At 68.5% G+C, this 56299-nt stretch carries 59 protein-coding genes (2 of these 59 cut by a window edge); 24 read left to right on the top strand and 35 right to left on the bottom strand.

Going from position 1 to position 56299, the window contains the following annotated elements; translation table 11 throughout:
- The 4 genes from frc to FN976_RS21540 all read left to right on the top strand — a co-directional run.
- Positions 1-766 carry the 3' portion of a formyl-CoA transferase gene (gene frc, locus FN976_RS21555; RefSeq protein WP_186511073.1) on the top strand. The gene continues 503 nt to the left of window position 1, outside the view, so the window shows 766 of its 1269 coding nt (coding positions 504-1269); its start codon lies beyond the left edge, outside the window; it ends in the stop codon at positions 764-766.
- Between the two features lie 121 nt (positions 767-887).
- Positions 888-1784, top strand: coding sequence for a hypothetical protein (locus FN976_RS21550; protein ID WP_145895131.1), 897 nt, complete (start codon positions 888-890; stop codon positions 1782-1784).
- The gene (locus FN976_RS21545) at positions 1781-2386 is read left to right on the top strand and encodes a nitroreductase family protein (RefSeq protein WP_255440666.1); all 606 of its coding nucleotides are present in this window, start codon (positions 1781-1783) and stop codon (positions 2384-2386) included. The genes FN976_RS21550 and FN976_RS21545 overlap by 4 nt, the downstream gene beginning before the upstream one ends.
- Before the next feature lie 54 nt (positions 2387-2440).
- Positions 2441-3610 (top strand): acyltransferase family protein, encoded by a 1170-nt coding sequence (locus tag FN976_RS21540; protein ID WP_145895130.1) that lies wholly within the window; start codon positions 2441-2443, stop codon positions 3608-3610.
- On the opposite strand, the gene FN976_RS21535 is transcribed toward FN976_RS21540, so the two are convergent.
- A complete protein-coding gene (locus tag FN976_RS21535) occupies positions 3589-4077 on the bottom strand; it encodes a BON domain-containing protein (RefSeq protein ID WP_145895129.1) in 489 nt (162 codons plus the stop codon). The genes FN976_RS21540 and FN976_RS21535 overlap by 22 nt on opposite strands.
- An 87-nt stretch (positions 4078-4164) precedes the next feature.
- On the opposite strand from FN976_RS21535, the gene FN976_RS21530 reads away from it, so the two are divergent.
- The 16 genes from FN976_RS21530 to accD all read left to right on the top strand — a co-directional run bounded on the left by FN976_RS21530 (position 4165) and on the right by accD (position 21784).
- Positions 4165-4941: a GntR family transcriptional regulator gene (locus FN976_RS21530; RefSeq protein WP_145895128.1), complete on the top strand. Its 777-nt coding sequence runs from the start codon at positions 4165-4167 to the stop codon at positions 4939-4941.
- A gap of 9 nt (positions 4942-4950) precedes the next feature.
- Positions 4951-7209, top strand: a complete 2259-nt coding sequence (locus FN976_RS21525; RefSeq protein WP_145895127.1) for a DUF3604 domain-containing protein — start codon at positions 4951-4953, stop codon at positions 7207-7209.
- Between the two features lie 11 nt (positions 7210-7220).
- The gene (locus tag FN976_RS21520) at positions 7221-8201 is read left to right on the top strand and encodes a Bug family tripartite tricarboxylate transporter substrate binding protein (protein ID WP_145895126.1); all 981 of its coding nucleotides are present in this window, start codon (positions 7221-7223) and stop codon (positions 8199-8201) included.
- A gap of 111 nt (positions 8202-8312) precedes the next feature.
- Positions 8313-9284, top strand: coding sequence for a LysR family transcriptional regulator (locus FN976_RS21515; RefSeq protein WP_145895125.1), 972 nt, complete (start codon positions 8313-8315; stop codon positions 9282-9284).
- 19 nt (positions 9285-9303) lie between these two features.
- On the top strand, positions 9304-10725 hold the full coding sequence (gene leuC / locus FN976_RS21510; RefSeq protein ID WP_145895124.1) for a 3-isopropylmalate dehydratase large subunit: 1422 nt from the start codon (positions 9304-9306) through the stop codon (positions 10723-10725).
- A 29-nt stretch (positions 10726-10754) separates the two neighbouring features.
- A complete protein-coding gene (locus FN976_RS21505) occupies positions 10755-10886 on the top strand; it encodes an entericidin A/B family lipoprotein (protein WP_145895123.1) in 132 nt (43 codons plus the stop codon).
- Between the two features lie 101 nt (positions 10887-10987).
- A complete protein-coding gene (gene leuD, locus FN976_RS21500; protein ID WP_145895122.1) occupies positions 10988-11632 on the top strand; it encodes a 3-isopropylmalate dehydratase small subunit in 645 nt (214 codons plus the stop codon).
- Entirely contained in the window at positions 11629-11937 is a 309-nt protein-coding gene (locus tag FN976_RS21495) for a hypothetical protein (RefSeq protein ID WP_186511071.1), read from the top strand. Before leuD ends, FN976_RS21495 begins: the two co-directional genes overlap by 4 nt.
- On the top strand, positions 11934-13028 hold the full coding sequence (gene leuB / locus FN976_RS21490; RefSeq protein ID WP_145895120.1) for a 3-isopropylmalate dehydrogenase: 1095 nt from the start codon (positions 11934-11936) through the stop codon (positions 13026-13028). Before FN976_RS21495 ends, leuB begins: the two co-directional genes overlap by 4 nt.
- An 81-nt stretch (positions 13029-13109) precedes the next feature.
- Positions 13110-14255, top strand: a complete 1146-nt coding sequence (gene asd, locus FN976_RS21485; protein WP_145895119.1) for an aspartate-semialdehyde dehydrogenase — start codon at positions 13110-13112, stop codon at positions 14253-14255.
- Between the two features lie 241 nt (positions 14256-14496).
- Positions 14497-17313, top strand: a complete 2817-nt coding sequence (locus FN976_RS21480; RefSeq protein ID WP_255440664.1) for a FimV/HubP family polar landmark protein — start codon at positions 14497-14499, stop codon at positions 17311-17313.
- A 28-nt stretch (positions 17314-17341) separates the two neighbouring features.
- Positions 17342-18124 (top strand): tRNA pseudouridine(38-40) synthase TruA, encoded by a 783-nt coding sequence (gene truA, locus FN976_RS21475; RefSeq protein WP_145895117.1) that lies wholly within the window; start codon positions 17342-17344, stop codon positions 18122-18124.
- Positions 18121-18855, top strand: coding sequence for a phosphoribosylanthranilate isomerase (locus tag FN976_RS21470; RefSeq protein WP_145895116.1), 735 nt, complete (start codon positions 18121-18123; stop codon positions 18853-18855). The genes truA and FN976_RS21470 overlap by 4 nt, the downstream gene beginning before the upstream one ends.
- Positions 18833-20080, top strand: coding sequence for a tryptophan synthase subunit beta (trpB, locus tag FN976_RS21465; protein ID WP_145895115.1), 1248 nt, complete (start codon positions 18833-18835; stop codon positions 20078-20080). Before FN976_RS21470 ends, trpB begins: the two co-directional genes overlap by 23 nt.
- Positions 20077-20886 carry a tryptophan synthase subunit alpha gene (trpA, locus tag FN976_RS21460; protein WP_145895114.1) on the top strand — a complete coding sequence of 270 codons (810 nt, stop codon included), beginning with the start codon at positions 20077-20079 and terminating at the stop codon, positions 20884-20886. Before trpB ends, trpA begins: the two co-directional genes overlap by 4 nt.
- 25 nt (positions 20887-20911) lie before the next feature.
- Positions 20912-21784: an acetyl-CoA carboxylase, carboxyltransferase subunit beta gene (gene accD, locus FN976_RS21455; protein WP_145895113.1), complete on the top strand. Its 873-nt coding sequence runs from the start codon at positions 20912-20914 to the stop codon at positions 21782-21784.
- A gap of 270 nt (positions 21785-22054) precedes the next feature.
- Here accD and FN976_RS21450 read toward each other — a convergent pair whose 3' ends face one another.
- The gene (locus tag FN976_RS21450) at positions 22055-22597 is read right to left on the bottom strand and encodes a YggT family protein (protein WP_145895112.1); all 543 of its coding nucleotides are present in this window, start codon (positions 22595-22597) and stop codon (positions 22055-22057) included.
- A gap of 54 nt (positions 22598-22651) precedes the next feature.
- Between FN976_RS21450 and FN976_RS21445 the strand changes: the two genes are divergently transcribed.
- Together FN976_RS21445 and pseB are read left to right on the top strand one after the other, a co-directional pair.
- Positions 22652-23284 carry an LON peptidase substrate-binding domain-containing protein gene (locus FN976_RS21445; protein ID WP_145895111.1) on the top strand — a complete coding sequence of 211 codons (633 nt, stop codon included), beginning with the start codon at positions 22652-22654 and terminating at the stop codon, positions 23282-23284.
- A 92-nt stretch (positions 23285-23376) separates the two neighbouring features.
- On the top strand, positions 23377-24381 hold the full coding sequence (gene pseB / locus FN976_RS21440) for a UDP-N-acetylglucosamine 4,6-dehydratase (inverting) (protein WP_145895110.1): 1005 nt from the start codon (positions 23377-23379) through the stop codon (positions 24379-24381).
- Here the strand turns inward: pseB and FN976_RS21435 are convergent.
- Genes FN976_RS21435 through FN976_RS21375 form a run of 13 tightly spaced genes read right to left on the bottom strand, consistent with a single transcriptional unit; the run spans position 24360 to position 37362 of the window.
- Positions 24360-25616, bottom strand: coding sequence for a UDP-glycosyltransferase (locus FN976_RS21435; RefSeq protein ID WP_145895109.1), 1257 nt, complete (start codon positions 25614-25616; stop codon positions 24360-24362). The two genes, pseB and FN976_RS21435, sit on opposite strands and share 22 nt — an antisense overlap.
- On the bottom strand, positions 25613-26308 hold the full coding sequence (locus FN976_RS21430; RefSeq protein ID WP_145895108.1) for a WbqC family protein: 696 nt from the start codon (positions 26306-26308) through the stop codon (positions 25613-25615). Before FN976_RS21430 ends, FN976_RS21435 begins: the two co-directional genes overlap by 4 nt.
- Positions 26309-26312: 4 nt before the next feature.
- On the bottom strand, positions 26313-27416 hold the full coding sequence (locus tag FN976_RS21425) for a bifunctional GNAT family N-acetyltransferase/class I SAM-dependent methyltransferase (protein ID WP_186511068.1): 1104 nt from the start codon (positions 27414-27416) through the stop codon (positions 26313-26315).
- Positions 27413-28093: a class I SAM-dependent methyltransferase gene (locus FN976_RS21420; protein WP_145895106.1), complete on the bottom strand. Its 681-nt coding sequence runs from the start codon at positions 28091-28093 to the stop codon at positions 27413-27415. The genes FN976_RS21425 and FN976_RS21420 overlap by 4 nt, the downstream gene beginning before the upstream one ends.
- A complete protein-coding gene (locus FN976_RS21415; RefSeq protein ID WP_145895105.1) occupies positions 28086-29141 on the bottom strand; it encodes an N-acetylneuraminate synthase family protein in 1056 nt (351 codons plus the stop codon). Before FN976_RS21415 ends, FN976_RS21420 begins: the two co-directional genes overlap by 8 nt.
- Complete coding sequence (gene pseG / locus FN976_RS21410) at positions 29134-30201, bottom strand: UDP-2,4-diacetamido-2,4,6-trideoxy-beta-L-altropyranose hydrolase (RefSeq protein ID WP_186511066.1); 1068 nt, start codon at positions 30199-30201, stop codon at positions 29134-29136. The genes FN976_RS21415 and pseG overlap by 8 nt, the downstream gene beginning before the upstream one ends.
- Entirely contained in the window at positions 30198-30878 is a 681-nt protein-coding gene (locus FN976_RS21405) for a PIG-L deacetylase family protein (RefSeq protein WP_145895103.1), read from the bottom strand. Before FN976_RS21405 ends, pseG begins: the two co-directional genes overlap by 4 nt.
- Positions 30875-31567 carry a pseudaminic acid cytidylyltransferase gene (pseF, locus tag FN976_RS21400; protein WP_145895102.1) on the bottom strand — a complete coding sequence of 231 codons (693 nt, stop codon included), beginning with the start codon at positions 31565-31567 and terminating at the stop codon, positions 30875-30877. Before pseF ends, FN976_RS21405 begins: the two co-directional genes overlap by 4 nt.
- On the bottom strand, positions 31564-32727 hold the full coding sequence (gene pseC, locus FN976_RS21395; protein WP_349291396.1) for a UDP-4-amino-4,6-dideoxy-N-acetyl-beta-L-altrosamine transaminase: 1164 nt from the start codon (positions 32725-32727) through the stop codon (positions 31564-31566). The genes pseF and pseC overlap by 4 nt, the downstream gene beginning before the upstream one ends.
- A gap of 22 nt (positions 32728-32749) precedes the next feature.
- Entirely contained in the window at positions 32750-34528 is a 1779-nt protein-coding gene (gene asnB / locus FN976_RS21390) for an asparagine synthase (glutamine-hydrolyzing) (RefSeq protein WP_145895101.1), read from the bottom strand.
- A 1-nt stretch (position 34529) separates the two neighbouring features.
- Positions 34530-35072, bottom strand: coding sequence for a sugar transferase (locus FN976_RS21385; protein WP_255440661.1), 543 nt, complete (start codon positions 35070-35072; stop codon positions 34530-34532).
- Between the two features lie 8 nt (positions 35073-35080).
- On the bottom strand, positions 35081-35887 hold the full coding sequence (locus FN976_RS21380; protein WP_145895099.1) for an aldolase/citrate lyase family protein: 807 nt from the start codon (positions 35885-35887) through the stop codon (positions 35081-35083).
- Between the two features lie 14 nt (positions 35888-35901).
- Entirely contained in the window at positions 35902-37362 is a 1461-nt protein-coding gene (locus FN976_RS21375; protein WP_145895098.1) for a lipid II flippase MurJ, read from the bottom strand.
- Positions 37363-37454: 92 nt separating this feature from the next.
- Here FN976_RS21375 and lysS point away from each other — a divergent pair, with 92 nt between their 5' ends.
- A complete protein-coding gene (gene lysS / locus FN976_RS21370) occupies positions 37455-38975 on the top strand; it encodes a lysine--tRNA ligase (RefSeq protein WP_145895097.1) in 1521 nt (506 codons plus the stop codon).
- 91 nt (positions 38976-39066) lie between these two features.
- Here lysS and nagZ read toward each other — a convergent pair whose 3' ends face one another.
- From nagZ to lepA, 9 genes are read right to left on the bottom strand one after another with little or no spacing between them, the layout of a single operon-like run.
- Entirely contained in the window at positions 39067-40155 is a 1089-nt protein-coding gene (gene nagZ / locus FN976_RS21365) for a beta-N-acetylhexosaminidase (protein ID WP_145895096.1), read from the bottom strand.
- Positions 40152-40553 carry a holo-ACP synthase gene (acpS, locus tag FN976_RS21360; protein WP_145895095.1) on the bottom strand — a complete coding sequence of 134 codons (402 nt, stop codon included), beginning with the start codon at positions 40551-40553 and terminating at the stop codon, positions 40152-40154. The genes nagZ and acpS overlap by 4 nt, the downstream gene beginning before the upstream one ends.
- The gene (locus tag FN976_RS21355; protein WP_145895094.1) at positions 40550-41314 is read right to left on the bottom strand and encodes a pyridoxine 5'-phosphate synthase; all 765 of its coding nucleotides are present in this window, start codon (positions 41312-41314) and stop codon (positions 40550-40552) included. The genes acpS and FN976_RS21355 overlap by 4 nt, the downstream gene beginning before the upstream one ends.
- Positions 41311-42057 (bottom strand): DNA repair protein RecO, encoded by a 747-nt coding sequence (gene recO, locus FN976_RS21350; RefSeq protein WP_145895093.1) that lies wholly within the window; start codon positions 42055-42057, stop codon positions 41311-41313. Before recO ends, FN976_RS21355 begins: the two co-directional genes overlap by 4 nt.
- A 21-nt stretch (positions 42058-42078) precedes the next feature.
- Positions 42079-42999 (bottom strand): GTPase Era, encoded by a 921-nt coding sequence (gene era / locus FN976_RS21345; RefSeq protein WP_145895092.1) that lies wholly within the window; start codon positions 42997-42999, stop codon positions 42079-42081.
- Positions 42996-43676 carry a ribonuclease III gene (gene rnc / locus FN976_RS21340; protein WP_145895091.1) on the bottom strand — a complete coding sequence of 227 codons (681 nt, stop codon included), beginning with the start codon at positions 43674-43676 and terminating at the stop codon, positions 42996-42998. Before rnc ends, era begins: the two co-directional genes overlap by 4 nt.
- 2 nt (positions 43677-43678) lie before the next feature.
- Entirely contained in the window at positions 43679-44032 is a 354-nt protein-coding gene (locus FN976_RS21335) for a DUF4845 domain-containing protein (RefSeq protein ID WP_145895090.1), read from the bottom strand.
- Between the two features lie 20 nt (positions 44033-44052).
- Positions 44053-45021 (bottom strand): signal peptidase I, encoded by a 969-nt coding sequence (gene lepB, locus FN976_RS21330; protein ID WP_145895148.1) that lies wholly within the window; start codon positions 45019-45021, stop codon positions 44053-44055.
- A gap of 7 nt (positions 45022-45028) precedes the next feature.
- Positions 45029-46840, bottom strand: a complete 1812-nt coding sequence (gene lepA, locus FN976_RS21325; protein WP_145895089.1) for a translation elongation factor 4 — start codon at positions 46838-46840, stop codon at positions 45029-45031.
- Positions 46841-47130: 290 nt separating this feature from the next.
- Between lepA and FN976_RS21320 the strand changes: the two genes are divergently transcribed.
- On the top strand, positions 47131-47361 hold the full coding sequence (locus FN976_RS21320) for a hypothetical protein (RefSeq protein ID WP_186511064.1): 231 nt from the start codon (positions 47131-47133) through the stop codon (positions 47359-47361).
- Here FN976_RS21320 and FN976_RS21315 read toward each other — a convergent pair.
- The 11 genes from FN976_RS21315 to plsX form a co-directional block, all read right to left on the bottom strand.
- Positions 47358-48854: a DegQ family serine endoprotease gene (locus tag FN976_RS21315; RefSeq protein WP_145895087.1), complete on the bottom strand. Its 1497-nt coding sequence runs from the start codon at positions 48852-48854 to the stop codon at positions 47358-47360. The two genes, FN976_RS21320 and FN976_RS21315, sit on opposite strands and share 4 nt — an antisense overlap.
- Positions 48855-48966: 112 nt before the next feature.
- Positions 48967-50019, bottom strand: coding sequence for a MucB/RseB C-terminal domain-containing protein (locus tag FN976_RS21310; RefSeq protein WP_145895086.1), 1053 nt, complete (start codon positions 50017-50019; stop codon positions 48967-48969).
- A 9-nt stretch (positions 50020-50028) separates the two neighbouring features.
- A complete protein-coding gene (locus tag FN976_RS21305; RefSeq protein ID WP_145895085.1) occupies positions 50029-50625 on the bottom strand; it encodes an RseA family anti-sigma factor in 597 nt (198 codons plus the stop codon).
- A gap of 28 nt (positions 50626-50653) precedes the next feature.
- Positions 50654-51292, bottom strand: coding sequence for an RNA polymerase sigma factor RpoE (gene rpoE, locus FN976_RS21300; protein ID WP_145895084.1), 639 nt, complete (start codon positions 51290-51292; stop codon positions 50654-50656).
- Positions 51289-51765, bottom strand: coding sequence for a hypothetical protein (locus tag FN976_RS21295; protein ID WP_145895083.1), 477 nt, complete (start codon positions 51763-51765; stop codon positions 51289-51291). The genes rpoE and FN976_RS21295 overlap by 4 nt, the downstream gene beginning before the upstream one ends.
- Positions 51766-51773: 8 nt before the next feature.
- Complete coding sequence (gene fabF / locus FN976_RS21290; RefSeq protein WP_145895082.1) at positions 51774-53018, bottom strand: beta-ketoacyl-ACP synthase II; 1245 nt, start codon at positions 53016-53018, stop codon at positions 51774-51776.
- 7 nt (positions 53019-53025) lie between these two features.
- Entirely contained in the window at positions 53026-53265 is a 240-nt protein-coding gene (gene acpP / locus FN976_RS21285) for an acyl carrier protein (protein ID WP_145895081.1), read from the bottom strand.
- A gap of 83 nt (positions 53266-53348) precedes the next feature.
- Complete coding sequence (gene fabG / locus FN976_RS21280) at positions 53349-54098, bottom strand: 3-oxoacyl-ACP reductase FabG (protein WP_145895080.1); 750 nt, start codon at positions 54096-54098, stop codon at positions 53349-53351.
- Complete coding sequence (gene fabD / locus FN976_RS21275) at positions 54095-55045, bottom strand: ACP S-malonyltransferase (protein WP_145895079.1); 951 nt, start codon at positions 55043-55045, stop codon at positions 54095-54097. The genes fabG and fabD overlap by 4 nt, the downstream gene beginning before the upstream one ends.
- Before the next feature lie 38 nt (positions 55046-55083).
- On the bottom strand, positions 55084-56061 hold the full coding sequence (locus tag FN976_RS21270; RefSeq protein WP_145895078.1) for a beta-ketoacyl-ACP synthase III: 978 nt from the start codon (positions 56059-56061) through the stop codon (positions 55084-55086).
- On the bottom strand, positions 56058-56299 hold the 3' end of the coding sequence (plsX, locus tag FN976_RS21265) for a phosphate acyltransferase PlsX (RefSeq protein WP_145895077.1). Its footprint extends 814 nt past the window's final position; only the last 242 of its 1056 coding nucleotides appear in the window; the start codon falls outside the window, past its right edge; its stop codon occupies positions 56058-56060. The genes FN976_RS21270 and plsX overlap by 4 nt, the downstream gene beginning before the upstream one ends.

Raw genomic sequence — 56299 nt, 5'->3', positions numbered from 1 at the left:
CGCGCTCGGCGACTCCAACACCGGCATGCACCTCGCCATCGGCATCCTCACGGCCATCATCGGCCGCCAGAAGACCGGCAAGGGCCAGAAGGTGGCCGCCTCGATGCAGGACGCCGTGCTGAACCTGTGCCGCGTGAAGATGCGCGACCAGCAACGCCTGGAAAAGGTCGGCTACCTCGAGGAGTACCCGCAGTACCCGCACGAGATGGAAGCCTTCGCCGACAAGGTGACGCCGCGCGGCGGCAATGCCGGCGGCGGCGGCCAGCCCGGCTGGATCCTGAAGTGCAAGGGCTGGGAGAAGGACCCCAACGCCTACATCTACTTCACGGTGCAGGGGCACGCCTGGGAACCGATCTGCGAGGCGCTGGGCAAGCCGGAGTGGAAAACCGACCCGGCCTACACGACGCCGCGGGCCCGCCAGCCGCACATCGACGAGATCTTCGCCACCATCGAGGACTTCATCAAGGACAAGACCAAGTTCGAGGCCGTGGACATCTTCCGCAAGTTCGACATCCCGTGCGCCCCGGTGCTCTCGATGAAGGAACTGCTGCGCGACGAGTCGCTGATCAAGAGCGGCTCGATCGTCGAAGTCCCGCACAAGGTGCGCGGCAGCTACTGGACCATCGGCAGCCCGATCAAGTTCTCCGACCTGAAGCCCGAGGTGACGGCGTCGCCGCTGCTCGGCGAGCACACCGACGAAGTGCTGGCGGAACTGGGCTACACCAAGGACCAGATCGCCACCTGGCACGCCGTCGGCGTCGTCTAGCGTCCCGCGCTTCGTCCGCCGGCCCGGCAGCGCATCGGGCCCGCCATTCTCCAGCGAGCGAGGGGCCGCCCGGCACCGAGGACGGCTGACCCCGGTCCCGATCGGTGCGAGGAGACAAGACATGAAGCAAGCCATCCTGGTGGCGGGGGCGCTCGCCTGCGCCTCCGGCGCCTTCGCGCAGACGTGCGAAGGCGGCCTCTATCTCAACCCCCAGACGATCCGCGGCGAGGGCACGGCGAAAGCCGCGACCGCAGCAGCCGACCTGGCGGATTTCCTGCGCGGCAGCGGCCTGTCGGTGGCGCCCATCGTCAACATCGCCACCGCCGAGGACGTCGCGACGGCGCTGAAACGGCGCGTGCCGCCTTGCTGGGTCTATGGCAACCCGGTGGTCGGCTTTGCCTCCGGCTACCAGACGGTCGCCGTCAACAAGGACTCCATCCAGGCCGCGGTGCTGGTGGTCGCCGAAGTGGGCACGACCACGGACGCGAAGCCGGTGGAGATTTCGAAACTGCCGCCCAACGAACAGGCCCAGGTCCTCGCGAAACTGAAGGCCACCACCTGCATGGGCATCCGCAGCGGCGTCACCACGGCGCTGGTGCGGGCCGAGAAGCTTTGCGGCACCATGGTCGATGTCCAGCCGCAGCAGGGGCTGGGCCAGGCCTACCTGCCCACCAAGGCGTCGTTCCACTGGCAGCCCGATCGCTGGGTGGGCCTGGTCATGCGGGTGCAGGGCGCGAAGGCCACGAGCATGAAGTCGCTGGTCGGCGCCAACCCACGGATCCACAACGCGCGGCTCATCGTGGTGCCCACGGCGGGCGCGAGCTGGGGCTATGGCCTCTACGTGCGGGCCGATGCGCCGGCCGACGCCACGCGCAAAGCCACCAGGCTGTTCACCGGCCTGCGCGGCGCGGAGCCGGCGCTGCTGCGGGCGCTGGATGCCAACGCCCAGGCGGAGTTCGTCACGCCGCCCGACGCCGAGGTGGACGCGATGCGGCGCACCCTCGACATGAGCCTGTGAAGCTGCAGGAACTTTCCAGCTTCATCCAGGCGCGCAGCAATGTGTCACCCCGCCGGTTGGCCGCGCCCGGGCCGGGGCGCGACGAACTCGAGCAACTGCTGACCCTCGCCGCCGCCGCGCCCGACCACGGCCAGCTCGCACCCTGGCGATTCGTGCTGGTGCCGATGTCCGCCCGCGACCGGCTGGCGGATGCCTTCGGCCTCGCCTTGCTGGGACGCGACCCGCAGGCCTCGGAGGAGGAAGTGGGCCGGGCGCGCGAGAAGGCGTGGCGGGCGCCCACCTTGCTCATCGCGATCCTGCGGACCGGTGGCGACGCCGATCCCCGCATTCCCGCCCTGGAACGCGCGGTCTCCTTCGGCGCGGCGATCCAGAACGTGCTGCTCGGCGCCCAGGCCATGGGTTACGGAACGGGCCTCACCAGCGGCAAGGCCATGCCGTCAGCGCCCCTGCGCGAGCTGTGTTCGCTGGCGCCGGAAGAGCACGCGGTCTGCTGCATCAACATCGGCACGGCGGTGGCTGCCCGGGCTGCTCGCACGAACCGGCGCCAGCCTTCCGACATCCTGAGCGAGCTCGCGCCGCGGCGCGTGCTGCAAGCGGCCTGACGTCCCGCCGGATATCACTTGTGGCGCCACCCACCTGGGCGCATCATGCCCGGCATGGAAACCCAAGGCCCGGCGCGGCTGCACGCCCTCGACAACCTGCGCGCGCTGATGATGTGGCTGGGCGTCGTGCTGCACGTCGCGTTGATCCACACCGTCCACGCCAACCCGCTGCCCTGGCGCGACCCGCAGCGGACGATCGTGGCGGACATCGCCTGGACGGCGATCCACACCTTCCGCATGCCGGCCTTCTTCATCCTCGCCGGGTTCTTCGTGATGATGCTGCTGCAATCGCGCGGGCCCAAGGGTCTCGCCGAACACCGGCTGGCGCGGCTGGGCGCGCCGATCGTGGTGTTCTGGCTGCCCATCGTCATGGCTTGCGGCCTGTTCGCGGCGCTGTACATGCACCGCATGGTGCGCGGCACCTGGGGCATCGACATGAGCCTCGTGACGCCGCCGCCCGGCGTGCCAGTCGGGCCCAACCTGCTGCATCTGTGGTTCGTGTGGATGCTGCTGTGGATGAGCCTGGGGACGGCCGTCCTCGCGCAGTTCGAAGGCTTGCGGCCGCTGTTCACCGCCGCCGGCGCTTTCCTGCGCAGGCTGGCAACGTCATGGTGGGGCGTGCTGGTGCTGGCGCTGCCGCTGCAGGGCGCGGGCTGGGCCTATCCCAACGGCATCCTGGTCTCGAGCGGCCTGTTCCTGCCGCCGTTCGCGGAATGGCTGCACTACGGGACCTTCTTCGCCTTCGGTGCGGCGGCCTACACGTGGCGCGCGGAACTGTTCCCGGTCTGGGAAAGGCGCTGGTGGGTCTTCGCGGGGCTGGGGCTGGCCGCCTACCTGGCGGCGGGCGCCATGATGGAGCGCCGCTCGCCAGCCTCCGACCTCGCGTTCGTGCAAGGCTGTGCCTCCTGGCTCTGGAGCTTCGCCGCCATCGGGGCGGCGTTGCGCTTCCTGCCGGCCAGCAACAAGGTGCTGGCTTACCTGTCGGACAGCTCGTACTGGGTCTACATCCTGCACCTGCCGCTCACCATTGCCTTCGGGTGCGCGCTCTACGCGCTCGAATTGCCGGGCTTGCTGAAGATCGCCCTGAACATCGCGGCCACCACCGTGGTGTGCCTCGTGACCTATGAACTCTGGGTGCGGTCGACGTGGGTGGGCGAGCTGCTGAACGGCAGACGGCGGCCCTCCCGCTTCGGGCCCACACCTCAGGGCCTGGCGACGCGGTAGCGCGGCGCGGCCGCGGTGCCGACCGAGAGGTTGTTGATCACGCCCATGACGTCGTCCACCAGCAGCACCGCCTTTTCCAGCTGCTCGGCCTGCGCCTTCGATTGCACGCAACCCATCAGCGTCACCAGCCGGCGCTCGCCCAGCACCCAGACCGACGTGTCGTCGAATCGCCCGTCGAGACGGATGTACTGCTGCACGCGCGGGATGATCTCCTTGTCATAGAGGTAGGAGTTCGGCAGCCGGCACCGGCCCACGCGAAAGCAGCTGCCGCCGTGCTGCGAGCGGACGTGCGCTTCCTTCCGGACCTCTTCCTCGGTGAAGCCGGGCGGCGCCGGGACCGGGCAAGCGGGCAAGGCATTCGTCACCTGCAGGAAGGGGTCGTCGAAATGGTTCTTGCGCTCCTGGGCGTGGCTGGCGGCGGCCAGCAGTGCCATGGCGAGCATCAGCATCCGGTGGGTCGTCGTCATGGGCGCATTTTCAGGGCTCCCAGGCTTTCCCTCAAAGCTCTATAGCTCTATTGCGTTCGTGGGCCACCAGGCCTAGACTGGGATGCGATGCTGCCCGCCGCCTCCCCCATCGTCGCCCGTTTCCAGATGGCGGCGGCCGCCCTGCCCAAGCACACCAGGTTGCGCCACGCCATCATCGAGGCGGTCGAAGCCGGGGAACTGCCGGTCGGCAGCAAGGTGACGGGCGAGCGCGATCTCAGCGAGGCCCTCGGCCTGAGCCTGGGCACCACGCAAAAGGCGTTGGGGCGGCTGATGGACGAAGGCTTCCTGGTCCGGCGCCAGGGACATGGCACGTTCGTGGGCAGCATGCGCAAGCCCATCGCCGGCTCGTGGCACTTCCGCTTCACGGCGCCCGAAGGCGGCCTCGAGCTGCCGGTGTTCGCGGCCATCGTCGAACGCGGGTTGGTGCGCGAAGAAGGTCCCTGGACCGCCGTCCTGGGCCCTGATCCCAAGGGCTACGTCATGGTGCGGCGCCGGCTCGACATCGGCGGCGCCTTCCACTGCGCGAGCCGCATGTACTTGCCGGCGACGCGCTTTGGCAAGCTGCTGCGCATCCCCGAAAAGCGCCTGGTCGATACCAACCTCAAAGCCGTGCTCGCCAACGAGTTCGGCGCGCCGACCCTGCATTCCGAGGGCCTGGCGTTCGTGCGCGAGACGGCGGCGGACGACGCGGCCGTCATGGGCATCGCGGCAGGCGCCATGGGGCTGCAGGTGCACATCACCGGCCGCAGCGTCGGCCGCGTCGCCATCACGTTCCAGCTGATGTGCGTGCCGCCCACGCCCTATGCCTTGAAGCTGGATTTCAATCCTCCTGCTCCGGACTGACGCCGCACCATGCGCAACAACGCATTCCACTCCACCTACCTGAACGACCGCGCCGGGCACGCCACCATCTCGCCCAGCACGCCCTGCGAGGCCGGTGCCTTCGCCTCGCTCACGCTGACCTACACCGCGGGCTACTTCGGCATCGACGACACCGGCGGCTTGAAGATCGTGCACCGCTTCGCCAGCGACATGGGCAAGCCGCAGTTCACCGACCCCAAGGGCTGGAACTACGTGACCGCCGAGGCCAGCAACGGCGCGGTGCTGGAACTGCGCTACGACCAGAAGGGCAACGTGCGGCCTTGGGACAAGACCATCGCGATCCGGGTGCAGCGCGGCTTCCTGCGCGAAGGCGAAACGATCACCGTGCGCATCGGCGACACCCGCCAGGGCTCGCCCGGCATCCGCATCCAGACCTTCACCGAACCGACGTTCGAGTTCAAGGTGCTGGTCGATGCCTTCGCCACCTACAACTTCGTGGAGTTACCGATCCAGCCGACGATCCCCGTGGTGGCCGGACCGCCGGTGCTCTACAAGGCGATCCTGCCGACGCAGCGGCGTGTCGGCCAGCCCTTCACCTTCGGCTTCAAGGGCGAGGACAAGTGGGGCAATCCCAGCCATCGGGTCAGCGGCCGCTTCACGCTGGAAGCATCGATGCCGGTCGAGGGCCTCCCGGAAACCATCGATGTGCAGGCGGGTGTGCTTTCGACGCCGTTGCACGGGCTCTCGGTGGCCGCACCGGGCGAGCTGGTCATCACGGTGCGCGATGCATCCGGTGCGGTCGTCTGCACCAGCAATCCGCTGCGCGTGGACCCGGTGGTCGAACTGCTGCCCTACTGGGCCGACCTGCACGGCCAGTCCGAGGAGACCATCGGCACCAACTCCGCCCGCGAACTGATCGAGTTCGCACGCGACCGCGCCTTCCTCGACGCCATGAGCCACCAGGGCAACGACTTCCAGATCACCACGCCGTTCTGGGAGGAGCTGAACCGCCTCACCGCCGAATACAACCAGGACGGCGAATTCATCATCTTCCCGGGCTACGAATGGTCCGGCAACACCGGCCTGGGCGGCGACCGCAACGTGATGTTCCGCGATGAAGGCCGGCAGATCCACCGCTCGCACCACGCGCTGGTCGAAGACCTGAGCGACGTGGAAACCGACGCCAACAGCGCGGCCGACCTGTTCAAGGCGCTGCAGGACGAGAACTGCGTGGTCTTCGCCCACATCGGCGGGCGCTATGCCGACATCAAGCAGGCGCACGACGGGCGGATCGAGCGATCGATCGAGATCCATTCCGACTGGGGCACGTTCGAGTGGCTGCTGGAGGATGCTTTCGACCAGGGCTACCGCGTCGGCATCCTCGCCAACTCCGACGGCCACAAGGGCCGGCACGGAGCCAGCCACCCGGGCGCATCGCTGTTCGGTGCTTATGGGGGGCTCTCCTGCCTGCTCGCTCGCGAACTCACGCGCGACGGACTGTTCGACGCCCTGCGCCGGCGCCACCACTACGCCACCACCGGCTGCCGCGCCCACCTGGACACCCGCGTGCGCTTCGACCGCCCGGCCGAGCTGTACGGTGACGATCCTGCCATGGGCGGCCGGGTGATCGACCGCGTGAGCGAGGCGCGGATGGGTGACATCATGCGTTGCGAAGACGGTGCCGTCACGCTGGAGATCGACGTCTCCACCCAGGCGCCGATCGAGCGCATCGAGATCCGCAACCGCATGGGCGTGCTGGAAACCTGGCGTCCCTACGCCGAGGCGGAGCTCGGCAAGCGCCTTCGCATCATCTGGGAAGGGTCGGAGTACCGGGGACGCGGCCGCCAGACCCCCTGGGACGGCACGGCCACGCTCAGCGGCAACGCGTTTGAAGCCTTCGCGCCCATCAACCTGTGGAACATCGACAAGCCGTTGCGCCAGACGCAACCGGGCCAGCTCGCCTGGTCGGCGCTCACCACCGGCGGCTTCGGTGGGGCTGACCTGCGCCTGGCGGATGCGAAGGCCGGCCGCCTGGCGATCGACACGCCCCTGGTGAAAACGGACATCGAGGTCGCGGGCATCGGACTCGAGGACCAGGTGTTCGACACCGGCGGCGGCATCCAGCGCCGGCTGCGCGTCTTCCGCCTGCCGGACCAGAACACCACGCGCACCGCTCGACTCACTCGCCGCATCGAGCGCCTGCCCGCCGGTGAAGACGCGCTCTACGTCTGCATCACGCTGGAAGACGGCCACCGCATCTGGTCCAGCCCGACCTACCTGCTTCGCTGAAAGGAACCGCCATGAATCTCCGCCGCTTCACCCTGCTGGCCACGCTGGTGCTGGCTTCACCCTTCGCCTTCGTCGCAGCCGCGCACGCACAGGCCTATCCCTCCAAGCCGATCAAGCTGCTGGTGCCGCTGGCGGCCGGCAGCACGGCGGACATCCTGTCGCGGACCATCGGCACCGAGCTGGCACGGGAGATGGGACAGGCGGTGGTGGTGGAGAACAAGGCGGGCGCCGGCGGCACGATCGCCATGGCCGAACTGGCGCGCTCGGCGCCGGACGGCTACACCATTGCCTTCGCGTCCCAGGGCACGCTGGTCTTCAACCAGGCGCTGTACAGCAAGCCCGGCTACGACTCGATCAAGGACTTCGCGCCCATCGTGCTGGTCGGCGGCGTCTCGAACGTGATGATCGTCCCGCCCGGCAGCACGGCGAAGACGGTGATGGACGTGATCACCGCGGCCAAGGCCAAGCCCGGCATGACCTTCTCCTCGGGGGGCAGCGGCACCAGCCACCACCTGTCCGGCGTGCTGTTCGGCCAGCTGACGGGCACGCAGCTCACGCACGTTCCCTACAAGGGTGCGCCGCAAGGCATCCTGGCCGTGATGAGCGGGGAAGTGGACATGGGCTTCTACAACACGCCCACGGTCATCGCGCAGATCCGCGAGAACAAGGTCAAGGGGCTGGGCGTGACGAGCCTGGCGAAGTCAGAGTTGCTGCCGCAGTTGCCGACTCTGGACAGCAGCGGCGTCAAGGCTTACGAGGTCAACACGTGGTTCGGGTTCGTGGCGCCTGCCGGCACGCCGCCCGAGGTCGTGACCCGACTGCACGCGACCATCGGCAAGATCCTCGCGCTGCCCGCGATCCGCGAGAAGCTGGCGGCGCAGGGCTTCGACCTGGCGCCGCTGCAACCGCCGGCGCACTTCGCGACCGTCATCCAGGCCGACCTGGCCAAGTGGCCGACGATCGTGAAGGCTTCCGGGGCCAAGGTCGACTGAGGCCGCGGCCGCCAGCCGGGCAATGGGGTCATCGCGGATTGCGATGACGGATGCGCGCGATTGGAGGAAAATCCGGGTCTGGACATCGTCCGATGCGATGTCTCCACCCCCATGCGCGCCACCGAACGCTCCTTCGCCCGCCGGATCGACCTCACCTCGCTGCAGCTCTTCGTGGCTGTCTGCGAGCTGGGCTCGATCGGCCGTGCCGCGGAGCGCGAGTTCATCGCGGCTTCGGCGGTCAGCAAGCGCCTGTCGGACCTGGAGGCGACGCTGGAGACGCCTCTGCTCTACCGGCACACCCGCGGCGTCGACCTGACACCGGCTGGCCAGAGCCTCCTGCACCACGCCCGCTCCGTGTTGTTCAGCCTGGAGAAGATGCAGGCAGAACTCTCCGAGTACGCGGACGGCGTGCGTGGCCACGTGCGGATTCACGCGAACATCTCCGCCATCGTGCAGTTCCTGCCCGAAGACCTGGGGGCCTTCAGCGCGGAGCACCCGCAGGTCAAGATCGACCTGGAAGAGCATCTCAGCACGGAGATCCTGCGCGCGGTTCAGGAGGGCGCGGCCGACCTCGGCATCTGCCATGCGGCGGCCGGCGTCGAGGCCCACGCGCTGCAGGCCCTGGCCTACCGGCACGACGAACTGGTGCTGATCGTGCCGCGCGGCCATGCGCTGGCGCGGCACCGCACCGTGGCGTTCGAGGACACGCTGGATTTCGATCACGTCGGGCTGCACACCAACAGCTCCATCTACCTGGCGATGCGCGAAGCCGCAGCCGCGGCGGGGCGCACGATCCGCCTGCGCATCCATGTCACCGGGCTGGACGCCATGTGCCGGATGATCCACAACAAGCTGGGCATCGGCGTCATGCCGCGCCGCGCCTTCGAACTGATGCATGGCGTGGGCGATCTCGAATCCGTCAGCCTCAGCGATGCCTGGGCCCGCCGCGAGATCCGCCTGGTCGCCCGCGACTTCTCCACCCTGCCGCTCACGGCCCGACTGCTGGTCGACCACCTGCGCGAACGCGCCGAAGCGGTCGAGCCCCAGCCTGCCCAGGCCGCGCCGAATAAAATCACCGCTTAGCAAGGACACCCCAGCCACCATGGCCCGCACGCTGTACGACAAGATCTGGGACGAGCACGTCGTCCACACCGAGGAGGACGGCACCGCCATCCTCTACATCGACCGCCACCTGGTCCACGAGGTGACGAGCCCGCAGGCTTTCGAAGGCCTGCGCGTCGCGGGCCGCAAAGTCTGGCGCGTGAGCTCCATCGTGGCCACCGCCGACCACAACACGCCGACCACCGGCTGGGAGCGGGGCTACGACGGCATCACCGACCCCACCAGCAAGGAACAGGTCACCACGCTCGACAAGAACATGGCCGAGTTCGGTTCGGCGGCCTACTTTCCGTTCCTGTCGAAGCGACAAGGCATCGTCCACGTGATCGGGCCGGAGCAAGGCGCGACGCTGCCGGGCATGACGGTCGTCTGCGGCGATTCGCACACGTCCACCCACGGCGCCTTCGGCGCGCTGGCGCATGGCATCGGCACCTCGGAGGTCGAGCACGTGATGGCCACGCAGACCCTGCTGGCCAAGAAGGCGAAGAATTTGCTGGTGAAGGTCGAGGGCCAGCTGGCCCCTGGCGTCACCGCCAAGGACATCGTGCTGGCCATCATCGGGCGCATCGGCACGGCGGGCGGCACCGGCTACACCATCGAGTTCGCGGGCTCGGCCATCCGCTCACTCTCGATGGAAGGCCGCATGACGGTGTGCAACATGGCGATCGAAGCGGGCGCGCGCGCCGGCCTGGTGGCCGTGGACGAAAAGACCATCGAATACGTCAAGGGCCGGCCGCTCGCCCCGACGGGCGTCGAATGGGAGCAGGCGGTGGCCTATTGGCGCACGCTGCGCTCCGATCCCGACGCGAAGTTCGATGCCGTGGTCGAACTGAATGCGAATGACGTCATCCCGCAGGTGACCTGGGGCACCTCGCCCGAGATGGTCACCGGCATCGACGGCAACGTGCCCGACCCCGACAAGGAGAAAGACGCGAACAAGCGCGATGCGATCGAGCGGGCCCTGACCTACATGGGGCTGCCGCCCGGCAAGCCGATGAACGACATCTTCGTGGACAAGGTGTTCATCGGCTCCTGCACCAACAGCCGCATCGAGGACATGCGCGAAGCCGCGGCCATGGTGAAGAAGCTGGGCCAGAAGGTCGCGAAGAACATCAAGGTGGCGATGGTCGTGCCGGGCTCGGGCCTGGTGAAGGACCAGGCCGAGCGCGAAGGCCTGCACGAAATCTTCCGGGCTGCGGGCTTCGAGTGGCGCGAACCGGGCTGCTCGATGTGCCTGGCCATGAACGCCGACCGGCTGGAGCCGGGCGAACGCTGCGCCTCCACCAGCAACCGCAATTTCGAAGGCCGCCAGGGCGCCGGCGGCCGCACGCATCTCGTGAGTCCCGCCATGGCCGCGGCGGCCGCCGTGCATGGCCATTTCGTCGATGTCCGTCAATTTGCATAGCCAAAGACTGATTAAAAAGGAGTGAAACCATGAAGACCATCGCCACCCTGATCGCCCTGACCTTCGCTTTCGCCGTCGCCGGCTGCAACACCATGGCCGGTGCCGGCAAGGATGTGCAGAAGGCCGGCGAGAAGTTGGAAGACGCGGCGAAAAAGAAATGACCAGCGCCCGTCATTCCCGCGGAGGCGGGAATCCAGGGCTCCCGCATTCAAAGACAGGAAGCTCTGGATCCCCGCCTCCGCGGGGATGACGGCAACACACCATGCAGAAATTCACCGTGCACAAGGGCCTCGTGGCCCCGATGGACCGCGAGAACGTCGACACCGACGCCATCATTCCCAAGCAGTTCCTGAAGTCGATCCGCAAGACGGGCTTCGGCCCCAACCTGTTCGACGAATGGCGCTACCTGGACCAGGGCCAGCCCGGCCAGGACCCCGCCACGCGCAAGCCCAACCCGGACTTCGTGCTGAACCAGCCGCGCTACGCGGGCGCGTCCATCCTGCTGGCACGCAAGAACTTCGGCTGCGGCTCCTCGCGCGAGCACGCGCCGTGGGCGCTGGACCAGTACGGCTTCCGCGCCATCATCGCGCCCAGCTTCGCCGACATCTTCTTCAACAACTGCTTCAAGAACGGCCTGCTGCCCATCGTCCTGCCGGAAAGCACCGTGGCCAAGCTGTTCGACGACGCGCTCGCCTTCCCCGGCTATGAGCTCACGGTCGACCTGGAGCGCCAGGTGATCGTGCAGCCACAGGGCGCCGAGCTCCCGTTCGAAGTCCAGGCATTCCGCAAGTTCTGCCTGCTGAACGGCTTCGACGACATTGGCCTCACCCTGCGGCAAGCCGACAAGATCAAGGCGTTCGAAGCCAACCGCCTGGCCACCAAGCCCTGGCTCGCCCACACGTTGTGACCGCGCCGGTCCAGACACCCTTCTTCCGCTGGTTGCAACAACACTGGTTGTGCACGTTCGGGCTGATGGGGCTGGGCTTCGTGATGTTCGGCGCTGCGTCCCTCAACCTGGTGCAGCTGTTCACGGCCAACCTCGGTTTCCTGGCCGAGCACGGCCTGGATGCCGTGCGGGAAGGCGCGCTGCGGCAGCTGGCCGAGCTGGTGTTCAGCGCCTACCTGGCGGTTGCCTTCTATCTGCTGTTCAAGACGTGCGAGCTGGCCTTGGTGCAACGGCTCGCCCACCACCAACCAAGGAAAGATTCGTGAAAATCGCAGTGCTGCCGGGCGACGGCATCGGAACCGAGATCGTGGCCGAGGCCGTGCGGGTCCTGGAAGTCCTGGACCTGAAATTCGAGATGGAAACGGCGCTCGTGGGTGGCGTCGCGTACGACGCCCACGGCCATCCGCTGCCGGAAGCGACGCTGAAGCTCGCCAAGGAAGCCGACGCGATCCTGTTCGGCGCCGTGGGCGACTGGAAATACGACAAGCTGGAACGCCAGTTCCGGCCCGAGCAGGCGATCCTGGGCCTGCGCAAGAACCTGGGGCTGTTCGCGAACTTCCGCCCGGCCATCTGCTACGAGCAGCTCACGCACGCCTCCAGCCTGAAGCCCGAACTGGTGTCCGGCCTGGACATCCTGATCATCCGCGAGCTGACCGGCGACATCTATTTCGGCCAGCCGCGTGGCCGCCGCAGCTCGCCCGATGGCCATTTCCCCGGCGCCGAGGAAGCCTTCGACACCATGCGTTATTCCCGACCGGAGATCGAGCGCATCGCCCACGTGGCCTTCCAGGCGGCGCGCAAGCGCAACAAGAGGGTCACCAGCGTCGACAAGGCCAACGTGCTGGAGACCTTCCAGCTCTGGAAGGACGTGGTCACCGAGGTCGGCCAGCAGTACCCGGACGTGAAGCTCGACCACATGTACGTGGACAACGCGGCCATGCAGCTGGTGAAGCAGCCCAAGTATTTCGACGTGGTGGTCACCGGCAACATGTTCGGCGACATCCTGTCCGACGAAGCCGCGATGCTCACCGGCTCCATCGGAATGCTGCCCTCCGCCAGCCTGAACGCAGGCAACCAGGGCCTGTACGAACCGTCCCACGGTAGCGCGCCCGACATCGCCGGCAAGGGGGTCGCCAATCCTTTGGCTACAATATTGTCTGCCGCCATGATGCTCCGCTTTTCCCTGAACCAGCCCCAAGCCGCCGACCGGATCGAGTCCGCGGTGCAGGACGTGCTCGCCCAGGGCCTGCGGACGGCCGACATCTATTCCGACGGCACCACGAAAGTCGGCACCCGCGCCATGGGCGACGCCGTCGTGGCCGCGATCACGACCACCAAGAAGATTACCAAGAGCTAGCTAGCTCCGGTTCGTCGTGCGCCCTCCCCCAAGGCCAGACGAGCCGGGGGAACCAGGAATTCAAACTGAAAGGGCGATGACATGACTCTCAAGGCACAACAACCCCTCGTCGGCCTCGTCGGCTGGCGCGGCATGGTCGGCTCGGTCCTCATGGACCGCATGCAGGCCGAAGGCGACTTCGGGCTGATCGAGCCGGTCTTCTTCTCCACTTCCAACGCCGGCGGCAAGGCCCCGGCCCAGGCGAAGAACGAAACCACGCTCAAGGACGCCTTCGACATCGACGCACTGAAGAAGTGCGACATCGTCATCACCGCCCAGGGCGGCGACTACACCACCGAAGTCTTCCCCAAGCTGCGCGCCGCCGGCTGGACGGGCCACTGGATCGACGCCGCCTCCACCCTGCGCATGAAGGACGACGCGGTCATCATCCTCGACCCCGTCAACCTTCCGGTCATCAGGAACGCCCTCGCCAGGGGCGGGCGCAACTGGATCGGCGGCAACTGCACCGTCAGCTGCATGCTGATGGGCGTGGGCGCCCTCTACAAGGCCGGCCTGGTCGAGTGGATGACCAGCATGACCTACCAGGCCGCCTCGGGTGGCGGCGCCCAGCACATGCGCGAGCTGCTCACCCAGTTCGGCACGATCAACAACGAAGTGCGGCAATTGCTGGATGACCCCAAGTCCGCCATCCTCGAAATCGACCGCAAGGTGCTGGCCCGCCAGCAGGGCATGGGCGCCTCGGAGACCGAGCACTTCGGCGTGCCGCTGGGCGGCTCCCTGATCCCCTGGATCGACAAGGACCTGGGCGAGGGCGTGAGCCGCGAAGAGTGGAAGGCCGGCGCCGAGACCAACAAGATCCTGGGCCAGGGCCCGGGTTTCGACGCCCCCGCCATTCCGGTGGACGGCTTCTGCGTGCGCGTCGGCGCCATGCGCTGCCACAGCCAGGCCATGACGTTCAAGTTGAAGAAGGATGTGCCGCTGGCCGACATCGAGGCCCTGCTGGCGAATGACAACGCGTGGGTGAAAGTGATCCCCAACACCAAGGAGGCCACGTTGCAGGGGCTGACGCCGGTGGCAGTGACCGGGACGCTGGACATCCCGGTGGGCCGCATCCGCAAGCTGGCCATGGGCCCCGAGTACGTGGGCATGTTCACCATCGGTGACCAGCTGCTGTGGGGCGCGGCCGAACCTTTGCGCCGGATGCTGCGGATTTTGCTGGCCGCATAATCGCGTCGGTCGCCGGCGAGGGCCGCGGCACAAACACCATGGCCCGTTGTCATGTGGCAACAAGCAAAGCCTTCGCGCCTTGCGTGACAGGCTTGCGCCGAAGTTAAAAGGTGTCTCAGCTTGTCAGTCTAAGACATTGATGCTATGGTCCTTTTTCGAAATTAGCCTCGGGGCGATGGGCCGCATGAAGAGAAAAAGACTGCCTTCAGATCGAGCAGTGGGGACGCCAAGTTCGAAGCGCATGCCGCAGGGGCGGCTGTCAGCGTTGGCCCTGGCCGCCGCAGTCACTTTGGGTCTCGCCTCCCCCAACGCGCTCGCGTTGGCGTTGGGCCGGGTGAATGTCCAATCCGCGCTGGGCGAGCCCCTGCGGGCGGAAATCGACATCCCCGAAATCAACGCCGAGGAACTCAATTCGCTCAGGGTGGCCATCGCCACGCCGGCCGCGTTCCGCGCTGCCGGCCTGGAGTACGCCGCCGCCCTCGCCAACGTCCAGATCACCCTGCAACGGCGGCCGGATGGCCGCTACTTCCTGAGCATGTCCAGCGATCGCGTCGTGAACGACCCGTTCGTCGACGTGATCCTGGAAGCCAACTGGGCGTCCGGGCGCATCGTGCGCGATTACACGATGCTGTTCGACCCGCCGACCATGCGGCCCGCCGCCCCTCCGGTGGCCGCGCAGACTTCCCCGGGGGCGGGAGCCGTCACGACGACCCCCGGCTCGCCGTCGCGAGCCCCGGCCCCCAGCACGGCGCGCGCACCTGCCACGCCGGCCACGCCAGGCGCGGCAGGCGACAAGCGCGTCACCGTCCAGGCGGGCGACACCGCCGGCAAGATCGCCGCGGCCAACAAGCCGCCCAGCATTTCACTCGACCAGATGCTGGTCGCCATGCTGCGCGCGAACCCTGAAGCCTTCATCGGCGGCAACATCAACCGCCTGCGCGCCGGCGCCGTCCTGGAAGTGCCGGGCGTGGAATCCGCCGGCACCGTGCCGCCGGACGAAGCGAAGGAAACCGTCGTCGCGCAAAGCCGCGACTTCAACGAATTCCGCCGCCGCCTGGCCGATGGCTTGCCCGTCGCCGCCGTTCCCAGCTCGGACCGCCAGGCCACGGGCCGCGTCCAGGCGAAGGTGGAAGACAAGAAACCGGGCGCCGCCCAGCCGGACCGCCTGACGCTTTCCAAGGGCGCCGTCCAGACGCCGCCCGGCAAGGCCAGTCCCGACAAGATCGCGAAGGACCGCGCCAGCCAGGACGCCGCGACCCGCGTCGCCGAACTGAACAAGAACATCGCGGACCTGAACCGGTTGACCGGCAGCGCACCCGCCGTCGGCGCCAGCGCGCCGCGCCCGGGAGTGACGACGCCCCCGGGCGTGCCCGCCACTGCCGCGCGTCCGCCCGCGGCGGCAACGCCGGCCACTCCCGCGACCGCCACCACCGCCCGGCCGGCTTCCGGGCCCGCTGCTGCCGGCGTCACCGCCGCGGCACCGAAGGCGGCCGTGCCGGCACCGACCCCGGCGCCGACGCCTGCTCCCACACCGGCACCGACCCCGGCGCCGACGCCCGCGCCGACCCCGGCGCCAACGCCTGCTCCCACCCCGGCACCGACGCCGGCGCCCACCCCGGCGCCGACGGCTGCTCCGGTCGCCGCGGTGGCCTCCGCGCCGGCGAGCGCCCCAGCCGCCGCCGTCACTCCCGTCACACCGGCGCCAGCGCCCGTCGTCGCCGCACCGGTCGCGCCGCCCGCTCCGAAGAAGGCCGCCGTTCCCCCGCCACCTCCGCCCAGCATGATGGACGAGATGATGGCGAACCCGCTCATCCCCGGCCTCGGCGTGGGTGCCCTGGCCTTGCTGCTCGGGTTCGGCTTCTGGCGCATGCGCCAGAAGCGCAAGGTGACCCAGGTCGACAGCTCGTTCCTCGAAAGCCGCCTGCAGCCCGATTCCTTCTTCGGCGCCAGCGGCGGCCAACGCATCGACACGGCGGAAAGCAACAACCCGACCGGTTCGTCCATGGTCTATTCGCCGAGCCAGTTGGATGCGGCGGGCGACGTGGATCCGGTCGCCGAGGCCGATGTCTACCTGGCCTACGGCCGTGACCTGCAGGCCGAGGAGATCCTCAAGGAAGCGTTGCGCACCAACCCGCAGCGCGTGGCCATCCATGCCAAGCTGCTCGAGATCTACGCCAAGCGCCGCGATCCGAAAGCCTTCGAGGTGGTCGCCACCGACGCCTACAACCTGACGCATGGCGCCGGCCAGGAATGGGAACACATCTGCGAACTGGGGCGTGAACTCGACCCGGCGAACCCGATGTACCGGCCCGGCGGCCAGCCAGGCGAGAGCGCTGTTTCTTCCGCGGGCATGGGCATGGCGGCCGGCGCCGCCAGCGCAACCGCTTTCGGCGCCACCCAGACGGTGCCGATGCACCTGCAGACCAACGCCTCCGCCCCGCCTGCACCGGCCGCATCCGACATCGACCTGGACCTCGACTTCTCCCTGGGCGACGACGACCCGCCGCCCATGGCCACGCCGGAGCCCACGCTCAAGATGGCCGCGATTCCGCAGCACGAGCCCCCGGCGGCTCCCGCCGGCCTCGACATGGATTTCGGTGGTCCCACCGTCGCCATGAAGGCGCCGGACCCGATGTCGCTCGACATGCCGTCGCAGCCGGAACCGGTGCGCCTGGAGGCACCGGACCTGACGCTGAACGAGAACAGCCTGAGCTTCACGCCTGAGCCCCTGCCCGGCCCCGCACCTGCACCGGCGGCGGCCAAGGCGGAGCCCGACGCGGGCATGATCGAGTTCGACCTCGGTGCCTTGTCGCTTGACCTCGATGGCGGCTCGGCTGCCGGCGACACCGCGGGTTCTCCGCTGTCCACGGGGCCGACTTCGCTGGCCGCGGGAACCGACGGCGGTGACGATCCGCTGGCCACCAAGCTGGCGCTCGCCGAGGAATTCAACGCCATCGGCGACGCCGACGGGGCCCGCAGCCTCGCCGAGGAAGTCGTGGCCGAGGCTTCAGGCGACCTGAAGTCGCGGGCGCAGAAGCTGCTGGCCGAGATCGGCTAGCCGGTTCGACGGCATCCGGGGGACGCCCATGCGGCAGGCCCTGGCCATCAGCTACCACGGTCAGGCCTACCAGGGCTGGCAAAGCCAGCCTTCGGGCCTGACCGTCCAGGATCGGCTGGAAGAGGCGCTCGCCCGCTTCGCCGACCGCCCCATCTCCACCGTCTGCGCCGGCCGCACCGATGCCGGCGTCCACGCCCTGATGCAGGTGGTGCACTTCGACACCGAGGTGCAGCGCGAAAACCATTCCTGGGTGCGCGGCACCAACACCTTCCTGCCTCCCGACATCGCCGTGCAATGGGCGATGCCGGTGCCCGATGCGTTCCACGCCCGCAACAGCGCCCGCGCCCGCCGCTATGCCTACGTGGTGCTCGAATCCCCGGTTCGCCCCAGCGTCGACGCGGGGCGGGTCGGCTGGGTGTTCCGCCCGCTGGATGCCGGCGTGATGGCCGAGGCGGCCGCCCACCTCGTGGGCGAGCACGACTTCACCTCCTTCCGGGCGTCGTCCTGCCAGTCGCCGACCCCGGTCAAGACCTTGCAGCCGGTGGGCATCCGGCGGCGCGGCGCGTACTGGCGCTTCGACTTCGAGGCCAACGCCTTCCTGCACCACATGATCCGCAACCTGATGGGCTGCCTGCTCCAGGTCGGCCAGGGCCTGCAGCCGCCGGGCTGGATGCGCGAGGTGCTGCAGGCGCGCAGCCGGGACGTGGCCGCGCCCACGTTCTCCCCCGACGGCCTGTACTTCCTCGGCCCGGTCTACGAAGCCGCCTGGAACATCCCGGACCGCACCGCTGCGTATGATTGGCTGCCATGACGCAAGCGCTCGACCACCGCACCCGCATCAAGATCTGCGGACTGACGCGCGAGCAGGACGTGGACGCGGCGGTCGAGGCGGGCGCGGACGCCGTCGGCTTCCTGCTCTATGCGAAGAGCCCGCGCCACGTGCCCGTGGCCCGCGCGGCGCAGCTGGCGCGGCGGCTGCCGCCCTTCGTGAGTCCGACCCTGCTCTTCGTCAACGCACCGCTGGACGAGGTTCGCGCCGCCTGCGACCTGATCGGCGCGGCCACGCTGCAATTCCACGGCGACGAGACCCCCGAATATTGCGCGGGCGCGACGGCGGACGGCGCCCGCCCCTACCTGCGGGCTGCCCGCATCCCGCTGGACGAGGCCACGCCCTTCGACTTGCTAGAATTCGCCCACCGGTTCGCGGGCGCGCAAGCGCTGCTGCTCGACGCCCACGTCGAGGGCTACGGCGGGTCGGGCAAGGCATTCAATTGGTCACGTCTTCCTCCAAGCGTCAACGCTCACCTCGTTTTGAGTGGTGGGTTGACGCCTGCAAATGTGACCGATGGCATCGTGCAAGTGCGGCCGCGTTGCAAAACGCTCGCCGTTGATGTGAGTTCCGGGGTCGAGGTTTCCGCCGACGGGGGTTCCACCCTCAAGGGAATCAAGGACCCGGCAAAGATCCATCAGTTCGTCGCGGCCGTGCGGGCCGCCGACGCGCTTCTTGCAAGGCCAACCCATGCCCTCCTATCAACAACCTGATCCGACAGGCCACTTCGGAAAATACGGCGGCAGCTTCGTCAGCGAAACGCTGACCCACGCGATCAGCGAACTGCGCGACGCCTACGCGAAGTACCAGCACGAGCCCGAATTCCTGCGGGAATTCAACTACGAGCTCAAGCACTTCGTCGGCCGCCCTTCGCCGATCTACCACGCCGAGCGGATGAGCCGCGAACAGGGCGGCGCGCAGATCTACCTGAAGCGCGAGGACCTGAACCACACCGGCGCCCACAAGATCAACAACGTGATCGGCCAGGCGATGCTCGCCCGGCGCATGGGCAAGCCCCGCGTGATCGCCGAGACCGGCGCCGGCCAGCACGGCGTCGCCACGGCCACCATCTGCGCCCGTTACGGGCTCGAGTGCGTCGTCTACATGGGCAGCAACGACGTCAAGCGCCAGAGCCCGAACGTCTACCGCATGAACCTGCTGGGCGCCACCGTGGTGCCGGTGGAGTCGGGCAGCAAGACGCTGAAGGACGCGCTGAACGAGGCGATGCGCGACTGGGTGACGAACGTCGAGAACACGTTCTACATCATCGGCACTGTCGCGGGCCCGCATCCTTACCCGATGATGGTGCGCGACTTCCAGAGCGTGATCGGCAAGGAGTGCCTGGAGCAGATGCCGGCGCTGGCAGGCGCGCAGCCTGACGCCGTGGTCGCCTGCGTGGGCGGCGGCAGCAATGCGATGGGCATCTTCCACCCCTACATCCCGCACGAGAAGACGCGCCTGATCGGCGTCGAAGCCGCGGGTGAAGGGCTCGACAGCGGCAAGCATTCCGCATCGCTGCAACGTGGCAGTCCCGGCGTGCTGCACGGCAACCGCACCTACATCCTGCAGGACGCCGACGGGCAGATCATCGAGACGCACAGCGTGAGCGCCGGCCTCGACTATCCGGGCGTGGGCCCCGAGCACGCCTGGCTGCAGGACATCGGCCGGGCGGAATACGTCGGGATCACCGACGAGGAAGCGCTCGCGGCCTTCCACTACCTGTGCCGCACCGAAGGCATCATCCCCGCGCTGGAATCGAGCCACGCCATCGCGTATGCGATGAAGCTCGCGAAGACGATGCGGCCGGATCAGAAGATCCTGGTGAACCTGTCCGGGCGCGGCGACAAGGACATCGGCACCGTGGCCGACCTGGCGGGCGTCGACTTCTACGACCGGCCTTCGATGCGCGGGCTGAGCGTGAAGGGCGGCACGAAATGAGCCGGATCGCGACGACCTTCGACAACTTGCAGAAGCAGGGCCGCAAGGCTCTCATTCCCTACATCACCGCCGGCTTCCCCTTTGCCGACATCACGCCGGAGCTGATGCACGCCATGGTCGCGGCCGGCAGCGACGTGATCGAGCTGGGCGTGCCCTTCTCCGATCCGATGGCCGATGGCCCCGTGATCCAGCGCGCCGGGGAGAAGGCGCTGGCGCTCGGCGTGGGCCTCGCCCAGGTGCTGGGGATGGTGCGCGACTTCCGCCAGCGCGACGGCAGCACACCCGTGGTGCTGATGGGGTACGCCAACCCCGTCGAGCGCTACGAGCTGACCCATGGCCAGGGGGCCTTCGCACGCCACGCCGCCGCGGCGGGCGTCGATGGCCTGCTCATCGTGGACTACCCGCCCGAGGAATGCGAGGCATTCGCGGCCCAGCTGAAGGCCGTGGGCCTGGACCTGATCTTCCTGCTGGCGCCCACCAGCACCGACCAGCGCATCCAGCAGGTGGCACGCGTGGCCTCCGGCTACGTCTACTACGTGTCGCTGAAAGGTGTGACGGGCGCGGGCCATCTGGACACGGCGGCCGTGGACGCGGCACTGCCCCGGATCCGCCAGCACGTGAAGATCCCGGTGGGCGTGGGCTTCGGGATCCGCGACGCGGTGACCGCCAAGGCGGTCGGGCGCGTCGCCGATGCGGTGGTCATCGGCACCAAGGTCATCCAGGTGGTGGAAGACCAGCCGCGCAACGGCGCCGCGAAAGCGCTGTCGTCCTTCCTGACCGAAATCCGGACGGCGTTAGACTCATAGGCATGCAACGTCGAGGAGCGCCCAGATGAGCTGGCTGGAAAAACTGCTGCCCCCGAAGATCCAGCAAACGGATCCCAACGAACGCCGCAGCGTGCCCGAAGGCCTCTGGGTCAAATGCCCCAGCTGCGAGACGGTGCTCTACAAGACCGACCTGGAGCAGAACCAGAACGTCTGCCCCACCTGCAGCCACCACCACCGCATCGGCGCCCGGGCCCGGCTGAACGGTTTCCTCGATGCCGAAGGCCGCTATGAGATCGGGCAGGAAGTGCTGCCGGTCGACGCGCTCAAGTTCAAGGACAGCCGCAAGTACCCCGAGCGCCTGAAGGAAGCGCTGGAGAACACGGGTGAGACGGACGCGCTGGTGGTCATGGGCGGCGCCGTCCATTCCATCAGCCTGGTGGCCGCGGCGTTCGAGTTCGACTTCATGGGTGGCAGCATGGGCAGCGTGGTCGGCGAGCGCTTCGTGCGTGGCGTCGAATCCGCCGTCGAACAGAAGGTGCCCTTCCTCTGCTTCACCGCCACCGGCGGCGCGCGCATGCAGGAAGGCCTGCTGTCGCTGATGCAGATGGCCAAGACCAATGCCGCGCTCACGCGGCTGGCCAAGAAAGGCCTGCCTTACATCAGCGTGCTGACCGACCCCACCATGGGCGGCGTGAGCGCCGGCTTCGCTTTCGTGGGCGACGTGGTCATCGCCGAGCCGAAGGCGCTGATCGGCTTCGCCGGGCCGCGTGTCATCGAATCGACCGTGCGCGTGACCCTGCCGCCGGGCTTCCAGCGCGCGGAGTTCCTGCAGTCCAAGGGCGCGGTGGATTTCATCTGCGACCGGCGCGAGCTGCGCAAGACCGTGGCGAGCGTGCTCGCCATGCTTCAGCGCCAGTCGGCCGACGCGATCAGCTAGGTATCTCACATAGAAAAGTCGCTATGCGACTTTTCTATGTGGCTTGATCAGTGCGAGAAGGACCGGCAAAGCCGGATCCTTCTCGCAAGGGGAACCGCGCTGCATGCTATTCCGCGCGGTTCTCGCCCGGCGGGCAGCTTGTGCTGCCCGCCTCGAAGATTGCGCGGAGCATCGCGCAGCGCAGTCTCCCATAGGGTCAGGAACCGGCTTTGCCGGGCCTGACCCTACCGATCAGGCCTCTGAAAAATTGCAGCAGCAATTTTTCAGAGATCAGAACAAGACAGCTTCGCGGGTTCCGCCCAGGACGATCAGGGCGATCTGCAGCACCACGAGCAGCGCCAGCGGCGACAGGTCGATCCCGCCGACCAGCGGGATCACCCGGCGGAATGGCCGCAGCAACGGGGCGAGCATGGCGTCGAGGACGTCCGCCGCGTCGGATTCGGCCCGCACCCAGGACAGGATCGCATAGATCACCAGCATCGCGATCAAGCCCCAGATCGCCATGTAGGCGACACCGAAGATGGCATCCACCGGAACCAGGCCATAGCCGCCCCGGCCGAACAGCAGCCACAGGATCGAGTAGTGCGCGAGCGAGATCAGGTACGCGCCCAGGATGCTGGCGATGTCGACACGCGCCTTCGGGAGCACCTTGCGCAGGGGCAGCACCAGCCAATCCGTGACCGCCATCACGAAGCGCCCCAGCGGGTTGCGAAATGGAATCCTTTGGTACTGCATGTAGAACCGCATCAGGCAGGCGCCGCCGAGCAGCGTGGCAGCAACCTGGAGCAGGAGCGAAAGGATTTGGGAGAGCATGAAGACGCGCTGAGCTGGGTCGTGGGATGATAGCGGCAGCGCAATGGAGCTTCCGTGCCGGCCGCCCTCACCCTGCAGTCCCTTCCCCTGTTCCCGCTCGATGCCGTGCTGTTTCCCGGTGGCCTGCTGTCACTGCGGGTCTTCGAAGTGCGCTACCTCGACATGATCGGCAAGTGCCGCAAGGCCGGCGCGCCCTTCGGCGTGGTGTCCCTCACGCAGGGCAGCGAAGTGCGCCAGCCCGGCAGCCAGGAAGCGTTCTCCAAGGTGGGCACGCTCGCCACCATCATCGACCTCGAAACACCGCGCCCCGGCCTGATGCTGGTCCGCGCGAGCGGTGCGCAACGCTTCCGCATCACGTCCAGCGACCAGCTGAAGCACGGCTTGTGGGTGGCGGACGTGGAACGCCTGGCGATCGACATGACGGTGGCCATTCCCGACGACCTGAAGGGCACCTCGGATGCGCTCAGCCGGCTGATCCAGTCGCTGCAGCAGCGCGCCGGCGATGCATCGCCCATGCCCCTGCAGGAGCCCTGGCAGCTGGACGACTGCGGCTGGGTGGCCAACCGGTGGTGTGAGCTGCTGCCGTTGCCGGTCGCGCTCAAGCAGCGGCTGATGGAACTCGACAACCCGCTGGTGCGGCTGGAACTCGTGAGCGACGTGCTCACGCGCACCGGCATCACGACCTGAGGTTCGACGCGGCGCGTCTGGGACCCCCAAGTTGGGGCCAGCCGGCGCCCATGCGGATGTCTCGATAATACGAACCCGTCAACGGACCGAGCATGCTTTCCCAATCCTCCCTCCTCATCACCGGCGGCACAGGCTCCTTCGGCCGTGCGTTCGTCCGAACGGTCCTGGGGCGCCATCCGGACATCCCGCGCCTGGTCGTCTATTCCCGGGACGAGCTCAAGCAGTTCGAGATGCAGCAGGAGTTTCCCGAGAAGCGCTATCCGGGCCTGCGCTACTTCATCGGCGACGTGCGCGACGAGGCACGGCTGCGGCGTGCGCTGGAAGGCATCGACACCGTCATTCACGCCGCGGCGTTGAAACAGGTGCCGGCCGCCGAATACAACCCGTTCGAGTTCATCAAGACCAACGTCCTGGGTGCCCAGAACATGGTCGAGGCCTGCCTGTCGGCGGGCGTGCGGAACGTCGTCGCCCTGTCCACCGACAAGGCGGCCGCGCCGGTCAACCTGTATGGCGCCACCAAGCTGTGCTCCGACAAGCTGTTCATCGCCGCCAACAACGTCAAGGGCAGCCGCGACATCCGCTTCTCGGTGGTGCGCTACGGCAACGTGATGGGCAGCCGGGGGTCGGTCATGCCGTTCTTCCTGCGGCAGCGCGCGAGCGGCGTGCTCCCCATCACCGACCCCCGCATGACGCGCTTCAGCATCAGCCTGGACCAGGGCGTGGAGATGGTCCTCTGGGCCATCGACAACGCCTGGGGTGGCGAGGTGTTCGTGCCCAAGATCCCTTCGTACCGGATCACCGACATGGCGCAGGCCGTCGGCCCGGATTGCAGGCAGGAAGTCGTCGGCATCCGGGCCGGCGAGAAGATCCACGAGGAGATGATCACCTCCAGCGACAGCTTCAACACCGTCGACCTGGGGCAGTACTACGCGATCCTGCCGGTTGGCGGCGCGTATTCACTGGAAGAATATTGCAGCAAGCGCGGCGCCACGGCGGTCGCGCCCGGCTTTGCCTACAACAGCGGCGCCAACCCGGATTTCCTGAGCGTGGAAACGTTGCGGACGCTGATCGACGCCTACGATCCTGCCGCCGGCTGAAGCCGGCGCAGCACGAGCTCCGCGACGCTTGCGGCGGCAGGTGTCGGGATCACCAGGACGGGCGCCGTCCGCCGCAGGCGCGCCGCCTCCAGCGCGGGAGGCAGGTCGGCCAGCGCATGGATGCCGGTCGCGATGCCCAGGCCAGCCCAGCTGAAGCCGGCATGGTGCGCGGCCGGGGACTCCTCCATCGAGAACACCGGTTTGCCCGCCACCTCCGCCTGCACACCGACGGTGGACACCTGGACCACCACGGCGTCGGCCGCCAGGAGCGCGTGTTCGACGGGCTCCTCGTCCGGCAGGCTGAGGTGCACGCGCGGGTGCGCTGGCCGTCCGGCCCAGGCCTCCTGGAACTGGTGCCAGTGGTTGGGGTGCTGCCGGATGACCAGCGCCAGGTCGGGGTCGGCGGCCACCCAATCGCGCAGCGTGTCCTCGATGGCCAGGGGAAACGCTGTGCCGGCAGGCCAATGCGGCCCCGCGGCCGGCTCGGCGTGACCCGCATACAGGACCACCCACTTGGCCGTCCAGCCGAGGCGGGCGCGCAGCGCCAGCGCCGCGGCCGCGTGTGCGGGGTCCGCCAAGCCGTCGAAGGCGGGGTTGCCTGTGACCACGACCGCCTGCTCGGGCACGCCAGCGCGCACCAGCGCCGCTTTGGCTGCGGGCGCGACGACAGCGGTGCAGTCGGCCAGCACCGGCCGCTGGGCATACGGGTCGTTCTCGATCGGGAACAGGTCGAACAGTGCCAGGTTGGGGATGCCTGCTTCCACCGCCGCCTGCAGCGCGGCCTGCTCCGCACGCGGCGAATTGGTGGCGAGCACGAAATCGGGCTGCAAGTCGGCGAGCAGCCGCCGCAAAGTGTGGAGGGGGAAGAACGCCCCGCGCCCAGCCTGCGCATACCTCTGCGTGGCTTCCTCAGCGCCGTGCTGGCGCTCCAGGTCCACCCAATTCAGTCCCAGGTAAGCCAGCGATTCCGCCGGGTCCACCGCCGGGTGGGTGTGCGACGCAAGCAGTCTTTGACCATGCCGCGTCGCGTCGGCGTCGGGCCAGCGGGCCAGCAGTTCCGCGAAGCCGAAGCTGAGGGGCGCGAACTCCGCCGCCGCGGCCCGCGCTGTGGTGAGCGCAAGCAGGTGGATCTGCAGATCCGGCATCCGCTCGCGCAGGGCCCGCAGCACAGGCAAGACCATCGCGATGTGGCCCCCGCCGTAACTCACCGCCAGCAGACGCGCAGGACGGTTCATTCCGGTGGGGTGCGCAGCAGCCGCAGGCTGTCCGCGCCGTGGTGGGCCAGCAGGTCGACCACGCTCAGGTACGGCTCGAAGGGCAGTGACCCCTGCGGGTAGACCGGATGGGCGTAGTCGTGGAAACGCAGGGCGATGCCCGAGCGTTCGAATGCGGATGCATCCAGGTAGTCCCGGCCAAAGGGGCCGGAAAGGTAGACCGTCGCTCCCACCGCCTCGCACAGCCGCAGGATCAGTTCGCTCTTGCTTCCGGGCACGCCCAGCTGCGAGCTGGTGACGATGCGGGTCCCGATGCCCAGGGCATCCAGCAGCCAGCCGCGTTGCACCGCGAGCAGGTCATTGAGGCGTGTCCAGGGAGTTCCGTAAGAAGTTTCCAGCAAGCCCGCCAGTGCGGCGAAATGCGGCGTCTTGCCGTAGGCCTGCTCCAAGGTCCGCCGGTGCCGCTGCTGCCAGCCTTGCGTGGTATCGATCTCAGCGGCGTTGATCGCCGGCTGGCGGCTGGCGCCCACGACCGGCACCGTGAGCCAGAGCGGGCCGCCCGGCCCGCGCACCTTGTTGCGATTGGTGAAGCGCGTGGTGGAACTGCGCTCCAGCGGCACGTGATCCAGGACGACGTGCAGGTCGCTGGCCGCCACGCGGTCGAAATAGCCGAGCCACGGCAGGTAGGCCGGCTGCGCAATCGACACGATCACCGCATCAGCCTTCGCGCCGCAGGTAGACGGTGAAGTCGCGCGGGTGATACCCCGTCACCAGCTCCGCTCGCGGGGTCAGCCCCCGGCAGAAGTCCAGCACCGTCTCCGGGTCGGCGTAATACTCGCCGGGCTCGCGGTCCGGTGCGTGGGTGCTCAATGCGTTGAAGGCCACGCCGCGCCGCGCAAGCTCCCACATCCTGCACACGCTTTGCCGCAGGACATCGTCGGCGCCGTCGCTGTAGGTATAGAAGACGCCGCTGGCGAACACATAGTCGAACTGCTCGCCGGCCAGCACCGCAGGATCCAGGATGCTGCCCGCAACCAGCCGCAAGTCCGGCCGCCGCCGCGCCGCGCCTTCCAGCAGCGCGGGCACCAGGTCGAGGCCGGTGTAGCCGGCGGCCATCCCGCGCTCGTCCAACCAATCCGCGAAATGGGCCAGGCCGCAGCCGACATCCAGCACGCTGGCGTTCGCCAGGTCCCCCACGCCGGCCAGCACCTCGAAGCGCAGCCGCTGGCCCGCGGCGCTGCCCCAGTCGAGGGCGCGAAACGAGTCCCCGTGCGCGGACATCAGGGCTTCGTAGTGAGCCACGGTGCGCGCCTCCTCGCCTGCGACCCGCCGCCAGGTGAGGATCAACGCGTCCGGCCGGTCTTGATCCGGACAACGCTGGAAGCCGGCGCGAAGGAAAGCCGACAGTGCCGCGCGATTCCCGGGCACGACTTCGGCGATGACAGCCGACCACGGACGGCTTTGGGCACAGGCCTGGCAGGCCAGTTCGATCGCTCGCACGCCCCACCCATGACCGGTGGCGTCCTGGGCCAGGTAGATCGTCAGCAGCCAGTCCTGCGCCTGCGGTTCGGCCCGCGCGTGGCCGATGGGCCTGCCGGCCACTTCCACCACCCAGGCCAGGACGTCGTGCCGCTGCAGCAGCGCGGTGAACCAGCGGCGATGCTCGTCCGGCTGCACCTCCCGCCGGCTCAACGAGCGGGCGACGATGAAAGGGTCGTTGCGCCAGGTGAGCAGGCGTTCGGCGTCCGCGGCCGCCAGCGGGCGCAGTGCCAGCCTGTCCGCCGCGGCCACTGTGCCGGTCCCGTGGCTCCCGTCGTTCACGCCGGCTTCTCCGCCACCACCCGCCATTCGGCATGCAAGCTGCCGTCCAGCGCTTCCTGGAGTTCCAGGTGCTGCAGCGAACGCACCACCCAACCCTCGCGCAGGAGCCCGTCGACCTCATCGCGGCCGTAGAAGCACAGCTGGCCGACGCCCACCAGGCTTCCCTTGTCGATCCCCACGCGCAGGCCATCCGCGGCGGCGCGGCCGGACGACGCGCTCGTGTGGCGGTCACTGTAGGGATTGAAGAAGAAGCGGCCGCCAGGCTTCAGCACGCGGCCGATTTCGCGGACGGCTCGCGCGGCGTCCGAATAGCCCGTGCACACCAGCGCCCCACGGTCGATGACCAGGTCGAAACTCGCATCCGCCAGGCCGTCCAGGCGGGTGAAGTCGCCGACGCGGAGATCACCGCTGAGGCCTTCGTCGGCGAAGCGGCGCCGCGCCTGCGCGATCGCCGCGGCCGATCCATCGATGCCGGTGACGCAGAAGCCTTCCCGCGCCGCGAACCACAAGTTGCTGGCGGACCCGCACCCCACTTCGAGGATGCGCACGGACGCGCGGGGCACGCCCCTGGGCGCATGCCGGAAGACAAAACTGACCACCGCGTCCCAGGGGTAGCGCACCGTGTGACCGCCGCCATAGATGGTGTCCCAGACCGGATCGAAGCTGGGTTCAGCCATGGCCGAAGTGCTCCCAGGTCAGCGTCGTGCCGGCCGGCAAATCCTGCCGCAGCACCTGGCCGATCAACGCCGCGCGCGCCTCGGGCGCAATGCCGGTGCCGGGCCGGCGGAACGCGATGTGGGCCTCGCCCAGCCGGGTTCCCGCTGGGAGGGCCTGCGCGGTGGTGCACGACAGGCGGAATTGCTCTCGCCCTTCGGCCTCGGCCGCGGTCGGCCCGGGCATCGAGTCGCCCAGTGCCGCTTCGGCGGTGCGGATGCCATGCACCAGTGCCGCGAAGCCATCGGGGTCGCAGGAGAACCAATGGTCCGGGCCCGGGAGCGTCCGATCCAGGGTGAAGTGCTTCTCGACGAAGCAGGCGCCGAGCGCAACGGCCGCCGTTGCCGCCGCCACGCCCTCGGAGTGGTCGCTGAAGCCGACGGGACAGCCGAACGCCGAGCGCAGTGTCGCCATGCGGCGCAGATTGACCTGGTCCGGCGGTGTCGGGTAGCTCGACGTGCAATGCAGCAGCACGAGTTCGCGTCCGCCCTCCGCACGGAACAGGCGGACCGCCGCATCCACTTCCGCCAGCGTCGCCATGCCGGTGGAAAGCACGGTGGTCAGGCCGCTGCGCGCCATGGCACGCACCACGTCGATGTGGGTCAGCAAGTCGGAGCCATTCTTGATCAGCGGCGCCCCCAGGTCCACCAGTTCGCGGATGCCTTCGGCCCCGGTCGGGGTGCTGAAGAACAGCACGCCACGCGCATCGCAACGGGCCTTGAGCTGGGCGAGCATGCCCGGGCGCAGCTCGCAGCGCTTGAACATGGCGAATTGCGACTCGCGCACTTCGCGCCCACCGCTGCGGTAGCTGTACTGCAGGGTCTCGTCGCTGAGGAAGTCCTCGGTGCGGTAGTTCTGGAACTTGACCGCGTCGGCGCCCGCCGCTGCCGCCGCATCGATGCTGCGCAGCGCCAGGTCCAGGTCGCCGTTGTGGTTGATGCCGACCTCGGCCGCGATCAGGCAGGGCTGGCCCCGTCCGATGCGCCGGGGTCCCGCGCGTACTTCATCCATCCTTCGTCCCTTGTTCCAGCTGTGCCGCAACCCGCGGCGCCCCCTGCCCGGAGCACATGCCCGCGGCCGCCTGCGCCATGGCTGCCAGGCTGGCGGGCGTCAAGGCCCGCAGCGCCGCCGCAATGTCTTCTGGCCGCGGCGGCCCCGCCGGCTCCAGCACCACCGCCGCGCCGCGAGCCCGCAGCTCCGGCACCACCGCCCCCTGATTCTCCGCCAGCACGGCCACCAGGCTGGGCAGGCCCAGGCAACATTTCTCCCAGGTGACGCCGCCCCCGGCCGTGATGGCGACATCGGCATCGGCCATCAGACGGGCCATGTGTTCGGTCTGGACGTGCAGGACGGCACTCGGGAAGGATTTCAATTGAGCCGCAACCGCGTCGGCGCCCGGTACGCCGCTGCCCAGAACCACATCCACATGGGTCCAGGGGATCCCGCTGGCCAGCGCGCCCGTCAGGGCAACTTGCACGTCCGCGGCCACGTCGCCTCCACCCAGGAACACCAGCAGGCGTTGCAGCACCGGGCGCTGCCGGCGCTCCAGGCTGGTGGCGCGCAGGGCGGGGAATTCAGGCCGCACCAGCGCCCACTCCGGCCCCACCAGCAAACGGGTGCCCGGTGGCACGCGCGCTGCATAGCGCTCCGCACCGCCCGGGTTCTGGTCCAGCAGCAGGTCGCAGCTGTGCAGGCGGTCCGCCAGGTCGTCGAGCGCGAGGACCCGCGCGCCCGCATTCCGCAAGACCTGCTCCCAGCGCGCCCCGAGTCCATAGTGGTCGACCACCACCCAGTCGAGTGCGCCGGCCAGCTGCACACAGGCCTGCGCGTCCGCCAGAGCCTGCGCGTCGCCGATCGGTTCGAGCCCGGTGGTGACATGCGGGTCCAGTGGCAGCGCGGCGGTTTCGAATCCGCCGGCGCGCAGCAGTTCCAGCAAGTGGCCATCCAGCGGCCGGCAGGCGAAAGTGACCCCATGGCCGCGCCGTTGCAGTTCAGCGGCCAGCGTGCGGCAACGCATGACGTGGCCGCTGCCCAGGGCCAGCGACGCGTCGGCGCGCACGAGCACCTTCACCGCACCAGCCGTCCCAGCATGAAGGCTTCGGCGGCCTCGCAGCCGACGGCCGCGCCGCGCCAGCGCGCCAGGGCCTCCACCGCGCGGGCCGACCGCGGGTGCGGCCAGGGCCGCAACTCCTCGGCATACGCCTGCAAGGCGGCGAGCTTGCGGTCGAGCGTGGCGCCGACGTCCTCGTGCCATTGCGGAACGAAGGCCAACGCGGGCGACGGCGTCTGCCATTCGGTGCTGGAGGGCACCTCGAAAAACAGCAGCGTCCGCACGGTGTGGCCGGGCTGGGGCCGGCAGGCGGTCATTGCCGCCTGGTGAACGCGCTGGTGGTCGATGTTGAGGTCGCCGTGGTGGTGGGTCAGCACGGTGGTGGGACTGAAGCGCGCCACCAGTGCTTCCACCGCCTGGGCCATTTCCAGCAGGGGAACAGCATCGCAGCGGTTGTCCGGGAAGTCGCCGAACCAGGGCGGCGGCAGGCCGAGGGCGGTGCTGGCCGCGCGGGCAGCGGCGCGCCGGCGTTGCGCGGCAGGTCCGGCATCCGCCGCCCCGCGCGCCGCGACACCGTCCGCGAGGAAGGCGACCTGGATCTCGGCACCCTGCGATCGCCACTTGGCCAGTGTGGCGCCGCAACCCAGCACCTCGTCGTCCGGATGGGCGGCCACGACCAGAACCCGGGCCCCGTTCATGTCCGCCGCTCCTGCCATATGCGGTACAGCAATTCAGCCATCTCCCAGTCCTCCGGTGTGTCGATGTCCTGGACCCGCCAACGCGGCAAAGGCACGATCGCGGAGCGGGCGCCGAACAGTGGCCGCCGCTCCAGCCAGGCCGCGCGCTCGCCCCAGTAGAACTGGGCCGCGTCGTGCCACGCGTCGGGCAGGTCTTGCGAGCGTGTGTCGTAGTGCTGCGGCATCAGCATGGCGCAGCCCTGCCCCGGCTGCCAGGTGAACGCGCGAAACACCGGGTGCGGGTAGCGCGCCGCGGAGAACGCGTAGTCCCACCCCTGCGCCAGCAGTTCGCGGCCGGCCCGCAAGTCGTCGGGCCGCAGCAGGGGCGCGGTCGCATAGACGCAGCAGGCCTGTGGCGGCGATTCGCCCCGTTCAGCCAGCGCGCCCAGCACCTGCGCCATGACTTCGTCGGTGCCGGCATGATCGTCCGCGAGGCCGGCGGGCCGCAGGAAAGGAACTTCCGCCCCATGCGACCGCGCGACCTCCGCGATCTCGGCATCTTCCGTCGAGACGATCACCCGCTCGAACAGGCCGCTTTCCAGGCATGCCGCAATGCTGTGCGCCACCATCGGCCGGCCGGCGAAGTGGCGGATGTTCTTGCGCGGGATGCGCTTGCTGCCGCCGCGCGCCGGGATGATGGCGAGCGTCACTGCAGCACCTCGCGCAGACGCGCGATCACCGTGTCCTGGTCTTCCACCGTCAGGCCGGCATGGAGCGGCAGCGTGATGCAGCGGGCGTAGTAGCGCTCCGCGGCCGGCAAGCTCTGCGCGCGCCGTTCACGGAAGAAGGGCTGCGTGTGGACCGGGATGTAGTGCACGTTGACGCCGATGCCGCCGGCCCGCAGCGCCTCGAAGGCGTGGCGGCGGCTCACCCGGGTCCGCTCCTCATCGAGCTGCACCACGTACAGATGCAGGGCGGACCGGGCCGGCGACCCGCGCCACGGCAGCAGCAGCGGCAGGCCGGCAAGCTCCTGGTCATAGCGATCCGCGAGCGCGTGCCGGGCATCGACCCAGGCGGGAACACGGGGCAGCTGGGAGCGGCCCAGCGCGCCCTGCAGTTCCGTCATGCGGTAGTTGTAGCCCAGCGCCAGCTGCTGGTAGTACCAGGGGCCGTCCGGAGCACCGCGCATTTCTTCCGGCTCGCGCGACATCCCATGCGAACGGAGCAGCGCGAGCTTGCGCGCCAGGGCCCCGTCGCGCGTCAGCGCCGCACCGCCTTCCGCGGTGGTCATGATCTTCACCGGGTGAAAGCTGAACACCGTGATGTCCGAATGATGGCCGCTGCCGACCGGCGAGCCGTCGCCGTAGCGGGCGCCCACCGCATGCGAGGCGTCTTCCACGACGGCGACGCCATGCCGCCGCGCCAGCCCTGCGATCTCGGCCATGTCGCACGGCAGGCCGGCGAAATGCACGGGGATCAGCACCTTGGGCAAGCGGCCGGCCGCACTGGCGGCCTCCAGTTTCGCCGCCAATTCCGGCACCGACACGTTGAGCGTCCGTGGATCGATGTCCAGGAACTCCACGTCAGCGCCGCAATAGAGGGCGCAGTTGGCGCTGGCCAGGAAGGTGTTGGTGCAGGTCCAGACCGTATCGCCCGGCCCCACCCCAAGTGCCAGGCAAGCGATGTGCAAGGCGCTGGTGGCGCTGTTGACGGCCACGGCATGCGGCGTCTCGCAGAACGCGGCCAGCGCCTGCTCGAAGGCCGGCACCTGGGGGCCTTGCGTCAGGAAATCGGAACGCAGAACCGCGACCACCGCTTCCACATCGGCGTCGGAGATGATCTGGCGGCCATAGGGGATCATGGCGGCCATTGTCGCCCCTGGCGTGGCGGCGTCACAGTCCCGCCTCGCCGGCCCACAACGCCAGCGCCGCCAATGCACGCAGCTCTCGGGTGTGGTTGGCCTGGCCGCCGTGGTGCTGTTCGACCAGGCGGGTCACCTCACCGGCATCCAGCGTGCCGCGGAGGTATTCGCTTTCCGCCAGCAGCTTGCGCAGCCAGGCCACGCCGTCACCCTTGAACCATTCGCCCACGGGCACCGTGAACATCTGCTTCTTGCGCAGCGCGAGTTCCTCGCCGATCAGCGGGGTGACGGCGCGCTTGAACCAGTGCTTCTTGTCGCCTGCCTGCAGCTTGGTGGCGCCGCGCGACCGGAAGGCGAACTCCATCATCCGGTAGTCCAGGAAGGGCGTCCGTGCCTCGATCGAGACCGCCATGCCCATGCGGTCCGGCTTGACCAGGTTGTTGCCGGAGAGCAGCAACTGCATGTCGAGGTACAGCGCCTGGTTGATGCGGTCGAAGTGGGCGGCCTCCTCGAACCAGGGCCGGGCCGCCGTGGCGAAACTGTCCATCTGCGCCACCTGCGCGCGTTGCGCGGGCTGCAGCAGCCGCAGCTGCGCATCGCGCGGAAAGAGCGAGATGGAATCGAAGTAGCCGCGCCGGAACGACTCGTCGGGCAGCGCCTCCCAGCCCGGCCGCCCGAAGTAGTCGGCGTACTTGTCGTAGCCGGCGAAGAGCTCGTCGCCGCCGTCGCCGGTGAGCACGACTTTCACGTGTTTCGCGGCGAGCTCGCTCACGCGCAGCGTCGGCATGAAGGATGCGTCGCCATGGGGCTGGTCGAGGTGGTGGATGACTTCCGCCCACCGGTCCAGCATGTGGGGCTCCGCGAACTCCGTCGTGTGGTCGCAGCCGAAGCGGCGTGCCGCGGCTTCGGCGTGCTGCGATTCGTCGAAGCGGGGGTCGCGGAAGCCGATGCAGAACGTCTTCACCGGCCGGTCGACGTGGCGCGCCATCAGGGCCACGATGGTGCTGGAGTCGACGCCGCCGGAGAGGAAGGCGCCCCAGGGTACGTCGGCGCGCAGGCGGATGCGCGTCGCATCGTCGAGGATCGCCAGGAATTCGTCCGCCCAGGCGCCGAAATCGTGGTCCCGCTCCCGCTGGTCCGCCAGGCTCCACCAGCGGCGGGTCTCGGTGCCCGTGCGGGTGAACTTCATCCAGGTCCCGGGCATCACGTGGCGCATGCCGCGCCAGATGGTCCACGGCGCCGGCACGTAGTTGAAGGTGAGGTAGTGGTGCAGCGCTTCCAGGTCGGCCAGGCGCTGCACGCCCGCCGCGAGCAGGGCCTTGGGCTCCGAGCCGAACAGCATGCGCCCGCCGGTGTCATGGAAGAACAGCGGCTTGACGCCGATGCGGTCGCGCGCGAGATAGAGCGCATCGATGCGCGCGTCATCGATGGCGATCGCGAACATGCCATTCAGGCGTGCCAGGCAGGTGATGCCCTCGCGCTCGTAGAGCCGCAAGATCACTTCGGTATCGGAGCCCGTCCGCAGGTGGACGCCCTGGGCCCGCAGTTCGGCTGCGAGTTCGATGTAGTTGAAGATCTCGCCGTTCTGCACCACGGCGACCTGGCCGTCGTCGGAGACGAAGGGCTGGTGCCCGCCCGCCAGGTCGATGATGGAAAGGCGGCGGTTGCCGAGTCCCACCCCGCGCCGCTGGTCCAGGTGCACACCATGGTCGTCCGGGCCGCGATGGCGCAGGCGCTCGCCCATCGCGGCGAACAGATCCGGGGCGAGCGGCTGCCGCCGGCGATCCCAGAAGCCGAAGATGCCGCACATGCTAGTTGCCGCCCTTGCCGCTCAGCCGGGCGACCGTGAGGAAGAGGATGCGCATGTCCATCCGCACCCCGTGTTCACGCGCGTACTGCAGGTCGAGGGCGAGCCGTTGCTCGGGCGTCGCCTCCGAGCGCATCAGGGCCTGGGCGAGCCCGGTGATGCCGGGGCGTACCGAGCAGCGCAGCGCCCAATCTTCCGGTGCGTACAGCGCGCGCTGGGCAGGGACGTCCGGGCGCGGCCCGACGAGGCTCATGTCGCCGCGCAGCACGTTCACCAGCTGCGGCAGTTCGTCCAGGCTGGTGCGCCGGATGAACCGGCCGATGCGTGTCACGCGCGGGTCATCCTGGGCGGTGTGCCAGTTGCCCAGGCGATCGGCGCCGCGCACCATGCTGCGGAACTTGTAGAGGCCGAACTCGCGTCCGTTGCGGCCGACCCGCACCTGGCGAAACAGGACCGGCCGGCCGCTTTCGAACGCCACCGCCGCAGCCACCGCCGCCAGCAGGGGCGACAACACCACGAGCGCCAGCAGCGACAACGCCAGGTCCATGGCGCGTTTCATCCCGCGGCGGCGAGGTCCGTCACGATCTCGCGGACGCGTGCGACCAGACGCTCGGCATCCTTGTGCGCCTCGGCCGGTGTCCGCCGGTGCAGGCGCGCCTCTTCCGCCCGCAGGTCCGCCACCGCCTCTTCGAAGCCGGCCTCCGAGACGCCACGCACGAACTTGCGCGAGATGATGACCGCGCCGGAGCGCAGCCGCACATGCTCGCCCAGCACTTCGCGCCCGGGCAGCAGGCCATCGCACATGCGCGCGATCCCCCCGAAGCCGAAGCGCAGCCCGCGCCGGTGGACGGCCTGGGCGACGCGCTCGACCCGGCCGTCCGCGAGGGGTTCGAACATGAAGCGCTGGCCCAGGGAAAGATGCAGGTCGTTGAGGCCGACGAACACTTCCTGCAACCCCGGCGTGCCCAGCCAGTCCTCCATGGAGTCCAGCGCGCCCGCGGTTTCCAGCAAGGCCACGATGGGGACCCGGCCGGCCATCAGCGACGAGAACTCGCGCATCTGCGATGCACTCGTGAACATGGGCAGCATGACGCAGTCCGGGCGGTGCGCGAGCACGGCGTCGAGCTCGTCGCCGCTCGCGGCGTGCAAGGGGTTCACGCGGACCATGAGCCGCGAGTGGCGCAACACGGCCTTGATGACCGGGATGTCGTCCACCGTGTGTTCGCTGATGAAGCTGTTCATGCCGGCCTGGCGTTCGGCCTTGCCCGTGCGTTCGAGGTCGACGAGCAGGCGGAAGCCACCCAAGGCGTCGCAACGCTGGGCCACCGCTGGATCGTTGGTGATCCTGATCAGTTCAATCATGGCCAAGCCGACGATTATCGCCGCAGGGCCATGCGCACATCCGGACTCGCGGCCCAGGCGGCGAGCAGCACGGCGGCGGCCGCCGCAGCACCGGCGGCAAGCTGAGCCGGTACGCCGCTGAGCCATGCGGCGCTCACGGCGAGGTGCACCAGCAGCAGCACCCCACCTGCGGAAGCGAGCGCGCGCCAGGGCAGCCATGTGAAGACCGCCCGGCCGGCGGCGGCCAGCACGGCCAGGCTGATCCCCGCGGACAGGGCATTGAGCCAGAGCATCAGGCCCGCGCCATCGTGCGCCCCGCCCAGCAGCAGCAAACCCAGCGCCACCGCATGGGCCAACGCCGCGGCGCGCATGCGCGATTGGGCGGCGAGCACCGCGAGGCCGACCGCTGTCAGTGCCTGGGGGAGCAGGCCCCAGGAGCCAATGCGTGCCCAGGCCGCCATGTGCGCCAGGGCGGCCTCATCCATCCGGCCCCAGCCGAAGAGGAGCTGCGCCAAGGCCGGCGCCGCCACGGCAATGCCCGCCGCGCTGGCGCAGGCGAGCGTCCAGGCCAGCGCCAGGGCGCGCCGGACCACGGCAGCTGCGTCAGGGGCCGGTGGCACCGTGGACCAGGCTTGGGCGATCGGGCCCAACGCGAGAGTCGCCACCAGTTGCACGGCCAGCAGCAGCGGCAGTTCCACCAGCTTCCAGGCGTAGTTGAACGTCGCCAGGGCCCCGGCGCCTTCATGCGAAGCGAGCGAACGGGCCACGAAAGGCAGTGCGAGCGGCAAGCCGGCGCTGGCGATCGCCCAGGCCCAGAGCGGGAAGGACGGCAATGGCACTGAGGGGATCGGTGGTGACACCGCCGCGGCACGAAAGCGGCGCAATCGCAGGAGTTGCCAGGCGGCGCGCGCGCCCATCGCCGCGAGCAGGGCGATGCCCAGGCCGAGGATCGCCATCGTGGCATTTCCGCCAGCCGTGGCCGCCAGGCCCGCCAGCGCTGCGACGATGACGAGATTGAAGGCGATGTTGCCGCCGTAGAGGCCGGCGAAGTCCTTCTCGTGCTGCAGTCGGGTTGCCCACAGCGCGGCAAGCAGCGCCGGCGGGATCGCCAGCGCATTCCAGAATAGCGCCTGGCGGCCTTCCGCCTGCAAGTCCGCTGGCAAGCCAGGCACCAGTGCACGCAACACGGCGCCTTGCAGCAAGACGGCGGCCACCGCCAGCGCGAGGCCCGCCGCGAGCAGACGCAGGGCCACCCTGCGCTGCGCGGCGGCCACTTGCGCCGGCGCGTGCCGCGCCCAGGCCGGCAGCAGCACATAAGCCAGTGCGCCACTCGCGAGCACCCCCGCCACCCAGTCGGGCAGTGACAGCATCAGCACCGCCAGGTCCCCGGCGGCGGTCGCGCCAAAGGCGCCGGCGAGCCCGGATTCGCGCAGCAACCCCAGCACGCGGCTCGCCAGCAGGAAGATCAGGGACACCATGCCGGCGCGCAGGAACATGGCGGCGATTATCCGGTCGGGGGCACGCGCCGACCGCAAAACCTAGAATGGCGGGTTTCGCCCTTGCCCAGGCGCCACGCCGCGCCGCCCTCATGTCCGATTCCAACACTCCGCCCCCGCCGCCCATCGATGAAAACCAGCTGATCGCGGAGCGCCGCGAAAAGCTGAAAGCCTTGCGCCAGGCGGGCGGCCCGGCATTCCCGAACGATTTCCGCCAGGGCGACCACGCCAGCGCCCTCCACCGCCTGCATGGCGACAAGTCGGCCGAGGAACTGGAAGCCGAAGGCGCGACGGCGCGCGTGGCCGGCCGCATGATGCTCAAGCGGGTGATGGGCAAGGCGAGCTTCGCGACGCTGCAGGACCAGAGCGGCCGCATCCAGGTCTACGTGACGCGCGACAGCGTGGGCGAAGAGGTCTATGCCGCCTTCAAGCATTGGGACCTCGGCGACATCATCGGCGCCGAGGGCAAGGTCTTCAAGACGCGCACCGGCGAACTGTCGCTGCACCTGACTTCCATCCGCCTGCTGACCAAGAGCCTGCGGCCCATGCCCGACAAGTTCCACGGCGTGGCCGACCAGGAGGTGAAGTACCGGCAGCGCTATGTCGACCTGATGATGGACGAGGAGGCCCGCAAGCGCTTCGTCGCCCGCAGCAAGGCGATCTCGGGCATCCGGGAGTTCATGGTGGACCACTACTTCCTGGAAGTGGAAACGCCGATGCTCCATCCGATCCCGGGCGGGGCCAACGCGCGGCCCTTCGTCACGCACCACAACGCGCTGGAGCAGGAGATGTTCCTGCGCATCGCGCCGGAGCTGTACCTGAAGCGCCTGCTGGTCGGCGGCTTCGAGCGGGTGTTCGAGATCAACCGGAACTTCCGCAACGAAGGCATCTCGGTGCGCCACAACCCCGAGTTCACGATGATGGAGTTCTACGCGGCTTACTGGAACTACCGCGACCTGATGGACTTCACCGAGGCCCTGCTGCGCGACACGGCGCAGAAGTCGGTGGGTACCTTGAAGCTCGGTTACGGCGGCAAGCCGGTGGATCTGTCGCAGCCGTTCGCGCGCCTGACGATCCGCGAAGCCATCGTGAAGCACAGCGAGGCCGGCGAGAACGTGGACAACCGCGACTGGCTGGTGCAGCAGCTGCGCAAGCTGGGCCTCACCGAAGAGAAGCATCGCCTGGCCGGCCGGACCCTCGCCAGCCTGCAGGTGCTGTACTTCGAGGAGAAGGTGGAGAGCGAGCTGTGGCAGCCGACCTTCATCATGGAGCACCCCACCGAGATCTCGCCGCTGGCGCGCGCCAACGACGAACGGCCGGAGGTGACCGAGCGCTTCGAGCTCTACATCACCGGCCGCGAGATGGCCAACGGTTTCTCCGAGCTGAACGACGCGGAAGACCAGGCGGCGCGCTTCGCCGCCCAGGTGAACGCCAAGGAATCCGGCGACGACGAAGCCATGTTCTTCGACCACGACTTCGTGCGGGCGCTGGAATATGGCATGCCGCCGGCCGGAGGGTGCGGCATCGGCATCGACCGGCTGATGATGCTGCTGACCGACAGCCCGAGCATCCGCGACGTGATCCTGTTCCCGGCTTTGCGACGAGAATCGTGAGTAGGCTGGGGTGAGCCCGCAGGCGAACCCCAGCAGCGGGGCGCGAAGCTGGGGTTCGCCTGCGGGCTCATCCCCACCCTACGAGAGGATCTCAGGGCAAGAGCTCGAGCGCGTGCATGTAGCGCGGCTCGGACATGAGGGCATCCCATGAGGGCGCCGCCGACACCGGCAGCAGCGCCAAACGCCGCTGCTCGCTCGCTTCCCGCGCCCGCCAACTGCCCGCGCGTTGCGCCGCCTGCAAGCCGTCCAGCAATTCGTCGATGGCCGCGCCTTCGGGGCTGTTCACCGACTCGTTGCACAGCAGCACCATGTCGCAGCCGGCGGCCAGCGCGGCGACGGCCGCTTCCGTGTAGCTGACGCCGCGGCCCTCGATCTTGCGGGCCCCGGCCATGCTCAGGTCGTCGCTGAAGATCGCACCCTGGAACCGCAGCTGCCCGCGCAGGATGTCCTCGAGCCAGCGGCTGGAAAAACCGGCGGGCCGGCTGTCGACCTTCGGATAGACCACATGCGCCGGCATCACGGAGGTGAGCACCGTGCCCAGCCACTCGTAGGGCAGGCCGTCATCACCCAGCAGCGCGCGCAGGCTCCGGTGGTCGACCGGGATCTCCAGGTGCGAATCGGCCTTGACGTGCCCATGCCCCGGAAAGTGCTTGCCGCAATTGGCCATGCCCGCTTGCAGCAAGCCGTGCATCAGGGCACGCGCCAGCACGGCGACGACACGCGGGTCACGATGGAACGCGCGGTCGCCGATCACCTGGCTCGGGCCCCAGTCGAGGTCGAGCACGGGCGTGAAACTGAAGTCGACGCCGCACGCGCGCAGCTCCGCGCCCAGCACGTAGCCGGCGGCGGTGGCCGCTTCCTGCGCCAGCATCGCGCCAGCGCCCTCGGGCCCCTTGACGGAGCGCATCCAGAGTTCGCCGAACGCACGCATCGGCGGCAGGTGCGTGAAGCCATCGGTGCGGAAGCGCTGCACCCGCCCGCCCTCGTGGTCGACGGCGATCAGGAGGTCATCGCGCACGGACTTGATCTCGGCGCACAAGGCGCCGAGCTGCTCGCGGTCACGCCAGTTGCGCCCGAACAGGATCAGGCCGCCGACCAGCGGATGGGCGAGCCGGCGCCGGTCGGCGTCGCTCAATGCAAGGCCGGCGACGTCGATCACCACGGGGGCATGTTCACTCATGGGGAATCCTTCCTTTCCACGACCACGAAGCTTGCCGCGTAGTCGGTTTCATCGGTGACGGTCACGTGCGCCGACAGGCCGCGGCCTTCGAACCATTCGCGCAGGACCCCGTGCAGCACCAGCACCGGCTGGCCCGAGGGCAGCTTGCCGACTTCGCACAGCCGCCAGGTCATCGGCATGCGCATGCCCATGCCGATGGCCTTGCTGAACGCTTCCTTGGCGGAGAAGCGCGTGGCCAGGTAGCGTACGCCGCGCTCCGGCCAACGCGCGCTACGGGCGCGCCAGGTCGCGAGTTCGGCCTCGCTCAGGATCTTGCGGGCGAAGCGCTCGCCGTGCTTGTCGAGCGACGCACGGATGCGCCGCACGTCGCAGATGTCGGTGCCGATGCCGTAGATCACGGCGCCGGCGCAGCGTGGGCGCGGGCGATCGCCGCCAGGTACTCGCGCACCGTCGCGGTGTAGCCCAGTTCCAGCGCGTCAGAGATCAGTGCGTGACCGATCGACACTTCACGCACTTGCGGCACGGCGCGCAGGAAATCGCTCAGGTTGTCACGGTTCAGGTCGTGGCCGGCGTTCACCTCCAGCCCCGCAGCAACGGCCGCGCGCGCGGCGGCGGCGAAGCGTTGCAGCACGGCGGCCTGATCGGAGGTGCCCCAGGCCTGGGCATACGGCTCGGTGTAGAGCTCGATGCGATCCGCACCGACCGCCCTGGCCAGCGGCATGGCTTCGGGGTCCGGGTCCATGAACAGGCTGACGCGCACGCCCAGGGCCTTGGCCTGCGCGACCAGCGGACGCACCCGTTCCGCGTCGGCCGCCAGGTCCCAGCCGTGGTCACTGGTGGCTTGCCCTTCGCTGTCCGGCACGAAAGTCACCTGGTGCGGCCGGGTCTCCGAGAGGAACGGCATCAAGTTGTGGAACGGGTTGCCTTCGATGTTGAACTCCACCTGGGGCCAGGACTTCAACAGTTCGTGGAGCCCCCGGACATCGTCGGCGCGGATGTGCCGGCCGTCCGGCCGCGGATGCACGGTGATGCCTTGCGCACCGGCCTGCAGGCACAGCGTGGCCGCTTTCAGCACGCTGGGAATCCCCAGGTGCCGCGTGTTGCGCACCAGGGCCACCTTGTTCAGGTTGACGGAAAGGGCTGTCTTGTGGGCGCTCATAGGCCTTGCAGGTCGATCATCAGCTGGCGGGTACGCAGCGTCGTGACGCCGCAATGGTAGTGCAGCAGCGCGCGCAGCTGGGGCTTCAGATCGGCGGCCGACGGCTTCGCGGCCTCCGCACGGACGGCCGTGTAAGAGGCCGGGGCATCGAGCGCGACCTGCAGCGCCTGCCACTGCGCACCGGGCAAGGCGGCCCGGTCGTCATCCGCCGCCTCGACCAGCCCCGCCTCGGGCCGCAGGCCGTAGCGCGCCCGCGGCTCCAGTGGCGCCAGCGTCGCCGTCTGCGCATCCAGCGTCGGCAGGAGTCCGATTTCGCGCAGCAGCAGCAGTTCGAAAGCACGCAGCGCCGGTTGCAGGGCGGCCGCGTCCTCGCCGGCCAGCACGCTCACGGTCGCGGCATAGGCGTCGAACAGCGCGGGATGCGGGTCGTCGCGCGCGAGCAGGCGCAGCATCAGCTCGTTGAGGTAGTAGCCCGACAGCAGGGCATCGCCGGTGGGCATCACCTGCCCGCCCATCCATTCGGCGGCGCGCAGGGTGCGGATCTCCCCGTCGCCCCCGAAAGCCACGTGCAGCAACTGCAGCGGCAGGAGGATGGGCCGGAAATTCGAGCTTGGCCGCTTGGCGCCCTTGGCCACCACGGCCACGCGGCCGAAGTGGCGGGTCAGCAGTTCGAGGATGAGGCTGGACTCGCTCCAGTCATAGCGGTGCACCACGAAGGCCGGCTCGTCGGCAATGCGTGTCACGTCGGCCGCCTGAAAAGACGCTTACTCGTAGCCGAAGCTGCGCACCCGCGCTTCATCGTCGGCCCAGCCGGAGCGCACCTTCACCCAGAGCTGCAGGAACACCTTGGCTTCCATCAACTTCTCGAGCTCCATGCGGGCCTCGGTGCCGATGCGCTTCAGGCGCTCGCCGCCGTCGCCGATGACCATGGCCTTGTGGCCATCGCGCTCCACCACGATGGTCGCGGCGATCTTGACCAGGCGACCATGCTTGGGGCTGGGCTCTTCCTCGAACTTGTCGATGATCACCGTCGAGGTGTAAGGCAATTCGTCGCCGGTGAAGCGGAACAGCTTCTCGCGCACCATCTCGCTGGCCAGGAATTTCTCGCTGCGGTCCGTGAGCTCGTCGGCGCCGTACCACCAGGGCTGCTCGGGCAGGTACTTCTCGCACACCTTGAGCAGGTGCTCGACGTCCTTGGGCGCCTTGGCCGAGAGCGGGATCAGTTCGGCGAATTCATGGCGTTGCTGCATTTCCTGCAGCCATGGGGCCAGTTCGGCGCGCCGGTTCACCTGGTCGAGCTTGTTGGCCACGAGCAGCGCCGGGATGCCCGGCTTCAGCAGCGACAGCACTTTCGCATCCGCCACCGCGAAGTTGCCTGCTTCCACCACGAACAGCACCACGTCGACGTCGCTGATGACGCCGGTCACCGTCTTGTTCAGCGAGCGGTTCAGGGCGGACGAGTGCTTGGTCTGGAACCCCGGCGTGTCGACGAAGACGAACTGCGTGACACCCTCGGTGCGCACACCCGTGATGCGGTGGCGCGTGGTCTGCGCCTTGCGCGAGGTGATGCTGATCTTCTGGCCGACCAGGGCGTTGAGCAGGGTCGACTTGCCGACGTTGGGCTTGCCCACGATGGCCACCAGGCCGCAGCGCTGGGGGGTGTCCGGCGGTGGGTGATCTTTCACTTTCCCTTGGCCTTCAAAGCCATGAGCATAGCGGCCGCGGCGGCCTGTTCACCGGCGCGGCGCGATGCACCGATGCCGCGGACGGACATTCCCAACTCGGCCACCTCGCACTCTACGTCGAAAGTCTGCTTGTGCGCCGCGCCCAGCGTGGCGGCGATGCGGTAGGCAGGGAGCTTCATCTTGCGGCCCTGCAGCCATTCCTGCAATTCGGTCTTGGGGTCCTTGGCGATGGCCGGCATCTGCGGCGTGATGGCCACGGACTGGAACAGGCGGTGGACCAGCGCCTCGGCCGCCGGATAGCCGGCGTCGAGGTGGACCGCCCCGATGATGGCTTCCAGGGTATCGGCCAGGATCGATGGCCGGCGATGCCCCCCGGAGCGCGACTCGCCCTCGCCGAGCTGCAGCACCGCGGGCAAGCCGAGCTCGACGGCCAGGCCGTGCAACGTCTCCTGCTTCACCAGGTTGGCCCGCACCCGCGACAGGTCGCCTTCGGGCATGTCGCGCAGACGCTCGTACAGGAGCGCTGCAACAGCGAGGTTCAGCACCGAATCCCCGAGGAACTCGAGGCGTTCGTTGTGTTCGGCCGAGAAACTGCGGTGGGTGAGCGCCCGGGCCAGCAGCGACGGGTCGCGAAACGCGTGCTGCAAGCGGGCCTGCAGCGCCGCCAACGCGTCCACGGCTAGTTGTTGAGCGTGTTGCCCGTGTACTTCATGAGCACGTAGGCCGGGCCGAACATGTGGATTTCCTTGTTGTACGCGAACGCCACGACCACCTTGTCGCCCGCCTTGGTGATCGTCAGGTCCTTGCCTGTGATCGAGCGGATGTCGTCGATCTGCGCGGCCTTGTCGAAGATGTTCTTCACATCCTGGACGGTCGCGCCCTCCTTCGCCTTGTGAATGGCCTTCACCGCCCCCGTGTACTCCAGGTAGGTGGGGAACACCTGCGCGACGACCAGCCCCAGCCAGGCGATCAGCGCCACGAAGATCAGCGTGAAAAGGAAAGAGAAACCCCTTTGATTCGATTTGCCTGCCATGGTCCCGTCCTCAGAAATGCTTAGTTGAATGCGCCGATGCGTTTCAGGTTGCCGAAGTTCATCCAGATCAGGAACGCCTTGCCGACGATGTTGCGATCCGGCACGAACCCCCAATAGCGGGAGTCGAGCGAGTTGTCGCGGTTGTCGCCCATCACGAAATACTGCCCCTCCGGCACCTTGCAAACGACCCCCTCGACACTGTAGCGGCAATTCCCCTTGAAAGGAAAGTCCTCCGTGCCGGGAATGAAGGCCGGGCGCTCATCGTCGGTCAGCAGGCGGTGCTTGCGCTCGCCCAGGCTTTCCTCGAAATGCTTGAAATAGCGCATCGCGTCCTGGTCGAAGTATTCCGGCAGCTGCGTCGTGGGCACCGGCACCCCGTTGATGGTCAGGCGCTTGTTCAAGTACGCCACCTGGTCGCCCGGGATGCCGACCACCCGCTTGATGTAGTCCAGGCTCGGCTTCGGGGGGTAGCGGAACACCATGACATCGCCGCGCGCCGGCGGGGTGCCGCCGGTGAGGCGGGTGTGCAGCACCGGCAGCCGCAGGCCGTAGGTGAACTTGTTGACCAGGATCAGGTCGCCGACCAGCAGGGTCGGGATCATCGAGCCCGAGGGGATCTTGAATGGCTCGAACAGGAACGAGCGCAGGACGAACACGGCGATGATCACGGGGAACAGGCCGGCCGTCCAGTCCAGCCACCAGGGCTGCATCAGGATGCGCTGGCGCTCCTCGGCCACATCGGCGTCGGCGGTGGTCTTGATGCCCTGCGCCGCGAGCGCCGCGGTGCGCTCCTCGTGGCGGGCTTCCAGCGCTTGCGCCTGCCGGCGGCGCTGCGGCAGGAACCACAGGCGCTCGGCGACCCAGTACACGCCGGTGACCACGGTCGCCAGGAACAGCAGGAGGGCGAAGTTGCCCTCCACCATCTCGAAGTACCAGGCACCCGCATAGCCGGCGAAGGCCGCGAGGACGGCGGCGGTGACGAACTGCATCATCGGGTCATTCCTCGACCTGGAGGATGGCCAGGAACGCTTCCTGCGGGACTTCGACGGTGCCGATCTGCTTCATGCGTTTCTTGCCTGCTTTTTGTTTTTCGAGGAGCTTGCGCTTGCGGGTGATGTCGCCGCCGTAGCATTTTGCCAGCACGTTCTTGCGCAGCGCCTTGATGGTCTCGCGGGCGATCACGTTGGCCCCGATGGCGGCCTGGATGGCGACGTCGAACATCTGCCGGCTGATGATCTCCCGCATCTTGGACACCACGGCCCGGCCCCGGTATTGCGACTGGCTGCGGTGGACGATGATGGAGAGGGCGTCGACCTTCTCGCCGTTGAGCAGGATGTCGACCTTGACCACGTCGGAGGCGCGGTACTCCTTGAACTCGTAGTCCATGGAGGCGTAGCCCCGGCTCACCGACTTCAGCTTGTCGAAGAAGTCCAGGACGATCTCGCCGAGCGGCAGCTCATAGGTGAGCATGACCTGCTTGCCGTGGTAGGCCATGTTCAGCTGGACGCCGCGCTTCTGGTTCGCCAGCGTCATGACTGGCCCCACGTACTCCTGCGGCATATAGAGATGCACCGTCACGATGGGCTCGCGGATTTCCTGCAGCTTGCCCTGGTCGGGGATGCGCGAGGGGTTCTCGACCATCAGGATCTCGCCGTCGCCCTTGACCACCTGGTACACGACGCTCGGGGCGGTGGTGATCAGGTCCTGGTCGAACTCGCGCTCCAGCCGTTCCTGCACGATCTCCATGTGCAGCAGGCCGAGGAAACCGCAGCGGAAGCCGAAGCCCAGTGCCTGGGAGACCTCGGGTTCGTAGTGCAGGGACGAGTCGTTGAGCTTGAGCTTTTCCAGCGCGTCGCGCAGTGAGTCGTACTGGTTCGCCTCGGTCGGATACAGCCCGGCGAAGACCTGCGGCTGGATTTCCTTGAAGCCGGGGAGCGGCTCGGTGGCCGTGAAGGCCGCGCCGCCGGTGCCGGGCTTGATGAGCGTGATGGTGTCGCCGACCTTGGCCGCCTGGAGTTCCTTGATGCCGGCGATGATGTAGCCCACCTCGCCCGCCTCCAGCGCCTCGCGCGGCGCGTTGGCCGGCGTGAAGACGCCCAGGTTGTCGGCGTTGTAGCTGGTGCCGGTGGCCATCATCTTGAAGCGGTCGCCCTTGGCCAGGCGGCCGTCGACCACGCGCACCAGCATGACGACGCCCACATAGGTGTCGAACCAGCTGTCCACGATCATGGCGCGCAACGGACCCGCCGGGTTGCCCTTGGGCGCCGGGATGCGCGCGACGACGGCTTCGAGAATCTCGTCGATGCCCATGCCGGTCTTGGCCGAACACGGGATGGCGTCGGCCGCGTCGATCCCGATCACGTCCTCGATCTCGAACTTCGCGTTCTCCGGGTCGGCCTGCGGCAGGTCCATCTTGTTCAGGACCGGCACGACCGTCACGCCGAGGTCGAGCGCGGTGTAGCAGTTGGCGACCGTCTGCGCCTCGACGCCCTGGCTCGCATCGACCACCAGCAACGCGCCCTCGCATGCCGAGAGCGAGCGGCTGACCTCGTACGAGAAGTCCACGTGGCCCGGCGTGTCGATCAGGTTGAGGTTGTAGACCTGGCCGTCGCGCGCCTTGTAGGTCAGTGCGGCGGTCTGCGCCTTGATGGTTATCCCACGCTCTTTTTCCAGATCCATCGAGTCGAGAACCTGCTCTTCCATCTCGCGATCGGAGAGTCCGCCGCAACGCTGGATCAAGCGGTCGGCGAGCGTGGATTTGCCGTGATCGATGTGCGCGATGATCGAGAAGTTTCTGATGTGATTCATCAAGGGGCGAGACTAAGTGATTGAATTCAAACGCGCGCGCAAAGAAAAAAGGGCGCGCCCTCGAAGTGACGCGCCCTAAACCAACAATCTATGGCAACTGCGATAGTTGGAACTTCATTGTAGGCAAAAAGCCCAGGGCGTACAGACGCAGAGGGCCCGCTCACGGTCCGTTGCAGGCGAGCAACTGGCACGTTATTCACAGGTTTTCAACAAAACGTGGGGACCTCTGGGGGGACAACATGTGGGCGATCTGTGGATGCGCCTGGAACCGGCTTCCGGCATCTCGCATAGTGGTGCTCGAAGCCGCCGATATGCTGCAATGGATGCGGGAGCGCTCAGGATTCTATCCAAATTCATCGTTAGGGCAGGATCTGAAGTTAGCGTTCGCCAACATTCTGGGCGTTCCGGGGGTCACAAAATTTTTCGAAGCCATGTCTTTTTTTGACCCATGGCCAGAAGAAAAGCCCCAAACCCCACTCGGGGCTTGGGGCTTTCGCCCGTTTGCCGCTGAAAGTGCTTAGCCCCGCGCCGGGCGGATCAGCAGGTAGGTGGCAAGCTCGCCCCGGCGCAGCAGCACGGGAATCGGCTTGGCCTTGTCCACCTTGGCGACGACGTTGTCGAACTCGCGCACGGTCGCCACTTCGGTGTTGCCGATGGCGACGATGATGTCGCCCTCCCGGATGCCGGCGCGCGCGGCGCCCTCCGTCGCGGTGTCGACCTTGACGCCGCCCTTGAGCTTCAGCTCCTTCTTCTGGCTCTCGGTCAGCTCGCTCACGACAAGGCCGATCGACTGGGCGGCGGGCGATGCCTTGGGCTTGTCGTCGGGCGCGGCCGCGCGGCGCACCGGCGCCTTCTCGGGCTCCAGCTCCGCCACGGTGATGGCCAGGTCGCGTGAGCCGCCGCGGCGGAACACGCTCAGGTTCACCTTGCTGCCGGCCTTGGTGTTGCCCACCAGGCGCGGCAGGTCGGTCGCGCGGTCGATCGTCTGGCCGTTGAACTTGGTGATGATGTCGCCGGCTTCGACCCCGGCCTTGTCCGCGGGGGAGCCGCTCTCGACACTGCGCACCAGCGCACCCTGCGCCTTGCCCAGGCCGATGGACTCGGCGACGTCGCGGGTGACCTGGTCGATCTGCACCCCGATGCGGCCGCGCGAGACCTTGCCGCTCGTGCGCAGCTGCTCGGCCACGCGGGTGGCCTCGTCGATCGGGATCGCGAAGGAGATGCCCATGAAGCCGCCCGAGCGCGAATAGATCTGGCTGTTGATGCCGATCACCTCGCCGCGCATGTTGATCAGCGGGCCGCCGGAGTTGCCGGGGTTGATGGCCACGTCGGTCTGGATGAACGGCAGGTAGTCACCCGTGTCGCGCCCCTTGGCACTGACGATGCCGGCGGTCACGGTGTTGTCCAGGCCGAACGGCGAGCCGATGGCCATGACCCATTCCCCGACCTTCAGCTTGCCGATGTCGCCGAGCTTCACGGCCGGCAGGCCGGTCGCCTCGATCTTGACGACGGCGACGTCGGTGCGCTTGTCGGCGCCAATGAGCTTGGCCTTGAATTCGCGCTTGTCGGTGAGGGTGACGATCACTTCGTCCGCCCCGTCCACCACGTGGGCGTTGGTCATGACGAAGCCATCCTGCGTGAGGATGAAGCCGGAGCCGACGCCGCGCGGCGTCTCTTCCTCCCCGCCACGGGGGCTGGGGCGCTGGCCGCCACGCGGGACGTTCGGCATCGGGACGCCGAAGAACCGCCGGAAGAATTCCTGCATCTCCTCGTCCATCTGGCCGCCACCGGGGCCCGGTGCGGCGGCGGCCGCACGGGAGCGCTCCATCGTGCGGATGTTGACCACGGCCGGCCCGACGGCGTCGACGAGGTCGGTGAAATCAGGCAGCGAGCGCGGCTGCGGCGCCGATTGCGCCACCACGGGCTGGTGCTGCCACAGCGCCGCCGTGCCGGTCACGGCCAGGGCCACGACCACGGCGTAGTTGCGCAGCTGTTTCCATTGAATGCGGAACATGTGCAGGCTCTCCAGAAGCTCTAAAGGGATATAGCTGAGAATACGGCGCGGCGAATTGGTTCAGCGTCAGCCGACCACCCGTCGATCCGGGACCACCCCTTCAGTTGGGGACTTATTTGCGCCGCTCAAGACTGAGGGAGAACGCCTTCAAGGTCGCGGGCGGCACCTCGCCCACCGCCGTCAGCCACCACTCCTGCATGCGCCGGGTGAGCGTGTGCGTGGCGCCGCTGGCGGCCACGCTTTCGTGGAAATGGCGCTTCGGGTCGTAGGTTTCCACGAAGAGCGAAACCGACGCCAGCCCGTCCGAGAAGATCCATTGCAGCACGCCCTGGGCCGGGCGCTTGTAGCAGCTCATCGGCTTGAAGCCCGCCACCGCCGACTTCATCGCCCAGCCTTCCGCCGCCGGCGTGGTCTTGACGGCATCCGACTTCTCGACGCGCCAGCCTTCGGGCACGTTCATCATCTGGGCCAGCTTGTCCATGCGCACCGGCACGTCGAGCTGCAGCTCGGAAAAGGCCGCCTGCTCGAGGACGTTGCCCTCGCGGTCGAGCGTCTGCAGTTTCACCACCAGGCCGGTCTTGCGTTCGCTCCAGATGCGGTAGCCGAAACGCAGGTTGTCCTTCGGGGCCAGCTGCACGACGTCCGCCTCGAAACCGGCGACGCGGTCGCCGCCGGTACGGCGCGCCGAGTAGAACTCGGCGATCGCCGTTTCATCGGATTTCAGCAGGTCCGGGAACAGCCCCAAGGATTCGCGCCGGTCGGTGAGCACCGTCCGGCTTTCCGGCAGGAAGGTCAGCACCTCGTTGTTGCGGCGGAACGTGGACCGGGGTGCACCGGTGAGCGACTCGACCCGCTCCATCTGCTGCTGGCCATCGCAGGCGTGCCAGATGCGGGAGCTGGACATCCCGCCGAAATTCGACGAGACGACGAATGTGCCCGCATAGCTGCGCAGCCGCGAGGCTTCATGCATGCGGACCAGCCATTCACGCACCGAGCGTTCCGGCTTGTTGTCGGCCCGGATCTCCTTTTCGACCGAACGCGTGGGCGCGCCCGTGGGGCCCATCACGGCTTGCGCCGCGGCCAGGCCGACGGCGGTGGCCGCCCAGGCGCCAAGCAAGGCGCGCAGGCAGTGGGTCAGCGTCCGTCCAGGGGCTGCGTGCGGCATGCTCGGGCCCTAGCGGACCGGCCCTTCGAACGTCGCGTTGCGCAGGAACCCGGAAGTCGATTGCCAGGCGGTCGCACCACCCAGCTGGCGGTGGGCGGCCAGCAACTGGTCGAGGCGCGGGTCGCGGATCATTGCGGCCTGCTGCACGCCGGCCTCCGGCGCGATGGCGGCCGTGGCCGCAGCGGGAGCCGGGGCCGCCGCGAGCTGCGGCTGGGTGGCAGGCGCGAGCGCGGGAGCCGCCATGTTCCAGCCGATGGCCGCAACGGCGGCGACCGACGCGACGCCGGCCACCATCTTCCAGAGCCAATCGTTCGCGGGCGGCTGCGGCCGCGCCACAACTGCCAGCGCGGGCTCGGCGGCGGCCGCCGCGGCCGGCAGGGCTTCGGCCTGCAGCTTCATTTGCAGGCGCGCCAGGAAAGCCTCGGTGTCCGTTCCCGCCGCAGCCTGGCCCGAGCGCAACACTTCGCCGACCGTCTGGTAGGCCTGCCAGGTGCTGCGGCCGGAGCGGTCCGCCGCCACGAGCGCCACGGCGCGCGCCAGCTCTCCGCCGCGCAGTTGTCCGTCCGCCAGGGCTGAAATCAGTTCGTGGTTGTCCATCTTTTCCATCACATCACCTTCGCCGCTCTACTACTATCTACCAGCGCTTGCCCGACTGGTTCTCCAGCATGGGCTTCACCTTGGCCGAGATGGCCTCCCGCGCCCGGAAGATCCGTGAGCGCACCGTGCCGATCGGGCAATTCATCACTTCCGCAATCTCTTCGTAGCTCAGGCCCTCGATCTCGCGCAGGGTCACCGCCTGGCGCAGTTCATCGGGCAGGGCTTCCATGGCCGAGTTGACCGTGGCGGCGATTTCCTTGGCGGCGAGCACCGTTTCGGGTGTTTCCGCGGAGGTTAGTTCGTTCTCCACGCCGGAAGTTTCGTCATCATCATCACCGCCTTTGAGGGAACTCTCGGAAACCACCGGATCCCGCTTGAGGTCGACGAGGGCCTTTTTGGCTGTGTTGACGGCAATCCGGTACAGCCAGGTATAGAACTGGGCCTCGCCGCGGAACTGGGCGAGCGCCCGGTAGGCGCGGATGAAGGTCTCCTGGGCGATGTCTTCCACCAGGTCGGAATCACGGACCATCCGGCCGATCAGGCGCTCGATCCGCTTCTGGTACTTGATCACCAGCAGCTCGAACGCCTTCTGGTCGCCGGCCACCGTGCGCTCGACCAGCACGAGGTCGGAGTCGCCGGGCGATGGCGCAGGGGCGGCTGGGGGTGGCGTTGTCATGGTGAGGACACTGGCGGCTGACTTTCGGATTGCACCCCTGGCGGCGCCTCGGTCCTGGCGCGCGAATATACCGCACGGCGCAGCGCGTCCCAGGCATGCGGAGCCTGCCGGTGCTCCAGCCACAACCAGGCCGCGCCACCCGTTTCCGGTCGCCAACGCGCGAGCAGGAGCCATTGCAGGTCGGCGCCGGGTTCGATGCGGCCCGGGTCGGGGCTCCCGCCCGCCCGCTCCAGGCTCCAGTGCGCGCCGTCCCAGGCAAGGGTTCCGTGCGTGGAGCGCAGCCAGGCCGACGCGCCGAACCCGCCCGCTGCCAAGACCAGCAAGGCGGCGGCACCCTGGCGCCAACCCGGCGCACTCGCCTGCCAGGTCCACCAGAGTGTCACCAGCACGCCGGCGCCCCAGGCAGCGGCCAGGAAAAGTCCCGCCGCACGGCTGCGCGCCACCGGGTACCGGACCGATGGGGCGGCGTGCATTCCGCGGTTCAGACGCGCTTGAAGACCAGCGTGCCGTTGGTGCCGCCGAAGCCGAAGTTGTTCTTCAGGGCGAAGCCAATCTTCAGGTCACGGGCCGTGTTGGCGCAGTAATCCAGGTCGCACTCGGGATCCTGGTTGAAGATGTTGATGGTCGGCGGGCTTTTCTGGTGGTGCAGCGCCAGCACCGTGAACACCGACTCGATCCCGCCCGCGCCGCCGAGCAGGTGCCCCGTCATCGACTTGGTGGAATTGACCACGGTCTTCTTCGCGTGGTCCCCGAGCGCCAGCTTGATCGCATTGGTCTCGTTGATGTCGCCCAGCGGCGTGGAAGTGCCGTGCGCGTTCACGTAGTCGATCTGGTCGGCGTTCACGCCCGCGTTGCGCAACGCGGCCACCATGGAACGGCGGGGGCCGTCGACGTTGGGCGCCGTCATGTGGAAGGCGTCGGCGCTCAGGCCGAACCCGGCGACTTCCGCGTAGATCTTCGCGCCGCGGGCCTTGGCGGCCTCGTACTCCTCGAGCACCACGACACCCGCGCCTTCGCCGAGCACGAAGCCGTCGCGGTCCTTGTCCCACGGACGCGAAGCGGTCTCGGGGCTGTCGTTGCGGGTCGACAGGGCACGCGCCGCCGCGAAACCGCCGATGCCCAGCGGGGAGACGGTCGATTCGGCGCCACCCGCGACCATGACGTCGGCATCGCCGCTCTCGATCATGCGCGCGGCCAGGCCAATGGCGTGCAGGCCGGTGGTGCAGGCCGTCACCACGGCGATGTTCGGGCCCTTGAAGCCATACTTGATGGAAACGTGCCCGGAGATCATGTTGATGATCGAGGCCGGCACGAAGAAGGGCGAGATCCGCCGCGGGCCACGGTTCACGAGTTCGGCGTGCGTGTCTTCGATCAGCGGCAGGCCGCCGATGCCCGAGCCGATGTTGACGCCGATGCGAACGGCGAATTCCTCGTCCAGCGCGTCGCCTTGCGGCAAGCCGGAATCTTCCACCGCCTGGCAGGCAGCCGCCAGCCCGAAGTGGATGAACCGGTCCATGTGCCGGGCCTCCTTCTCGGCGATGTACTTCCCGATTTCGAAGCCCTTCACCTCGCCGGCGAACTTGCAGGCGAAATTGCTCGCGTCGAAGGCGGTGATCGTGGCGATGCCGGATTGCCCGGCGAGAAGGTTGGCCCAGGATTCACCCACCGTGGTCCCCACGGGGCTGACGCAGCCCAGGCCGGTCACGACGACGCGGCGGCGGGTCATCTCGGGGTCAGGCCTTCTGGTGCGCGTTCGCGTAGTCGATCGCGTTCTGCACGGTGGTGATCTTCTCGGCGTCCTCGTCGGGAATCTCGATGCCGAACTCGTCTTCGAGGGCCATCACCAGCTCCACGGTGTCCAGCGAGTCGGCGCCGAGGTCCGCCACGAAGGACTTTTCGCTGGTGACCTGGGACTCCTCCACGCCGAGCTGCTCGGCGATGATCTTCTTGACGCGTGCTTCGATATCGCTCATGGTTCCCTCAGAGGGTTGTGTTGAATCAGTGATTTTAGACCGGCCGGATGGTCCGGCCGGGGGGTGCCCGGGTGGGCGTGCCGTCAGGCCATGAACATGCCGCCGTTCACATGCAGTTCCTGGCCGGTGACGTAACCGGCCTGCGGCGACGCCAGGTAAGCCACGGCATGGGCGATGTCCGCCGTCTTGCCCAGGTGGCCCAGCGGGATCTGCCCCAGCAGGGCCTTCTGCTGTTCTTCCGGCAGCGCGGCCGTCATGTCGGTTTCGATGAAGCCGGGCGCCACACAGTTCACGGTGATGCCCCGGCTGCCGAGTTCGCGCGCCAGCGCCCGCGTCATGCCGGCCACGCCGGCCTTGGCGGCCGCGTAGTTGGCCTGCCCGGGGTTGCCGGAGGCACCGACCACGCTCGTGATGCTCACGATGCGCCCGTAGCGCTGCTTCATCATCGGCCGCATCACGGCGCGGCTCAGCCGGAAGACCGCCTTGAGATTGGTATCGAGGACCGCGTCCCAGTCGTCGTCCTTCATCCGCATCGCCAGCGTGTCGCGCGTGATTCCCGCGTTGTTCACCAGGACATGCAGTCCGCCGTGCTCCTTGACCAATTCGGCGACAAGCGCCTCGGCCGCGGCACCGTCGTTCACGTCGAGCCTGGCGCCGCGGCAGCCGGCATGCGCGGCGAGAGCCGCGCCGATGCGTGCGGCGCCGTCGTCGGTCGTCGCCGTGCCAATCACCTTGAACCCGCGCGCAGCGAGCTCCAGGGCGATGGCGGCGCCGATGCCGCGCGATGCGCCGGTGACCAGGGCGGCCTGGGCCGCGAGCGGCTGCGTGCTCATTGCAGCAATGCCTTCGCTTCGGCCAGCGACGCGGGGTCATGCACGCCCACGCCCGTCAACGCGGGGTCGATGCGCCTGGCCATGCCCGCCAGCACCTTGCCCGGCCCGCACTCGACGATCAAGTCAATGCCGCGCGCATGGATGGCGCGCACGCACTCGACCCAGCGGACCGGCCCGAAGGCCTGCTCATACAAGGCGGCGCGGATGCGGTCCGGGTTGGTTTCCGCCTGGACCTCGATGTTGTTGATGACCGGGATGGCGGGTGCGCTCAGGGGCGTCTGCGCCAGGCGCTCCTTCAACCGGTCGGCGGCCGGCTTCATCAGGCTGGAATGGAATGGCGCGGAGACCGGCAGCGGCAGCGCACGCTTCGCGCCCATGGACTTCAGCAGCTCGCAGGCTTTCTCGACCGCCGCCTTGCTGCCCGCGATCACGGTCTGCGCCGGGTCGTTGAAATTCACGGCCTCGACGACTTCGCCGCTGTTGGTGCCGAAAGTGCGCGCGGCTTCGGCGCAGCCTTCGATCACGCGCTGGGCGTCCATGCCCAGGATGGCGGCCATGGCGCCGGTGCCGACCGGCACGGCCTCCTGCATCGCCTGCGCCCGGAAGCGCACCAGCGGCGCCGCCTGGGCCAGGGTCAACGCCCCCGCGGCGACCAGCGCCGAATATTCGCCGAGCGAGTGCCCGCCGAGCGCCGCGGGCTCGGCACCGCCTTCGGCCCGCCACGCGCGGTAGGCCGCCACACCGGCGACCAGCATCACGGGCTGGGTGTTGGTCGTGAGCGCGAGCGCCTCCTTCGGGCCTTCCTTGATCAGGCGCCCGATGTCCTCGCCGAGCGCGGCGGAGGCTTCCTGGATGGTTTCGGCGACGGCCGGATGGTCGCCCCATGCGTCGAGCATGCCCACGGACTGGGACCCCTGGCCGGGGAAAACGATGGCGAACGGTTTCATGCGGGACGTCTCGATGATTTGACGGGCGGCCGGACGGCCTAGAAGTCGAGCAGCACCGCGCCCCAGGTGAAGCCGCCGCCGACACCTTCCAGCATGAGGGTGTCACCCTGCTTGACCTTGCCGGACCGCACGGCGACGTCGAGCGCCAGCGGGATCGAGGCGGCGGAGGTGTTCCCGTGTTCGTCGACCGTGACCACCAGCTTGTCCAGCGGCAGCTTCAGCTTCTTCGCCGTGCCCTGCATGATGCGGATGTTGGCCTGGTGCGGGATCAGCCAGTCGATGTCGGCTTCGGTGCGGCCGGCCTTCGCGAGCGTGGTGCGCGCGGCCTGTTCCAGCACGCCCACGGCCAGCTTGAACACGGCCTGGCCATCCATCTTGAGCAGCGGGTCGCCCAGCACCTGCCCGCCCGAGACATGGCCGGGCACGCACAGGATGCCGACATGCTTGCCGTCGGCGTGCAGGTCACTCGCCAGGATGCCCGGCGTCTCCGAAGCTTCCAGCACGACCGCGCCGGCGCCGTCGCCGAACAGCACGCAGGTCGTGCGGTCCTTGAAGTCCAGGATGCGCGAGAAGACTTCGGCCCCGATCACCAGGGCCTTGCTGGCCGAGCCGGTGCGGATCATGGCGTCCGCCACGGTCAGGGCATAGACGAAGCCGCTGCAGACCGCCTGCACATCGAAAGCCGCGCAGCCGGCGATGCCCAGCTTGTTCTGCAGGATGCAAGCCGCCGAGGGGAACACCATGTCGGGGGTCGAAGTCGCCACCACGATCAGGTCGATGTCGGACGCCTTGCGCCCCGCGGCTTCCAGCGCATGGCGCGCGGCTTGCACGCCAAGGTCGCTGCTGGTCACTTCGGGCGCGGCGAAATGGCGCGCCCGGATGCCGGTGCGCTCGATGATCCACTGATCGGACGTTTCGATGCCGTTGGCCGCCAGTTCGGCGGCGAGGTCGGCGTTGGTCACGCGGCGCGGCGGCAGGTAGCTGCCGGTGCCGGTGATGCGGGAATATCTGCTCATTCGATGTGTGCTGCTTCCAGCGGCTGCGGGTCGGCCGTGGGGCCCACCAGCAGCGGACGGGCGTGCGCGATGCGCGCCTCGACACGGTCCAGCAGGTTGTTTCGCGCCGCATCATACGCCCGGTTCAAAGCCTGCTCGAAGGCGAACTCGTCGGCCGAACCGTGGCTCTTGAAGACCAGCCCGCGCAGACCCAACAGTGCGGCGCCGTTGTACCGGCGGTAATCGACACGCTTTTTAA

The sequence above is a fragment of the Caenimonas sedimenti genome, assembly GCF_007833165.1.
In the GTDB taxonomy this organism is placed as follows: domain Bacteria; phylum Pseudomonadota; class Gammaproteobacteria; order Burkholderiales; family Burkholderiaceae_C; genus Ramlibacter; species Ramlibacter sedimenti.
This window is presented reverse-complemented; position numbering and strand designations above follow the sequence as displayed.

Bases quoted from the DNA above. Each gene is read 5' to 3' on its own strand.
- trpA (WP_145895114.1), top strand. From the start codon at position 20,077: ATGAGCCGGATCGCGACGACCTTCGACAACTTGCAGAAGCAGGGCCGC.
- leuD (WP_145895122.1), top strand. From the start codon at position 10,988: ATGCAGAAATTCACCGTGCACAAGGGCCTCGTGGCCCCGATGGACCGC.
- FN976_RS21375 (WP_145895098.1), bottom strand. From the start codon at position 37,362: ATGTTCCTGCGCGCCGGCATGGTGTCCCTGATCTTCCTGCTGGCGAGC.
- acpP (WP_145895081.1), bottom strand. From the start codon at position 53,265: ATGAGCGATATCGAAGCACGCGTCAAGAAGATCATCGCCGAGCAGCTC.
- FN976_RS21450 (WP_145895112.1), bottom strand. From the start codon at position 22,597: ATGCTCTCCCAAATCCTTTCGCTCCTGCTCCAGGTTGCTGCCACGCTG.
- fabF (WP_145895082.1), bottom strand. From the start codon at position 53,018: ATGACCCGCCGCCGCGTCGTCGTGACCGGCCTGGGCTGCGTCAGCCCC.
- pseC (WP_349291396.1), bottom strand. From the start codon at position 32,727: ATGGCCGCCATGATCCCCTATGGCCGCCAGATCATCTCCGACGCCGAT.
- FN976_RS21530 (WP_145895128.1), top strand. From the start codon at position 4,165: ATGCTGCCCGCCGCCTCCCCCATCGTCGCCCGTTTCCAGATGGCGGCG.
- FN976_RS21540 (WP_145895130.1), top strand. From the start codon at position 2,441: ATGGAAACCCAAGGCCCGGCGCGGCTGCACGCCCTCGACAACCTGCGC.
- FN976_RS21415 (WP_145895105.1), bottom strand. From the start codon at position 29,141: ATGGATGAAGTACGCGCGGGACCCCGGCGCATCGGACGGGGCCAGCCC.
- FN976_RS21380 (WP_145895099.1), bottom strand. From the start codon at position 35,887: ATGATTGAACTGATCAGGATCACCAACGATCCAGCGGTGGCCCAGCGT.
- FN976_RS21480 (WP_255440664.1), top strand. From the start codon at position 14,497: ATGCCGCAGGGGCGGCTGTCAGCGTTGGCCCTGGCCGCCGCAGTCACT.
- FN976_RS21525 (WP_145895127.1), top strand. From the start codon at position 4,951: ATGCGCAACAACGCATTCCACTCCACCTACCTGAACGACCGCGCCGGG.
- leuC (WP_145895124.1), top strand. From the start codon at position 9,304: ATGGCCCGCACGCTGTACGACAAGATCTGGGACGAGCACGTCGTCCAC.
- pseB (WP_145895110.1), top strand. From the start codon at position 23,377: ATGCTTTCCCAATCCTCCCTCCTCATCACCGGCGGCACAGGCTCCTTC.
- FN976_RS21435 (WP_145895109.1), bottom strand. From the start codon at position 25,616: ATGAACCGTCCTGCGCGTCTGCTGGCGGTGAGTTACGGCGGGGGCCAC.
- FN976_RS21310 (WP_145895086.1), bottom strand. From the start codon at position 50,019: ATGCCGCACGCAGCCCCTGGACGGACGCTGACCCACTGCCTGCGCGCC.
- FN976_RS21385 (WP_255440661.1), bottom strand. From the start codon at position 35,072: ATGGACCTGGCGTTGTCGCTGCTGGCGCTCGTGGTGTTGTCGCCCCTG.
- FN976_RS21470 (WP_145895116.1), top strand. From the start codon at position 18,121: ATGACGCAAGCGCTCGACCACCGCACCCGCATCAAGATCTGCGGACTG.
- FN976_RS21270 (WP_145895078.1), bottom strand. From the start codon at position 56,061: ATGAGCAGATATTCCCGCATCACCGGCACCGGCAGCTACCTGCCGCCG.
- FN976_RS21335 (WP_145895090.1), bottom strand. From the start codon at position 44,032: ATGGCAGGCAAATCGAATCAAAGGGGTTTCTCTTTCCTTTTCACGCTG.
- FN976_RS21315 (WP_145895087.1), bottom strand. From the start codon at position 48,854: ATGTTCCGCATTCAATGGAAACAGCTGCGCAACTACGCCGTGGTCGTG.
- FN976_RS21550 (WP_145895131.1), top strand. From the start codon at position 888: ATGAAGCAAGCCATCCTGGTGGCGGGGGCGCTCGCCTGCGCCTCCGGC.
- lepB (WP_145895148.1), bottom strand. From the start codon at position 45,021: ATGCAGTTCGTCACCGCCGCCGTCCTCGCGGCCTTCGCCGGCTATGCG.
- FN976_RS21535 (WP_145895129.1), bottom strand. From the start codon at position 4,077: ATGACGACGACCCACCGGATGCTGATGCTCGCCATGGCACTGCTGGCC.
- FN976_RS21405 (WP_145895103.1), bottom strand. From the start codon at position 30,878: ATGAACGGGGCCCGGGTTCTGGTCGTGGCCGCCCATCCGGACGACGAG.
- asd (WP_145895119.1), top strand. From the start codon at position 13,110: ATGACTCTCAAGGCACAACAACCCCTCGTCGGCCTCGTCGGCTGGCGC.
- FN976_RS21355 (WP_145895094.1), bottom strand. From the start codon at position 41,314: ATGAGCGCCCACAAGACAGCCCTTTCCGTCAACCTGAACAAGGTGGCC.
- truA (WP_145895117.1), top strand. From the start codon at position 17,342: ATGCGGCAGGCCCTGGCCATCAGCTACCACGGTCAGGCCTACCAGGGC.
- fabD (WP_145895079.1), bottom strand. From the start codon at position 55,045: ATGAAACCGTTCGCCATCGTTTTCCCCGGCCAGGGGTCCCAGTCCGTG.
- FN976_RS21295 (WP_145895083.1), bottom strand. From the start codon at position 51,765: ATGCACGCCGCCCCATCGGTCCGGTACCCGGTGGCGCGCAGCCGTGCG.
- fabG (WP_145895080.1), bottom strand. From the start codon at position 54,098: ATGAGCACGCAGCCGCTCGCGGCCCAGGCCGCCCTGGTCACCGGCGCA.
- FN976_RS21520 (WP_145895126.1), top strand. From the start codon at position 7,221: ATGAATCTCCGCCGCTTCACCCTGCTGGCCACGCTGGTGCTGGCTTCA.
- FN976_RS21505 (WP_145895123.1), top strand. From the start codon at position 10,755: ATGAAGACCATCGCCACCCTGATCGCCCTGACCTTCGCTTTCGCCGTC.
- lysS (WP_145895097.1), top strand. From the start codon at position 37,455: ATGTCCGATTCCAACACTCCGCCCCCGCCGCCCATCGATGAAAACCAG.
- accD (WP_145895113.1), top strand. From the start codon at position 20,912: ATGAGCTGGCTGGAAAAACTGCTGCCCCCGAAGATCCAGCAAACGGAT.
- rpoE (WP_145895084.1), bottom strand. From the start codon at position 51,292: ATGACAACGCCACCCCCAGCCGCCCCTGCGCCATCGCCCGGCGACTCC.
- nagZ (WP_145895096.1), bottom strand. From the start codon at position 40,155: ATGAGTGAACATGCCCCCGTGGTGATCGACGTCGCCGGCCTTGCATTG.
- FN976_RS21305 (WP_145895085.1), bottom strand. From the start codon at position 50,625: ATGGAAAAGATGGACAACCACGAACTGATTTCAGCCCTGGCGGACGGA.
- FN976_RS21515 (WP_145895125.1), top strand. From the start codon at position 8,313: ATGCGCGCCACCGAACGCTCCTTCGCCCGCCGGATCGACCTCACCTCG.
- asnB (WP_145895101.1), bottom strand. From the start codon at position 34,528: ATGTGCGGCATCTTCGGCTTCTGGGATCGCCGGCGGCAGCCGCTCGCC.
- FN976_RS21420 (WP_145895106.1), bottom strand. From the start codon at position 28,093: ATGGCTGAACCCAGCTTCGATCCGGTCTGGGACACCATCTATGGCGGC.
- trpB (WP_145895115.1), top strand. From the start codon at position 18,833: ATGCCCTCCTATCAACAACCTGATCCGACAGGCCACTTCGGAAAATAC.
- lepA (WP_145895089.1), bottom strand. From the start codon at position 46,840: ATGAATCACATCAGAAACTTCTCGATCATCGCGCACATCGATCACGGC.